Below are 57,671 nucleotides of genomic sequence, written 5' to 3'. Positions count from 1 at the left end.
CTTGATAGCGTAAAAAGAGCTGAGCCGACATTTGAACACGGTGCAATTTGAGAGCTAGTTACCTCCTGCCGATATTGGTTTGCAAGTTGTTCCGAGGTTGGAAACGGTGTTTCTTGAGCCTGTCCAACCGAGGATGCTATGGCGGCTAAGCTTGAAAATGTGGCAATTAATTTTCGAGAAACCATAGCATTTTCCTTATACAACCACCGCATTGACAGTAAGTAGAAAGAACCAACATAACTTTCTGCCACATCCTTTTATAACACATGTTCGTGACGTTCGCCTAATTGTCTAACAAGTGTATCAAGCAAACGACCATTCACCGATACACTTTGGGATTAAGACTGACCTTAGCTGTGTCGCGGAGATTCGACCCTTTGGGCTCATTCAAGTTTCGCGCTGCAGTCGTTGCAAACGTCTGTTTTCAGCGCAACCCTCCCGTCAGAATGCCTCCCCACCGATGCCCCGTTTCCGGAACTGATTGTCTTCAATCTGCGTCTCTGTTTGCCGCGCCTATGTGTGAAACGTCAGCAGTTCACCCAATCCCCAGCCAAGCCCGACCCGACCAGGGTTGAGCGCTGTCGTTTCCGCCTCCTTCAGCGCAGTGATAGCCGCCACGGCCTGTGCCGGGGTACCATCGGAATTGACGCCAAGCGCCTCGAGGACAGTTTTGTCCATCAGATCATTCTCCTGTTCAGCGCCGTCACGATTGAGGGCTATTAGATCAAGGTTGGGATTGTTGGTCAGACCGGCAGAGACCATGCGCGACACGGCACCCGTGCGCTTCGCCGCTGAAAACACCGGGCTCAGGTAGCGATAGGAACGTGCCCGCAGCAGCTCTTCACCGCGCGTATTCCATTTGACCTGCCCCCCAGAGGCCGGTCGCACGCGCTTCCATGTCTTTGATCCAGTCCATGGCCGGGGCTTCTTCAGCCCGTGCGCTTTTGATCTGGGTGGCATGTTCAATATCAATCGAAAGATCGAGCCCGCGATCACTGCCTTTTAGCTCGACATCTATCTACAAAGACAATCGCGCTTGCGGTCAGTGCAGTCATTTTTAAGCCTTACTGCATGACAAAGGTCATCGGCCAACTTTTCCCACGCACCTTGCTATAGAGTCTATTTTTCAAGCCTTCATCCGGGATCTTCCGTATTCACCCGGGTTCTTCCAGTTACTGCAATTATTGGTGTCACCTTTCATTGGCGTTTCCTGAGGTGGAATAAATTACAACCAAACCTTGCATTTTTTGGGTGAACTGATCTGAACTGGCACCGTCCAAATTGCAAAATTTTCAGATACGAGATCATTTATGGAAAACGACACCCCCAAAAAATTCGGCTTCAGTATGTTTCAAAATCATGAGACGTTGGCATTACTCTTGCTCTCTGTAGCTTCATATATTTTTACCTATGCATCACTCAGATGGCGCAGGCGTTGAGAGAGTTATACATTTTTGCAATGTCCATGGCTGCGCTGAACCAAAACAATCACATTTGAAATGGGATGTGAACACATACGGTTAACCCGTGTTTCGCATGGTTGCTAAGTTGAATGGTGCCGCTGTGACCCTCGATAATACTGCGTGCAATCGCAAGCCCCAGACCATTGCCGCCTGTTTCGGCGGAACGTGATTTTTCAAGGCGTTCAAACGGATTGAACACACGTTCCAGATCGCCTTCTGGGATGCCAGGGCCAAAATCTGTGATCTCGACCCGAAGCCCTGCATCCATCTGTGAAACCGTGACCTCCGCCCCCTGCCCATATCGCTGGGCATTTTCAAGCAGGTTGCGAAAGGCCCGTTGCATTGGGATTTTACGCACAGATATCGGGGCGACATCGGCGTTATGAGCCGTGATCTCAGGCCCCCGCCCGGCAAGTTCGCCCGCAAGATGCGTAAGCATTTCTGGCAAAGACAGCCGTTCTGTCGGGGCGCGATAATCGACGCCGCGCGCATAAGCCAGAGTAGCTTCGGTCATGTCTTGCATTTCTTCTAAAGAAACGATCATGCGTTCGCGGGTTTCATCTTCATCAATCATTTCGGCCTGCAACCGCAGCGCCGTCAAAGGCGATCGCAGGTCATGCCCAAGGGCCGCAAGCATCTGGGTGCGGGCATTGATTGTATCCGACAGGCGTTGCTGCATCTGTTGCATCGCTTCGCTCAGTTGGCGGGCTTCGCGCGGGCCATGTGTCGGGGACGTGATGGATCTGTGTCCCACACCGATTTCACCGGTCAATGCGGTCAGTTCTTCCAGTGGTTTTGTCACGCGTCGTAATCCAAGCCACAGTGCCCCCCCGGTCAGCAGCAATAAAAAGGCGGTCAGGCCGATGATCTCAGGGGGCAATAACACGGCCGGGCTGTCAAATTGTGCCGTCACATTCAACCAGTCTCCGGTTTGGATCGGCAAGGACATTGTGACTTTGACAGGGGCAAAACCCGATTGTTTCATCAGATCGCGTAACCATTGTTGGCCCGGCGGAGAAAACCGATTGTGAAGCAAATTGATATGTTCGCTTTGGCGACCATTTTCCCACGCATCTATAGGCGTCCAGTTTTCAACAAGCACAGGCGTTTGCGCGTGCTCAAACGACACATAATTTGAACTGGCGGCCAGCGTCAGGGTTTCGTGAATGTCATGCGGTGCGGTCTGGATCAGTTCGGCAATCTGTATGGCCTGTTCGGTCATGGCCGCCTTTTGCGTGTTGCGCAGGCTTTGGGCGCGCTCCACGGAAAACACCCAAAACGCCGCCGCCTGAGCGATAAAAAGCGCCGTCAACGTCAACGCAGCCACCTGCCCAAACAGGCTGCGCGGCATCATGTGTTCAGCTCCGTTACGTCGGCCACCAGACTATATCCACCAGAGCGAATGGTCGTGATCAAACTCGGATGTTTGGGATCGATTTCCAGTTTCCGACGCAGGCGACTGACCTGGTTGTCAATCGTGCGATCATACACATCCGCAGTGCGCCCGCTGACGGTTTCCAAAAGCTGTTCGCGTGACAGAACAAATCTGGGGCGTTCCAAAAAGGCGATTAAAAGCTTGAAATCGGCAGATGTCAGCGACATTTCGGTGCAGTCACTTTCACGTATTAGAACGCGTGTATCCGTGTTCAAAACCCAGCCTGCAAAGCCCAGATTGCGCCCGCCCAAAGTCCCGGCAACCGTTGGCGGCTGGACCCTGGCGCGCCGCAGGATCGCCTTGATCCGCGCCAAAAGTTCCCGTGGATTAAACGGTTTTGCCAGGTAATCATCCGCCCCGACCTCGAGCCCAACAATGCGATCCGTGTCTTCTGACAGGGCGCTTAACATCAACACCGGCGGCCCACCGGCGGCCGACAAACGCCGCGCCGCAGACAGGCCATCTTCGCCCGGCATCATCACATCCAGCACCACAAGGTCAAAGCGTCCATGATTCAGGTGTTTGTCCATCTCTGTCGTATTGGCTGCCGCACTGGCGCGCATCCCGTTGCGTTGCAAATAGCGGGTCACAGCGTCGCGAATTTCACGGTGGTCGTCGACAACAAGAATATGCGGTTGGGTTTCTGATGGGGTCATACCGCCTGTGTAGAGAAAATTCGGGCAATTTGTCAGCCTTTATGTCGTGAATTGTCGCAAGCCTGTGCCATTGCGACAAACGGATACAAATCTCAGGCGGATTGGCATTCTTCTGTGACAACCAGGGCCCAGATCTATCCCATCACCACCAGACGAAAGCTGACTTTCGCATAGGATAAAGACCCATGACCAAACAGAACCAACCGCTCGGATATTCCCGCACTCAGATTGCTTTACACTGGGGTGTTGCTGGCCTTGTGGCGGCGCAATATCTTTTCAAAGACAGTATTTCGCAAGCCTGGGGCGCATATATTGCAGGCCGTGAGGTTACTTTTGATCCACTCATCATGGCGCATGTTGTTGGAGGCGTGGCCATCTTGTTGCTGGTAATCTGGCGGCTTGTTTTGCGGTTTTCGCGTGGCGTCCCTCCCGCGCCAGAACAAGAGCCCGCCCCATTGGCCTTTGTCGGACACCTCGCGCATTTGGCGTTCTACGGGCTTTTAGCCGGGCTTTCGATCAGTGGCGCTTTGGCCTGGTTTCTAGGCATTGAACCTGCCGCGGGGCTGCATGAAATCTTAAAAATGGCATTGATGGCCCTGATCATCCTGCATGTGCTGGCGGTTGCTGTTCATCGCTTTGCGTTTAAGTCGAATGTCATGAAACGCATGATGCATGCCCAAGACTAATCCAAAAAGCTAGGAGCGCAGGAAGTGACCACCTCCCCCAAATCAGATCTGACGCTTGAACTTGAAAAACCGGATCCCGTTTCGCGGCCTCGCATCCGGTTTCGCAAGCGATATTTCCTTGTGCTGCTGATCCCTGTGTTGATGTTCACCGGCGCCGTGATGGGCATGTATTTTCAGCCCGCAGGCTTGCAGAAATTCTATGCCGCCACTGGCTTGCAGCCCGGCGGCGGGGCGACATCGCCCATTGCTTTGCCGCCGGAAATAGATCTGCCGCAAGAAATGGTTGAAACGCTGTTACCCGAAGATGTGGTCGGGCTTGCCCGTGTTTTGCCGCGTGGGGATGTGTCGCTTGTATCAGCACCTTTTGGGGCGGGAGATGCGCGCATTTCCGAAATCTTTGTCGCGGCAGGTGATCAGGTTACGCGCGGCACGATCCTTGCCCGGCTTGATAATTATGATGCTTTGCAAAGCGCAATTTTGCTTGCAGAGGCGAATTTATCCGTACGCGTTGCCACATTAACCCAGACCCGCATGGCCGTTCAGGCCAGCAGTGATGAGGCCCAGGCAACCCTGGACCAGGCGCTTGCCGCCGCAGATCAGGCGCGCAGCGAAGAGACGCGCATTGCCACTTTGCTGGACCGTAATGTTGCGACGCAGGCCACCCTTGATGCCGCACATTCCGCCCGCGTTCAGGCGGATCAGGCCGTGACCCGCGCCGCGGCAACTCTTGCGCGTTTTACCTCGATTGACCTGAACAGTCAGCCCGATGTGATCGTTGCCAGCCGAAATGTGGATGCAGCACAGGCCGATCTTATGCGGGTTGAAAACGATATTTCACGCGCCCAGGTTCTGGCCCCGATTGATGGCACTATTCTGGACATTCACGTCACCGCCGGTGAACGCCCCCCCGCGAGCGGACTCATCGAGATGGGTGACATCCGCCAGATGATGGCCGAGGTCGAAATCTACCAGGACCGTGTCGGCGAAGTGCAGATTGGCCAACCCGTTCAGCTGATCAGCTCTGCCCTGCCCCGTGCGCTGCGCGGCAAGGTGGAAACCATTGGGCGTATGGTCGGCCGGCAGGGGTTAATCTCAAGTGATGCCGCCGCAAACACCGATGCCCGTGTGGTTCAGATCACCGTTGCGCTGGATGAGGCATCAAGTGAAATGGCGTCCTATTTCGTCAATCTCGAAGCCGTGGCGCGTATTGATACGCGGCCCCAGCCGGAGGCCCAGAAATGAGCCGGATTTTACAGTTTCTATTTGGCCGCCTTCCAATTGGTTGGCTGCAGTTAAGTCACAATCGCGGTCGATTTATCGGCGCATTGACCGGCGTTGCCTTCGCCAATCTGCTGATTTTTGTGCAGTTAGGGATTATGAACGCGGTCGCGGGGGCAACTTTAAAGCCTTATGAATTTTTCACGGCTGACATCATGATTTCCGCCGAAGATGCCAATGCCCTCAACGAGGGGTCTAACGTCGCCCGGCAATGGATGCTGATGGCGCTGTCCGACCCTCAGGTCACCGATGGCATCGGGCTGCTTGTCGCCAACCTCCCCTGGGAGCGCGACACAGGCAGCATCAGCCTGACCACATTTGGCATTGATCCGGGCATGACCACGCTGCTTTCCCCGGACATCGCCAGTCGCGTTGATCTTTTGCGGCTTAAAGATGCGGTTTTGCTGGATCGTCGCGCACGCAGCATTGGCCGCGATGAGGCCGCAGGCATTCGTCCACAGACCCCGCTGCGGTTTGAAAGTGATGGGCGCTCTCTCAGCATCCAGGACACTTTTTCTGGTGGTGGCGGTTTTGGTGGCGACGGCTATTTGTTCACGTCAGATCAGACGTTTTTGTCGCTTTTCCCAGCGCGGCAATCCGGGGCACCGGATCATATTTTGTTGCGCGTTCACCCCTTTGCGAATGTGGCGCAGGTCATCGACCGATTGCAAAATCTGATCCCGGATAAAACACTGCGCATTCGAAGCTATGCAGAAGCACAGGCACAGGATCTGACCTATCAACAACGCCAAAAACCCACCGGAGTGATCTTTGGATTTGGCGTATTGATCGGTGTTATGGTCGGGCTTGTCATTGTGTATCAGGTCCTGTCCAGCGACGTCGCCGATCACATCAGCGAATACGCGACATTCAAAGCGATGGGCTATGGTCCCGCATTCTTTATGTCGATCATTCTGGAAGAAGCGCTGGTTCTCGGTCTGCTGGGGTTCATCCCCGGCGTGATGGCGGGCACCGGTTTGCTGGCTTTGATGGCCAAAGTCACGTCTTTGCCCCTGACAATGACTGTGTCCATGGCCGTGACCGTGTTTGTTGGCACCGTGGTTTTTTCCGTCGCGTCGGGCATGGTCGCCACACGGCGTGTCATTGCCGCTGACCCCGCAAACCTGTTCTAAGAGGCCGCTCATGAAACATGAATACCCCATCGTGCTGAAGGGGCTGAACCATTGGTTCGGTACGGGTGACATTCGTAAACAGGCGATTTTCCATCTTGATATGTCCCTGCCGCAGGGCAGCTTTACGGTGCTTATGGGACCATCTGGGTCGGGCAAAACCACTGTACTGACGCTGGTCGGCGCGTTGCGCGCGGTTGAAGAAGGCTCTGTCAGGCTTATGGGCACAGAATTACATGCGGCGGATGAGGCGGTTTTGCGTTGGGCCAGGCGTCAGATTGGTTTTATCTTTCAGGCGCATAACCTGCATGAAAGCCTGACCGCCACGCAAAATGTCATGATGGGTGCGATGGTGCATTCGGGGGTAGCAGACGCGCCGGCCCGCGCGGCGGCCAGACATGCGCTGGATCTTGTTGGGCTGTCGCATCGTCTGGATTATCTGCCGGAAAAGTTGTCGGGTGGACAGAAACAACGTGTGGCTGTGGCGCGGGCTTTGGTTGGCAATCCCAGCATCATTCTGGCGGATGAACCCACTGCGGCGCTTGATAAAGACAGCGCCGCAGAGGTCGTGGATCTTTTGGTTCGGCTGGGGCGCGAACGTGGAACCACCACCTTGATGGTGACCCACGACAATCGCATTCTGGAACGCGCCGATCAGATCATGACATTAGAAGATGGACGGCTTGTGAAAACCGAAACATCCCGGTCTCCCTAAAAATGTGAATGTCCGTGCCTGCCCGATCCGCCTGTCACAACACTGATCATGACGATCGCGCCGAAAACCACAACAAGGCCAACGATGATCCATGCGGTTTTTGAACTTGGGCTCTTTTTGGGAGTGTTATCCATGATTTTGCTCTTCTTATATCCTGGGCTGAGGGCCGAAAAGGGATGCCCCCAGGGCTGAGGGCATCCACGAAATTTACGGGCGTTTCATTTCACTGTAGTCGCCCCGCACATAAAGCGTCAGCGTCACATCCTGGCGATCACGATTGCGCCAGAACCAGCCGTGGTTTCCGGTAAACGCCGCCGTCAGAACATCTTCGTCCATCGGCAGGCCGCGCCCTTTTTCATAGCTGATGAACTCGCCGCCGGATGCATCCCCGTGCAAATCATAATTCAGAATGCCATTTTCTGCGACCCAGAGAAATTCAACCTCTGCGCCAGCCTGCATCGCCAGTTTGACCTCAATGCCTTCGCCAGGGGTCAGAACCACATTGTATTCTTCGGTCCATTCCGGGGCGTCTTGCGCATAGGCAGCACCGACAAAGGCACCAAAGATCGTATCCAGTACACTGGTTTCACCCGTAGCGTTTGCCTGTTGGTCCGCTGCGGCTTCTTCGGCCAGTTGCGCTTTGATTTCACCCATTTCGGTCAGGCCAAGCAAGCTGCCAACGCGGGTGGGATCAATGCCGTATTCAGCGGGCAGAACAACGGTTATCAGAATAACCGCTGCAGAGGCCGCAGCGATGACAGTGGATTTCAAAAGCTGCGCGGATGTTGGCAGCTCTTCGAGAGTTGGTTTTTGTGAATTAAACATGTGTATCTCCTGTGAGCCGCCTTAGGCGACGAAATAACCAGTGATTTGATATCCGATCAGAATGAACCCAAGGGTCATCATCACGACATTTGCGGTGTATGCCTGCTGCATGAAAACGGAAGTCCTGCGCCAATACCCCATCACGATCAGGATCATGAACAGGGCCATCATTTGCCCGACCTCGACGCCAACGTTAAACGCCAGCAAGTTGGGCAACAGCCCGTCTGCGGCCAGATCGTAATCCAGCAATTTGGTCGCAAGCCCGGTGCCGTGGAACAGGCCAAACACCAGCGTTGCGACTTTTTTATTGGGCTGAACACCCAGCCAACGCTGGAACGCGCCCAGATTATCAAGCGCCTTATACACCACGGAAAGGCCGATGATGGCGTCAACGATATAGGCGTTCACACCCCAGCCGAACCAGACCCCGGCAAGCATGGTTGATGAATGACCAATGGCGAAAATACTGACGTAGATCCCGACAGCTTTCATCCGGTACAGAAAGAAAACGACGCCGAATAAGAACAGGATATGGTCGTATCCTGTGATCATATGTTTGGCCCCAAGATATCCAAACGGGATCAGATTAACCCCCCAGATTTCCTGAATATAGCCGGCATCACCCGCCGTGACGCCATGGGCGAATGCGGCATTTGCCCAAAGGGCGAGAGCCGCAAGAATTGGAAGAATGACAGCAGCACGCGGCATACGCCGCATGTGGCCATCCATGAAAACGGATTGCATTGATTGCTCCTTAGATTGTCCGTGTTTGTGTGATGTGGTGACCCTTTCGGGCCGGCATCACACGGTTGGCGGACGATCTAAGCGATAGGACGGAGCAGCCCAGTTGTGGGTGGAATCGCCTCGCCAGGTCGTTGTTGTTTCGATAATCAGATGGGACATACGCATCTGTGCAAACACAGCCTGGGTATGATCATGATCCGCGACGTCATGGGTGTGCCCATGCGCGATCCAAAGCAGATCTATCCCGGTGTCGTGACTGTGGCCATGCGCATCAACGGTCTCAATTTCGATCTGCTGCAGATCGGTAAACTTAGGGGCATGAGACGAAACAGGTGCAAAATTCCAGGTCACAAGTGCAATGCAGACAAGCCCGAAGAACACCCAACCTGTTGTTCTTTTCATTGCACTGACCAAAGTCATATTACAGATATTCCCCTTGTCTTATGCCGACAGGCGATGGCTTGCCTTATCCCCCCTGGGAGGTTATGGCCTCTATATGACAAAACCGCACACACATACAAGCCACCCCCGGATGATAACCAGGCTGAAAAAAGCCGAAGGTCATTTGGGCGCAGTGATTAAGATGATCGAAGATGGCCGCCCCTGCCTTGAGATCGCGCAACAATTGCAGGCTGTGCAAAGCGCCGTCTGCAACGCCAAGAAAGCGCTGATCCACGATCACATTGACCATTGCATAGACACTGAAACCCTTGAGGATCGCGCCGATCTGAAGGCCATCACACATTATCTCTGAGGTTCTCATGCTGAACGTTCTTTCTGATCGCAGATACAGACATCTGTTTCTGGCCCAACTCGTGGCGCTGCTTGGCACCGGGCTTGCAACCATTGCCCTTGGTTTGCTGGCCTTTGACCTGGCAGGGGATGACGCCGCGATGGTTCTTGGAACGGTTTTCACGATTAAAATGGTGGCTTATGTGGGCATCGCGCCGATTGCAGGTGCATTTGCAGATCGGGTGAACCGTCGGGCTTTGTTGGTGGTCCTTGATCTTATTCGCGGGGCCGTGGCGATTTGTTTGCCTTTCGTGACCGAGATCTGGCAGGTCTATGTGCTGATTTTCCTGCTGCAATCCGCATCTGCGGCGTTCACCCCGACATTTCAGGCGACCATTCCCGATATCCTGCCCGAAGAAGAACGCTATACGCGGGCATTGTCCTTGTCGCGCCTTGTGTACGATCTGGAAAACATCATCAGCCCGACATTGGCAGCCCTTCTTTTGGCATTCATGAGCTACAATTTCCTGTTCCTGGGCACAGCCGTTGGCTTCATCGCCTCTGCATTGCTTGTGGTGTCCGTGATCCTGCCCAGCCCAAAACCATCCCAACCGCGCGGCATCTATGATCGCACCACACGCGGCATTCGGATCTATCTTGCGACCCCACGTTTGCGCGGGTTGCTGGGGCTGAACCTAGTTGTTTCAAGCGCGGGTGCGATGGTCCTGATCAACTCTGTGACCCTTGTACGTGGCCATCTCGCCCTGGATGAAAGCGCCCTTGCCTGGACGATGCTGGCCTTTGGCGCGGGCAGCATGGTTTCCGCCCTGTTGCTTCCCCGTCTGCTGGACCGCGTGTCAGATCGCCCGGTGATGTTTGCGGGCGGTTGGGTGATGATTGCATCGCTGATTTATCTGGCAGCCATGACCATATTCATGGGGCTGAACTGGTATGCGATTCTGCTGTCCTGGTTCGTCGCAGGCATAGGGTTTTCCACGGTACTGACCCCGTCTGGCCGCTTGTTGAAACGTTCTGCCCACTCCGAAGATCGCCCTGCCGTTTTCGCCGCGCAATTTGCGTTGTCTCATGCCTGCTGGCTGGTGACATACCCCCTGGCTGGGTGGTTGATCACGGTTTCGGGCACGGTACCAACATTGTTTGTGCTGTCAGGTCTGGCCGTTGTCGGCATCATCGCGGCCCAACGATTCTGGCCTACATATGACCCCGAAATCATTGAGCACACACATGATGATTTACCCCTGGATCACCCGCATTTGCAGGGGCAACGCCGCCATGCGCATCACTTTGTCATCGATGATCTGCATATGCGCCACGACAAATAACACAGATGGAACAGCCAATAAAAAGAACCGCGAATCGACATCAATGGTCAATTTTCGGTTCTTTGTAGCAATCGTTATATCGAAATTGCCCCTTCCAGGGAAATGACGGCATTGCCCCCAAGAACGACCCTCGCATTGTCATAACTGCAATGAATGACCCCACCGCGCGCCGACAATTGTTGACCGATGAGGGCTCGCTTGTCCAACGCCTGGGACCAGAACGGCGCCAGGCAACAGTGTGCAACACCGGAAACTGCATCTTCAGGCACGCCATTGGCCGGGGCAAAGAAACGGGACACGAAATCAAATTCGGATGTTCCCCTGGCTGATACAATGACCGCGGGCAAAGGAAGCTGCGCAAGGGCCTCGAAATCAGGGCGGAGGTCGGCAATCTCATCCGCAGTCTCGAAAAGCGCCAGATAGTGTTTCGACGCAGGCACTTGTGTCGGCACGCCCCCCAAAGCTTTGGCCAGACCATCAGGGGTTTGGATCAGCGTCGGAACAAGTGGCGGCATATCAAGCGTCAACATCGTGCCGTTCCGACGCACAACCATCGTTGCCGAGGCTGACACAAAGCGTACTTCCTGTGCCAAAGGTGCCAGCCGTGACAACACCAGATGACCTGCGGCCAGGGTCGCATGCCCGATCATGTCAACTTCACGCGTTGGCATGAACCAACGTATGCCATAACATTGCACGCCCTTGTCTGCCCCCTGCCCCGAACACCGCACAAAGAACACGGTTTCAGACAGATTCACTTCAGACGCGATCGCCTGCATGGTTTCGTCGGGCAGCCAGTGGTCCAGTGGGCAAACACCCGCCGGATTGCCGTGAAATGGCTTGTCGGCAAAAGCATCGATGATGAAGATCGGCGTTTTGGTCATGCTCATTCCACCCAGGGCAGGCGTTTGCGATCCTGGAAATAGGGCAACCGGGTTTGCGCGCGTGCCACTGACGGTTTTTCCATCCAGGTGAAAATCAATCCGGGTTCTGCACCTGCACGGGCCAGTTCTTCGCCATCAGGTGCGATCATGCAACTGCCACCATTGAAGGCCATTTCCCCTTCCTGTCCGGCGGAATTCGCGTAACACAGGAAGACGCCATTTTCAAAAGCGCGGGCGGGCACGACCTTTTCAGACACAACACCCCATTGTGCGCCAAACGCTGTGGGAACCACGACGATATCAGCGCCCTGCAGCGCCACATGGCGTACGTTTTCCGGGAATTCGACATCATAACAGATCAGAAAGCTGACGGTGAAGGCACCGATCTGAAACTAGCTGCTGCCGGTTCCCGGGGCAAAGTGATCGCCTTCAAATCCCGGCGGCAGCAATAGTTTGCGATGATGCCCGATCTGCTGGCCGGATGCATCAAGACACTGGGCCGCGTTATATAACGTGTCGCCCTGACGTTCCGCATATCCATAACAGATCGCTACACCATATTGGCGGGCCAGCGCGGCAATTCCCCGGGCAAAAGGGCCATCCGGTGCCTCAGCAGAATCGACGACTTTGTCACCGATATTATAGCCGGACTGAAACAGTTCCGGCAGCACAAGAAGATCCGGGGCGCCCGATTCCAGCTGGGTCAGTTGCGCTGTCAGCCACGCAAGACGCGCCTGCGGACCACTAAGGTCCGCAGGACTTTGTGCAACTGCAACGGAAATCACATCCGACAATCGGTTACCCTTTGCCAAGCAGGATTTCACGCGGGTATTGCGTGATATATTCTGCTCCGGTTTCGGTCACGACAATGGAATCGCCGATCCGGCCTGCTGTTTTACCATCGACAGAAATACCGCCATCAACCGCAAATGTCATGCCTGGCTGCAGCACGGTTTTGTCACCGGCTGTCAGTTCCGGTGCTTCCAGATATGCCACACCGATGGAACGCCCCGTGCGACAACCGGTTTCATACCCGCGTGTCTGGTAAACCTCATTTGCGGCAGCAGCCACATCTTCGGCCAGCACACCCGGGCGGATCGCAGCAATGGCAGCTTGTTGTGCCTCAATAGCCGCCAGCTGTACCTTGCGATCTTCGTCCTTCACGTCACCGACATGGAACATCCGGTCAAAGCCCAGTTTATACTGTTTGAACTGCGCCATATTGCAGAAGCAGAAATAAACCGGATCAAATTTCTCCAGCATTTTCACACTGCGCGACGGTGCACCATGGAAGAATCCTGACCGCTTTGCATGATCTGCAGGTTGTGGATCATGGGCGATACAAACCGATCCCAGCCTTTGCCCGTCAGAAATTCAGCGGCCCGGCGTAAACCGGCATCAATCACCGCAAGGGCCGATTCAAATTCACGCCCACCTTCGCGCAGACTGTCATGGGCTGCGGCCATCATCGCACCGGCGATCTGACCGGCTTCTTTCATGATGGAAATCTCAAATGGTGTCTTGATGGTGCGCATCGCCCCCAGCACCGGAGAGATGTCTTTCAGGGCAACACCCGGGTATGTTTCGTCCAGATGGTTGCGGACAATCGCCGGGACGGAACCTTTTTCGATCCAGATCTCGGATGGGTTTTCCCCCAATACACTCGTCAGCGCACGGCCCCAGGTGCGTTGCTCGATGTCTTCCCAGGTGCGCACATCTTCGACACAGATCATTTCGGCAACCATTTCAGATTCCATCAGCGGTGTGATGACAACTGGAGCCTCTTCCGCATCCACAACCAGCATGGTCGGGCGGCCAAATTCAATACCAAGATAACCCCAGAATCCCGCGAGATAGGCAATCGAGCTTTCATCAGTGAAAACAGCCGTGCGAATGCTTTCATCCTTCATGCGGGACTGAAGGGTCTGGGTGCGGATCTTTGCTTCTTCAAGCATGGAGGTCTCCTTTTGTGTTGGTTTGTTCAATCCGGACCGCCTTGCGATCCATGTGAACGGCAAACAGAAGCAGGCCTGGCAGGAACAGCGCAACCGACGGGATGAAAGTCACGATGAAGACCATCGGCAGGTGACCGAGCAGCAGGAACTTCATGGTGGGACCAACATAGGTCGACAGGGGCTGTTTTGTGACACCACCAGCCATGTAAAGCAGCGGCGCACAGGGCGGGGAAATATCCCCAAGGCCCAGATTTGTCCCGACAATCGCCGCAAAATGGACCGGATCCAACCCGATTTGCTGCGTGACAGGCAACAGGATAATCGCCGCCAGAACACCGCCGGACACATCATCAATGATCATACCCATGATCAGCAAAAGCAGGTTGATCAACAGCAGAATGACGATTTTATTGTCAGAGATCGACAGCAGGATATCTGCGAATTGCGTCGGTACTTTTGCCAGAACCATGCCGCGGCTCATGATGAACAGGAAGAACAGCACCATGATGATGGAACCCATCAGGCATGCGGCCTCAACTGTTGAGTTGAACAGATTTTCAAACGGCAGCGTGCGGTAAATCAGGATCCCGACAATCAGCGTATAGACCAGCGCAACCGAGCCCGCTTCGGTCGGGGTGGCAATGCCACTGTAAATCCCGCCCAGAACAATCACAGGCTTCAGGATCGCAAGGCTGGCACGTTTCCTGGTTTGGGCAATGTCACAGATCGTTTCGCGGGGCGACAAAGGTGCATCCACCGTGATCGTGTCATTCTTGCGCAGGAACCAGAAATTTAGCCAGCAATAGATCAGCGCCAGCAGAACACCAGGCCCCATGGTCGCCAGAAAACACTTGGGCACAGATTCACGGATCGCGATTGCAAACACAATCATCGGAATACTTGGCGGAATCATCAGCGCCAGCACAGAAGACACCGCCACAAGTGCAGTTGCATGACCCGGGGGGTAGCCTTCTTTAATCATGCGCGGCACCATGATCTTGCCAATCGCGGCAGAGGCGGACCCGGAAATCGCGCCAAACATCGCGCAAGTCAAAACGGTCACAGCACCCAGACCGCCCTTAAAGCGGCCGACAAAAGAATTCACGAAATCCAGCAAACGTTCAGATATGCCCGAAGCGCTCATAAGCGTGCCCGACAGAATGAACAGCGGGATCGCCAACAGGGAAAACGCGCTGACCTGCGTATAGCCAAACCCTGTATGGAAAGACACATCTGTTCCCAGAAGATAGCCTATACAAGCGCGCCAACACCAAAGGCGAACCCGACGGGCACCTCGATCAGCAGCAGCAATACAATAAGCAGAATTGCGACGAAAAAGAACGTCATGTCATTCGCCTCCTTTACCGGTGAACAAGGCGCGCGCTTCCAGGAAGATCTGCAGCGCCATATAGAAAACCATCAGGCCAAGGCCGAATATCATGCTGAAATCCCACAAATATTTGGGCAGGGCATATAGGTGCTTTTGCGGTTCACCTGGATATTGAACGACGCAAAATCATAGCCAAACTTCAGGAAAATGATCAAAGCAACGAAACAGATCACCGAACCAAGCAGGCGCAGGCCCAACAGGATATTGCGGTTCTGTGTCAGCAGCGTCATCACGCCACCTTCGATATGGTCGCGTTCCCGCGAACAATAGGCCATGCCAATGAAATAGATCCAGACTGCCAGCATCGGTGCCATTTCTTCCATGCCCAGGAAAGGCAGCGAAATCACATAGCGCATGAACACCTGTGCGGCCATCAGAAGGCCCAGCAGTATCATGGCAGTAAACATGGTGGCACGCATCAGCCAGGCCAGTTTGTTGTCAATATAATAAACCCAACCCAGTGAACGATAGACCGGTGCGCTGGCATTGTCGCGCCCCGGAACCGGCACGATCGGTTCGGGCACGCTGACGTCGCTCAGACTATCGGTGTGCAGAAGCTCCTTAGACATTTTCCCCTCCCGGAAAAGGCAAATGCGCACAGATAACTGCACGCATTTGCGGGTTACTTACTCAACACCAGCGGCCGCTTTGATCTGGCCCATCAGCTCAGCACCAAGAACAGCTTCCATGTAGGGGTATTCAACAGAAACAACGGTTTCGCGGTATGCAGCCAGCTGTTCAGGGGACAGTTCTACAACCTCAATTCCAGCCTCTTGGATCTGTTTGAACCAGCCAGCGCTTTCTGCTTCGGCGTTTTCCCAGGCCCACGTCACAGCTTCGTCTGCTGCGGTACGCACCCAGCCCTGCTGTTCTTCGGTCAGACCTTCAAACCACTGTTTGTTGGCAGTCCAGAAGGTGTGTTCAAAATTTTCACGGGTGAACACGTAAGAGCTCAGAACATCTTTGAACAGCAGCACTTCTGAGGGCGGGGAATACGCCCGGCCATCAATCGCGCCGGTCTGCAGTGCTGTATGCACCTCAGAAAACGCCATTGGCACAGCAGAGAAACCGGTTGCCTGGTAACGTTCAATCGACATTGGCATGCCTGGCACACGCATTTTGAAACCATCCGCATCGCCGGGGAAATCTACTGGGGTATCAACACCTTCACGGACAACAAAGCCGGTGAAATCTGTTGGATTAGTGCCCAGAAGAACCATATTCAGATCGCCCATAATTTCATTATAGACGTCCATCATGACAGACCCGGGGCCATAAATTTCGCGGCCGGATTCCCAGTCATTGGCAAGGTAACCAAGAACAGAAACGTCCCAACGCGGGTCAAGTTCTGAATGGTTCCAGGACATGGTCATCTGCACAGCGCCCTGTGCGACCTGTTCAACGATCGATGTCCAGTCACCGAGATCACCGCCCGGGTGATAGGCCACGAGCATTGTGCCACCGGACAATTCGTCAAGGCATGCTGTGAACTTTTCAGACACAGAATGGAAGATGTGTTGTGTGTCCATGACGTGGCCGAGAATGATCTCTTCCGCCTGAACCGCAGGTGCCGTTGAGAGTGACAGAGCCAGCGCAGCCGCGCCGGTGTTGATCAGAGTATTCAGCCGCATAATGGCTCCTCCCCATATTGATGCATTTCGCGTTTCACCGCCTCAGCTCTTGATTCGGTTCACGCAAATATGTATTAGCTGTACACAGCTCTAGCCTGTCAAATGAAGAAAAATTAGATAAATATATGTCAAAATCGAATAAGTGCATACAGCTTACTCAAAACCCACAATCAGATGGCATGCTTGATGCGGGGCGTCATACCCGTGCGAAATTGGGGTTTGTGCTGCTCGCAACAGAACAAACCATCGAAGATGATGTGCTTCTTCTGCGCCCGGAAGGGGTCGGAATACATTTCGCCCGGGCGGCCATTCCGGATTCCATCACCGTTGAAAGCCTGACCCGTCACGCGGATGATCTGGCCCGTGCCGCATCAACCCTGTTGCCCGATGGCAGCCTTGATGTCATCTGTTACGCCTGCACATCCGGCAGCCTTGTGATCGGTGAGGAAAATGTTTTCGCTAAGCTGAAAAAAGGCGCGCCCAACGCAAAAACGACCTCTCTTATCACCGCTGTGATGAACGCGCTGAACGTCATTGGCGCCCGTAAGATCTCCGTTGCAACGCCTTATCTGGACGAAATCAACCAGCAGGAAGCGGATTATATGTCCGCCCGGGGACTTAAAATCACCCGTATCCAGGGTCTTAATCTGGAAAAAGACAGCGACATGATCCGCGTCAATCCGCAGTATCTTGCAGAATTTGCAAGCGCTGTCGACACGGCGGATTCAGATGCTCTGTTCATCAGTTGTGGTGCATTAAGATCTGTGGAAATCATTGATGAACTCGAACAAAAACTTGGAAAACCAGTTATTTGTTCTAACCAAGCCATGATGTGGGACGTTCTGCAGCGCGCCGGAATCACCGACCGGATCGACGGATACGGCATCCTGTTGCGAGATCACTGAATGGAGAATTTAACTTTCTCTCACATCCGCTTTCAAATAGGTTCTTCTGAAACAAAGGGGGGCAAAATGACAGTTTCCGAACACTCGGATGAGCTGCATACAGCAGACACGCGCAAGGTCACAGTTGATGATATGCAGTCCGAAATCATCCGTCGGATTTGTTTTCGGGAATACCCGCCGGGCACACAGCTGAAAGAAGCAGGGCTTGCCGCGGAATTCGGTGTCAGCCGTACCCCCGTGCGGGATGCGATCAGCCGTATTCAACACCTGGGCCTTGTTGAAACGCGCAATGGGGTTGGCACGGTTGTGATCGAACTTTCGGCTGAAACGATCCGACATGTCTATGAAATCCGCCTGCATATGGCGACGTTGATCGGCGTCATGTCCCCTGCCCCGATTGAGGAAGGCACATGTGCGCTGGCACGCGCCCTGCTGGCGGATGCGATTGATCTTCAGGCTGATTTTTCGCCGCGCCGCTATGTGGAACTTAATCACCGCCTGCACAATCTGGTGGCCGGGTTGATCGGTAATTCACTACTGCAATCCTTCTGGCGCCAATCTTACTATCTTGCAGCCAGCACCTGGTATCGCGTTGCATCCATCGTCGGCGATGACGCGGCAGCCGGTTTTGTCCTGGAGCTGAAAGATCTGGTGACAGCGTTGGAACAAGACGATCTGGCGGCCTTCGGATATCTGCAACGCGTCCACATCGGATACGGATTTGAACGGATCCGGGAACATCTTCTGGAAGATACCGATCACCCTGCGCCCAGAAACCCGTAATCCGTGCCGATCATGAGTAAAACAGTAACCCTTGGCTTTCTCATTTTTCCGGACTTTCCCATGGCCTGCCTGACCTCGGCGATTGAGCCTCTGCGCGCGGCGAATGAAATCTCGGGCACTGAAACCTTTCGCTGGCATGTTCTGGGCGAAACCGGGGCGCCGGTCACCTCATCCGCCGGGGTGGTTTTTGCGCCCGATCGCGTGATGGCGGACACAACAGATCTGGATCACATTTTTCTGACCTCAAGCCCCGCCGGGACATTTGCCAATGACGCCAAAGCGACGGCATTTCTGCAACGCCACCTGCGCGAAGGCCATTCCATCGGTGCGTTCAGCGGTGGGATCTTTCCCCTGGCCCGAACGGGGCTGATGAAAGGCCATCCGGTGTCCGTGCACTGGTGCTATGACGCTGCTTTTTCGGCTGAATTTCCCGACAGCACACCCGTTAAAACGGTGATCTGTGAGGGCGACCAGCGCCTGACTGTCGCGGGGGCAGCGGCGGTTTTCGACCTGATGTTAAGTCTGATCGAGAAAGCCCTGGGTGCGGAAATTATGACCGAAGTGGCCTGCTGGTTTCAGCATCCATTTGTACGCACGGGTGAGGTTTCGCAAAAGACCCCGTCCCTGACCACCGCGACCACAACAGACACGATGCCAAAGCAGGTCACAAAGGCGATTCAGATGTTTGCAGAACATATTGAAGACCCGGTCCAGATCAGAGATGTGGCCGCAGCCGTCAATATGTCAACGCGCAGCCTGGAACGGAGCTTTCGGCGCGCCACAGGCGAAAGTCCTCTGAAATACTACCGTCTTCTACGTCTGAAACAAGCCCGGCAACTGGTGCTCTATTCCAGCGATACCATCACCGAGATTGCCTATTCCGTTGGCTATTCATCCACCTCCCCCATGCTGAACCACTATAAGGAAGTTTACGGCGTCTCACCGCAGGATGATCGGAAAAACCACAACAGTTTCCGCGTGACCGACGGCAGTTGCCTGCCATCAGTCTGATATTGTCAGCAAACGGATTGCGCCGCTTCGGTTAAACCGTGGTGCAGGGACTTTGCAGAGGATCGTGGACCAATCACCGCGAAACCACCGTCACAGTGCCACAGGAAACATCCCAGGTGATGGATTTGTGTCCGTGTCACGTCCCCGGATTGCATCCGTGCCACATCGGCGTTGCACAGTCGTTCCAGCACCGCTGTCACCGCTGATCCGTCCAGATCAAAGCGGCACCAGCCATCTGTCTGTTCCACAACAGACGCAGCATCGCCCAATGCGGTTTTCACCTGATCTGCCAGATCTTCATGGCCGTCATAAGGCGCATCAATCATCCAGCTTTCCGGGCCAATCCACAGGGCAGAATATGTGTTCCCAACGACGGAAACGCTGACATCCGGCAGATCAATGCCAAAGAGAGTCCAGGCTTTGTCACGGGTTACGTCAGCCTGTTCATTGCGCGCCGTCAGAGAGACAAGCGCCCGGCCTGTAATCTCGGTGATGGTAAGACCTGAAAAGTGGTCAACGCGGGGCTCATCCGCCCCCAGTGGTGTGATGGATTTCAGTTTAAGCACGAAGACGTTCCCCTTCCGGATCAACAAAATGGGCGCTGACAACTTCCGCCCGGATTTCAGTGCCTTCCAGCGGATTAGACACACGCAGAATTTCCCCCATGCGATCCGCCCCGCCCTTCAGGAAGGCCAGACCAATGGAACACCCCAGCACCGGCGAATACGCGGCAGAGGTGACATAGCCCTGATCGGTTTTGGCTGATATTTCACCATCTGCATTCATCAAATGTGCCCCCGCAGGAATTGGATCTTTTGGATCGACCGGTCGCAGACCAATGATGTTCAAATCACCCGCCTCATTCATCCCTGGACGCTCACTTAAAATGTTGCCAATACAGTCTTTTTTCTTACTGACCATACGCCCCATGCCAAGATTAAATGCCGATGTTGTCCCGTTCAATTCATTGCCCGCCGCATGGCCTTTCTCAATACGCATCACGCCAAGGGCCTCGGTGCCATAGGGCACGACATCGAATTCTTCGCCCGCTTCCATTAACTTGCGAATAAGCGCGTCCCCGTAACGGGTTGGCACCGCGATTTCATAGGCCAATTCACCGGAAAATGAGATCCGGAAAAGGCGCGCCCGCAATCCGCCGCAAACGGTGATTTCACCACAGGCCATAAAGGGGAACGCGTCGTTTGAGATGTCAAATTCCGGGTCCACGATCTTTTGCAACAGCTTGCGCGCATTGGGGCCGGCAACCGCATATTGCGCCCAGGCTTCGGTGGTGGAAATCAGCTGCACATCCAGATCAGGCCACAGACATTGCCGCGCAAATTCCATATTGCGATAGACCAGAACCGCATTGGCTGTGGTGGTTGTGACCACAAAATGATCCTCTGCCAGGCGCGCCGCCGTGCCGTCATCATAGGCGATACCATCTTCACGCAGCATCAAGCCATAGCGCACCTTGCCCACGGGCAGTTTTGCAAAAGCATTGGCGTAAATCTTGTTCAGGAAAGCTGCCGCATCTTTGCCCTGCACATCGATCTTGCCCAATGTAGTGACGTCACAGATGCCAACAGATTTCCGGGTTTGAAGAACCTCGCGATCCACGGACTGCCGCCAATGGGTTTCGCCCGCCTTCGGGAACCACTGCGCCCGCAGCCAGTTGCCGACTTCAACAAATTCTGCGCCCTGCTCCGCAGCCCATTTATGGCTGGGCGTTTCGCGGGTTGGGTGAAATTCCTTCCCAACCGAACGCCCGGCCAGTGCCCCAAGGGACACGGGCGTATAAGGCGGGCGGAAAATCGTTGTGCCGGTTTCCGGGATCGATTTCCCCGTCAGTTCCGCCATCACCGCAAGCCCGCCCATGTTCGACGTCTTGCCCTGATCCGTCGCCATTCCCAGGGTGGTATAGCGTTTCAGATGCTCAACAGAGCGGAAGTTTTCCTGATGCGCCAGCTTGATATCTTTCACCGTGACATCGTTTTGCTGATCAATCCAGGCACGGCCTTTGCCTTCTTTCACATACCAGAACGGCGTCAGCGAAATCGGCGTGTCCTCTGCCTCGGGCAGATCCGGCATCTGCGCCTGAATGCCCAGATCCGACAGGGCCTGAACTGCGGCCCCTGCCCCGGCTTTCAACGCCGCAGCCGTCGTCAGGCCCCCATTCGCAGCCCCTGCAGCGGACAGGCCAACTGGCAGTTCCCCGCCGGGAACAAATGCGGCAAGCGTTTCATTCCAAACGGGTTTTCCTCTCTGGTGACAAGTCAGATGCACATTTGGGTTCCAACCGCCAGACACCGCAAGGGCCCCGCAAGGCAGGTCACGCAATTCACCATTCGCCAGACGGATCTGCACCGATTTCAGCCCAAGACGCCCGGTGCTGTTCACAACCTGCGCCCCGGCAAACAGCTCAGCACCGGCAACCTTCGGCGCATCCGGACGCACGTCAATGACCCCGGTTACATCCACACCTTTTGCGATCAGATCCGCGGCGGTGCGATGCCCGTCATCATTGTTCGTGAACACGGCCACCTGTTGGTGCGGGGTCACGGCCCAGCGATTGGCATAGGCCCGCACAGCGCCCGCCATCATCACACCGGGACGGTCGTTGTTTTCAAAGGCAATCGGGCGCTCCGTCGCACCGGCAGCCAGCACCGCACGTTTTGAATAGATCCGCCAGAGGATCTGACGTGGCTTGCCATTTTCCGGGATCGCCAGGTGATCAGAAACCCGTTCAACCGCGCTGTAAATCCCGTGATCAAACGCGCCGATCACCGTGGTGCGCGTCATGATCCGCACGTTTTCAAGGCTGGTCAGCTCGGCCATCACAGCCTGTGCCCAGGCACTGCCGGACATGTCATCAACCGTATGGGTTTCGGCGTTCAGGCGGCCACCGGTGATAAAATCTTCTTCCGCCAGGATCACCCGCGCACCGGCACGCCCTGCGGTCAAAGCGGCCATCAGCCCGGCCGGGCCGGACCCGATCACCAGAAGGTCACAATGCAGAAAGCCCTTGTCATACACATCCGGGTCATCCTCAAAGGAAACAGAGCCAAGCCCCGCCGCTTTGCGAATGATCGGTTCATACAGCTTTTCCCAAAACGCCCGGGGCCACATGAATGTCTTGTAATAAAACCCAGCGGTCAGGAAGTTGCTGAACCGGTCATTGATCGCCATAAAATCATATTTCAGCGAAAATCCACGGTTCTGAGACCGGGCTTCCAGCCCGTGAAACAGTTCAGTCACGGTGGCCCGGGTGTTGGGTTCCTGGCGCGCGCCGCTGCGCAATTCAACCAGGGCATTTGGTTCCTCTGATCCGGCTGTCAGCACGCCGCGCGGACGGTGATATTTAAACGACCGTCCCATCAGGCGTACGTCATTTGCCAACAGTGCCGAGGCCAGTGTATCACCGGCATGCCCCTGATAAGTCTTGCCATCAAAGCTGAAGATTACGGAAGTTCTGCGATCAATCAGACCGCCGTTCAATCGGTTTGGTCCGCTCATTTGCTGCGCCCCTCTTTGCGGGCCACATCACGGGCCAGCTGCACATCGGTAATTTCATGGGTCACTGTGTTGCGTGTCACCACAAGCCAGGATCGGTCGCCTGATTCGTGGAACCACAGTTCACGGTGCAGACCTGCGGGATTGTCACGCAAATACAGATAGTCATGGAATTTTTCGGCTGCATTATCATCCTGGGCATCCGGGCGACTGATCAGGGACGCATCGCCAAGATAGGTGAACTCCTGGGCATCGCGGGGCCCAAGCAGCGGGTGGTTTATAATCATCTCGGGGGCTCCTTAATGCAGGTTGGGCTGTGCGCCCTGGCCTTTTTCATCGATCATGTGACCGGTCCGGAACCGATCAAACCGATAGGCTGTGGCCGTGTCATGGGGGGTGTCGGTTTTCAGGAGATGCGCAAAACACCAGCCTGCTGCAGGGGTTGCCTTGAACCCGCCGTAACACCAGCCGCCATTGAAATAGAGCCCGTCGATATGGGTTTTATCAATGATCGGCGAGCCATCCATCGACATATCCATAATGCCGCCCCAGGCGCGCAGCAGACGCACACGCCCAAGGGCCGGGATCAGGGAAATCCCGCCTTCGGCCACATCTTCGATCACCGGCATGTTGCCGCGTTGCGCGTAGGAATTATAGCCATCAATATCGCCGCCAAATACCAGACCGCCCTTGTCAGACTGGCTGCAATAAAAATGCCCCGCCCCATAAGTGATCACGCCGGGCAAGACGGGTTTCAGCCCTTCTGACACAAAGGCCTGCAACACGTGGCTTTCCATCGGCAGGCGCATACCGGCTTTTTCCATCACGCGGCTGGACGATCCTGCAACCGAAACCCCGACCTTGCCCGCGCCGATATATCCGCGCGTGGTTTCAACGCCCAGACATGTGCCATCTTCAATCTTGAAACCAGTAACTTCACAGTTCTGAATGATATCAACGCCGCGCATATCCGCCCCGCGCGCATAGCCCCAGGCCACCGCATCATGGCGCACCGTGCCACCGCGCCGGTGCAAAAGACCGCCCTTAATCGGGAAACGGGCATTGTCGAAATTCAGGAACGGATAAAGTTTGCGCACACCTTCCACATCCAAAAGCTCTGCATCGGACCCGTTCAGGATCATCGCATTACCACGACGCCGCGCCGCATCGCGTTGGGCATCCGTATGCACAAGGTTCAGAATGCCACGCTGGCTGACCATGGCGTTATAGTTGAAATCCTGTTCCAACCCTTCCCAAAGCTTCAGGGAAAATTCATAAAACGGTTCATTCCCGTCCAGCAGATAGTTTGACCGAATAATTGTCGTGTTCCGCCCGACGTTGCCGCCGCCGATCCAGCCTTTTTCCAGAACCGCGATCCGGCTTTCGCCAAATTCTTTCGCCAGGTAATACGCCGTCGCCAGGCCATGTCCGCCACCCCCGATGATCACGAAATCATAGTGGGATTGCGGTTCAGGATCGCGCCATTGCGGTGTCCATCCTTTGTGGCCGGTCAGGGCCTCTTTGATCACTTTAAAGCCAGAATATCGCATTGTTCATCCTTTGCAGTCCAGGAGAACAAACAATGCGAAGGTTAAACACGCCAGATGAGGATCAGACAGATACCCTTCCAGATGCGACAGCACATCAGCAAACAAACGGGTGCGATCATTGTGAACAGAGTCGTGAGATCACTGACCAATATCAGGATTGCGCTTCATCACAGAATGCGCGGCTGTCGTCATCCGACCGGCCTTAACAACCGGCCTGACAGTCCGCGGCCAGCTTTGTCAAATTAAGTCAGAGTATTTTGACACGATTAACGGATGACATGTACGGGGCATTGTGCGTGCCGCACGACACGGGCCGCGGTAGAACCAAGGAAAATATCCTGAATGCCGGGCCGGTGACTTGCGATCACAATGCAGTCTTTTTCCTGCTCATGGGCGAAATCAATGATTGTCCGCGCGGAATGGCCTTCGACAATTTTGACTTCGACATTCTCAACACCGGCTGTCAAAGGGCGCAGGACCTCGGTGATTTTGCGACGAGCAACATCAAGATGGTCTTCGGGCAGCAGATCATTCGCGTATTGCGGCAAATGTTCCACCACGTGAAAAATCGTAATTTTACCTGCCTTGGTCCGCAAAGCCTGAGCAACCTCTACAGCTTTTTGCGCGTCACGTCCGACTTCAAAAGAGACGGGAACAAGAATTCTGTCATACATGATGTGAGCTTTCTGAAAAAAGCGGGCAAACATAGGTGGACTTGATGTTTGCCCAGTGGGGGAGATCAGGAGGTAAACATATCTTTGTGTGCGTCACGCAGAAGGTTCTTTTGCACCTTGCCCATCGTGTTGCGGGGCAAAGCATCCATCAGGATAAGTTTGCGAGGGTGTTTGAAACGCGCAAGCGACGTTTTCACAGCCTCCATCATGGCGTCTGTGTCAGGTGTTGCGCCTGGTTCTGCGATAATCACGCCAACAACTGTTTCACCAAAGTCAGGGTGCGGCACGCCAATCACGGCGCTTTCCAGCACACCGGGTTGATCATCCAGCACCAGTTCGATTTCTTTCGGATAGATATTGTACCCGCCTGAAATGATCAGATCTTTGTTGCGTCCGACGATGTGAACATAGCCGTCGTCATCAATTTTCCCAAGATCGCCTGTGATAAAGAACCCGTCTTCGCGTAGCTCTTCGGCGGTTTTTTCCGGCATTTTCCAGTAGCCTTTGAACACATTCGGCCCGCGCACTTCGATCTGCCCGACTTCACCATCCGGCAGGGTTTCACCGGTGTCAGGGCTGGTGATTTTCACTTCGGTCCCCGGCAGTGGATGCCCGACAGTGCCCGCACGCCGATCCCCGTCATACGGGTTCGAGGTGTTCATATTGGTTTCTGTCATGCCATAGCGTTCAAGAATGCAATGACCGGTGCGGTCTTCAAACTGCACATGGGTTTCGGCAAGCAAAGGCGCAGAACCCGACACAAACAGGCGCATGCCTGCGGTCAGTTCCCGGGTGAAACGCGCATCACCCAGCAGACGGGTGTAGAACGTCGGAACCCCCATCATTGCTGTGGCTTCTGGCAGGCGGTCAATGACCACATCCTGATTAAATGCAGGAATAAAGATCACGCGACACCCAGACAGCAAGGCGATATTCGTGGCAACAAACAAGCCATGCGTATGAAACACCGGCAAAGCGTGCAGCAAGACGTCATCTGATGTAAAACGCCATTCTTTTGTCAGAACCTTCGCATTGGACAGCAGGTTATTTTGCGTCAGCATCGCACCTTTGGACCGGCCCGTGGTGCCGGAGGTGTACAAAAACGCTGCCAGATCATCCCCGCCGCGATCCACAGTTGGAAAGCTTGCAGGCATTGCGCGGGCCTGATCGCGAAGCGTGCCCATCCCATCACTGTCCATGGTTTCAACCGCTGCACCCAGGGTGCTGGCAATTTCACTGATGGTGGCCTCGTTTATAGGATCGCACACGATCAGGGATGCACCGCTGTTTTCAATGAAATAGCTTAGCTCATCCGCCGTGTAGGCCGTGTTCAGGGGCAGAAAGACCAGGCCCGCTTGCGCACAGGCGGCATAAAGCGCGATGGCTGAGGGGGATTTATTCACCTGAACCGCAACCCGATCCCCCGGTTTCAGGCCAGCCTGTGTCATCACATGGGCCTGCTGTGCGGCCATCGCCAGGAAATCGGCATGTGTGATGACGCCCCCGTCTGTCAGGTGCAGAAACGGTGTCGCCTTGCCCGCATGAATACCGAACAGTTCATCATAAAGTGGATTTGACATAGAGATTACCTTTCCTGCGCCACAGCAATCGCTGACGCATCCGCATGGGCCTGCACAGCGGCAGAGGCCAGAACCTTTTGGGTTGTGGCAAAGTTTTCATGATTTTGTGCGACCTTTTCCAGATCGTATAAATAGCTCACCATCGTGCCGCCGGACTGCTGACAGCCCTTATCAGAGACATCGGCATTCGCATGAACCGCATGGACCATTGCGCCATTTCCAAGGTGAAAACGTGCCACGGGATCAAAGGGCAGCCCGCCTTTTGCTTTGGCATTCAACAGATAATGCGCGGCCGTGTTGCGCATGTCATCGGACGCCGCATGATCCCATTCATGGCTTTCCTGTGTCAGCCATTTCGTCAGCCCCGGAATAGGCGACAGGGTGACAAAGGTTTTCAGATCTGGCAATTGCGCCGCCAGATCGGCCGCGACCTGTTTGATCAGGGAATTGCCAAACGAAATGCTCGCAAGCCCGGCCTGACAGTTTGAGATCGAATAGAACACGGCGGTATCCGCGTCCTCTGCCGGCATCGCTTCGCGGCCGCTTTCCAACACCGCCTGAACAGAACCGGGAATGCCCCGGGTCAGCGCGACTTCCACAAAGATCAGCGGTTCATCCGGCATAGACGGGTGAAAAAACGCAAAGCAGCGCCGGTCATCCGGGGCAAGGCGTTGTTTCAGATCATCCCAGCTGTCGATGGCATGGACGGCTTCGTAGGCGATGATCTTTTCCAGGATATGCGCGGGGCTTTCCCAGTTGATCGGGCGCAACACCAGAAACCCTCGGTTAAACCAGGACGCAAACAGATGCCGCAGATCCAGATCCAGCGCGGCCAGTTCATTATCGCGCCCGCCAAGGCGCAACAGATCTGCCCGCATCCGCACAAGCGCCCCGGTGGCCCCGGGCAGGCGATTCAGGCGGCGGAACAATTCCTGGCGGCGGGGCTCTGCTGCGGCCAAAAAGTTGCGATAGGTTGCCTTGGTTGCCTGGCTTTCATAGGCATCCAGCGTGCTGCGCACCGCACCCGGGTTCAGATCAAGGGATCGGGTGATCTTTTTGAAAAATGCCAGTTTCGCATCATCATCCAGTTCCTCATATCCGGCCAGAATATCCTCTGCCAGCTTCAGCCCTGATGTTTCCCCGGCAGATCCAACCAGATCATTTGCCAGATCATCAAGCGACCGGTCATCAAGCCGACGGCGAGAGGACGGGCGCAGGTACCGCCTCTCAAATACTGTCGACAACAGATCCGCAAGAAGTGTCATACAGCCGTCCCCATCACGAAATCAGGCAACCAGGTTGCAAGCTGCGGGAACAGGCACAGCAGCACAATCGCGATGACCATACAGGCCACAAATGGCAGTGATCCCATCAGAATAGTCTTTAGCGAGATATCGGGCGCAATGCCGTTGATGACATAAAGATTCAGGCCGACAGGCGGTGAAATCAGGCCGATTTCCATATTAATCGTCAACACAACCGCAAACCAGATCGGGTCAAATCCGGCGGTGCTGATGATCGGCAACAGAATAGGCGCCGCCATCAAAATCACGGCAACAGGCGGCAGGAAGAAGCCCGCGATCAGCAGAAAGATGTTCACAGCCAGCATCAGAACCCAGCGGTTCACATCAAGTGTGCCGATCCATTCCGCGATAGACTGGGTGATGAAAAGCGAACTCAGCATATAGCTGAAAACACCCGCCGCCGCGATGATGAACAAGATCATCACAGATTCTTTAGTGCTGTCACGCAGAACAACCCAGATGTCGCGCGGATGCCACATTTTGTAGATGATCATCGCGATCACAAGACACAAAAGCGCCCCGACAGCCGCGGTTTCAGATGGGGTCGCGATACCGCCATACATCGCATAAAGAACACCAAGGATGATCCCAAGAAACGGCAGCACGCGCGGCAGAATTTCAAAACGTTCTTTCCACGTATAGCTGCCTGAACTCAGGCGGGTGGCGTCACCGGATTTCCAGGTGGAATACAGCGACCAGGCCATAAACAGCGCCACCAGAAGCAAACCCGGAATAACGCCCGCTAGAAACAAGCGACCAATCGAGGTTTCCGTCGCGATCCCATAAACGATCATGGTGACAGACGGCGGGATCAGAATGCCAAGCGTACCGCCCGCAGCAATTGAACCGGCGGCAACACCTTCTGGATAGCCGCGTTTGCGCATCTCGGGGATGCCCATCTTGCCAATCGCTGCACAGGTCGCGGGGGATGATCCGGACATGGCAGCAAACAGGGCACAGGCACCCAGGTTTGAAATCACAAGCCCACCGGGGATACGTGTCAGCCAGCGTTCAAGCGCTTCGTAAAGATCGGCCCCGGCCCGCGTCGACGCAATAGACGCCCCCATAATGATAAACATCGGGATCGACAAAAGCGCAAAGTTATCAAGCTTGCCGAACAGGATTTCGGGCATCAGTTCAAGGGAACGCGCGCCATCGAAAACCAACAGGAAACCAGCGGACACAATCAGCAGACCAATCGCCACCGACACACCAGAGAAAAGCACCAGGATCGTCATAATCGCGACGAGTCCTCCAAGCAGAAGAGGGTCCATAAGTGTTACTCCAGACCAAAAGGTTTATCGACACCGGTGAGCACGGCAATGAGGTCAGCGATCAGCTGCAGCATCAGCAGGCCAAATCCAACGGGGATAGACAGATAAGGGATCCACAGACGCACCCCCCAGATCGTGTCTGATTTCCAGTTCCGTTCATAAGCGAGATGCCAGTATTCATATCCATGCCAGACCATGACGCCGATAATCGCAATCGACATGCTCAGGGTGAAAACGGCCATGACCATCCGCGCACGCGGGGCCAGGGAAATCGGGATCAAATCAACATTCACATGCCCGCGCAGACGCTGCACATAAGGCAGACCAATCAGAGTGGCGGCGATCACAAGGTAAATGACGGCTTCTGTCTGCCAGACAGTTGACCCGTTAAACACAAAGCGGATGGTGATCATCTGGCAGGTAACGACGACAGCCAGAACAATCATGCCTGCAGAACACCATCCCGCCAGTGTGGAAATTGCGGCAACGGCCCGAAGAAAGGGATTATTGCCTGTATGTGCAACGGCTGCGGAACTATGAGCTGCCATGGTTGTCTCCATAAGGTGAGTATTTCGTCAGTTGGCGGCCCTGATGTAAGGGCCGCCGGGAAAAGGCTGGTGGTTATTCGACAGCCAGCGCCAGATCGAGCAGGGCCTGCCCATCCGGAACTTCTTCAACGAACGCTTTGTAGGATGTTTCTTCCGCAAGCGCGCGCCAGGCTTCGAAATCCTCAGCTGTCATTTCAGCAATTTCAACGCCAGCTTCGCGGAACACATCTGCAGATGCCGCATCCTGTGCCTTGGCTTCTTCAAGATAGAAAGCCTGGGCGTTTGCGGATGCTTCAAGCAAAGCGGTCTGCTGTTCTTCTGTCAGGCCCTCAAACGTGGTTTTGTTCATCAACAACGGCTGATACATAAACCAAAGCGCGACATCAGACGCAGGTGTATAGCAGGAAACCTGTTCGTAAATCCGGTAAGACACAAACGAAGATGAAGATGTATTCGCGGCATCCAGAACGCCAGTTTGCATCGCGTTATAGATTTCAGACGATGCCATGGATGCAATAGATGCATTCGCACCGGCCAGCATTTGTTCAAAGGATTTGCCCGCCGCACGCGTTTGAAGGCCCGCGATATCATCCGGGTTTGTGATACATCCGTCTTTGCCCGCAAAACCGCCAGCAAGATAGCCATGCACAAGAACCATCACGTCATCTTCGGCCATTTTTTCTTCAAGGGCGTCCATGAACGGGGAATCCACAAGACGCGCGGCATGATCGTGGTTGCGCACAAGACCCGGCATCAAGGTCAGGTTATAGGCAGGTTGCTGGCCCCCGGCATAGCTGAGCGGCAGAACCGTCATGTCCAGCTGACCACGGCTAAGCGGGCGATATTGTTCACGCGGCTTGAACAGTGATTTGGAACCAAAGATCCGGATCGACAGATCAACATCCGCCGCGGCAACGTCATCAGCAACCATTTGAGCGACCTGATGGCGAATATCGCTGGTTGACCATTGATGGGACAGGCGCAGTTCGGTCGCATGTGCCACTGAACCCGCGGATGTAAGTGCAATTGCTGCAGCTGCAGCTTTCAACATTGTATTCATTTCTTCCTCCCTTGTGTCCACCTGGGTCAGCAGACATAGGCAAGCCTACGCATTGATTGTTTTTCAGGTCAAGTTTTTTGTATACAAGAAATGCATCCTTGCGTTTGACCTCAAATCACCCGATAGTGATTTTATGCAGAAAAGACGTGCCGACGAGATCGCCGAAAACCTTGAAGAACTCATTTTCAGCGGAGGTTTTTCCGACGGAGACCGCCTTGATGAAATACGCCTGGCGCAAAGTTTTAACGTCTCAAGAACCCCGCTCAGGGAAGCGTTTCAGCGGCTGGCGACCTCTGGTCTGGTTGAACTTATTCCGCGACGCGGCGCGTTTGTGCGCCAGCCAGGACCTGTCAAACTGATCGAAATGTTTGAAGTCATGGCCGAACTGGAAGCCGTCTGCGGCAGGTTTGCCGCGATGCGGATCACGGATGAGGCGATTCTGACACTGGAAGAGGCAAACCGCGCCTGCCAGCAGGCAATAGACGATAAAAACCCTGACGGTTATTACGCGGAAAATGAACGTTTCCATCATCTGATTTATAAGCAGTCTGGGAATAGTTTCCTCGAACAGGAAGCCCTGAAGCTTCATAAAAACCTGAAACCCTACCGACGTCAGCAGCTGCGTTTACGCGGACGCATGCAGCAATCGATGGCAGAACACGAAGCCATCGTCGATGCATTGCGGAATGGGTGCCCCGATCAGGCCGCAAACGCCCTTCGAAGCCATGTTGCGGTGCAGGGTGAAAAATTCCATAGCCTGATGAAAAGCCTGAAAGCGGCGGCGGAATAGCCAGCCTGCGGTTTCATTCAGCGAATACCGTTTCAAGCCAGGCCTCAAAAAACTGTCTGGCGATGTTGTTTGAATTCAAATTCTGCCCCGCAACAATGTGATGCGCCTGTTCAATCGGCATCGGCTTTCCGGCAATTGCAATGGATCTGCCGCTTTCTATTGCTGTGTTTGCAAAGCGTTCCAAAACAACGGAATACCCACCTCCGGCGGCAACAATATCTATCGCGGCGATGGTTGTATCGACAGAATATGTGGGGGTGACTTCGGCCGGTTGTTCCCTGAATTTGGTAACATATCTTTGCCACATGTCCTGAAACCCTAAGATCTGAACAAATGGTAAATCGGTAAAAGCATCTGAGGATGCCATGTGGGATTTCGGCGCGATCGGGACGATTCTTTCCGTTGAAATAGCCTTCGCCGTTCCGCGGTTCCAATCATCCACGCCCAGGCGCAGCTCAACATCGACGTCTTCTTTACCGGCGGATTCAGCCCAGATATTGGAAACCAGCCTGACCGATACTTCGGGATATTTCCGGGCAAATTCCGGCAATCTCGGCGCCAGAAACAATGCAGAGGTCGAAATCGGCACCCGCACGGTCAACTCTTGCAGGTGGGTCACGCCAAAAAGGCTGTTGGTCGACAGGTCAATTTCAGTCAGGGCGCGGCGAATTGAAAACGCATAGGCCTGTCCGACTTCCGTCAGGCTCAGCTTACGTGCGGCGCGTGTAAAAAGCTTGCACCCCAGATCTGTTTCCAGCGACCGGACATGCAGGCTAAGCGCAGTCTGTGTGACACCCAGCTCCTGCGCCGCCGTCGTAAAGCTCATGTGTCGTGCTGCACATTCAAAGGACCGCAGCCAGATCAAATTTGGTAGTTTGGGCATTTTATCACCAAAAATAATTGACCATATTTCTCCTTTTTATTCGTTTTACTTAAGCCACGCAATGTTCTTTGTTTGACCAATCAACGCAAAATATAAGCCCTTTTGGCTTACAACAGGACAGGGAACGCGCATATGAAAGTTGGATTTATTGGCCTTGGCAATGTCGGCGGCAAACTGAGCGGCAGTTTGCTGCGCAACGGGGTGGACCTGACAGTACATGACCTGAACGAAGACCTGGTTGCAGGTTTTGTCGAACGCGGTGCCAAATCCGCCGAAAACCCGGCGCAACTGATGCGTGACTGCGACGCGGTTATCACCTGCCTGCCCTCCCCTGCGGCGTCGGATGCTGTGATGCAACAGATGTTGCCCGAAGTGACAGCAGGTAAAATCTGGATGGAAATGTCCACCACCGACGAAGAAGAAGTCAAACGTCTGGGCGCGATGGTGATGGACGCAGGCGGCACGGCTGTCGATTGCCCGGTTTCTGGTGGCTGCCACCGGGCGGATACCGGCAATATTTCGATCTTTGCGGGCTGTGATCGCGCCACGTTTGACCGCATCCTACCCTTCCTGACCACCATGGGCCGCCGCATTCTGCACACGGGCGATCTGGGGTCTGCGTCGGTTCTGAAGGTTGTGACCAACTATCTGGCGACCGCGAACCTTGTGACCTGCTGTGAAGCCCTTGTGACTGCAAAAGCCGCAGGTATGGACCTGAACACGACTTATGAGGCGATGAAAATTTCCTCTGGCACGTCCTTTGTCCATGAAACCGAAAGCCAGGTCATCCTGAACGGGTCACGCGATATTTCCTTTACCATGGACCTTGTGAAAAAGGACGCAGGCCTGTTCCAGCAGGTTGCAGACCGTCACAATGTTCCGCTGGAAATTTCACCTATGCTGGTGCAGATTTTTGAAGACGGTATCGAACGTTACGGCGAGCGTTGCTATTCTCCGAACATCATCAAACGTCTGGAAGAGGCGACAGGCCTGGATATTCTTGCGCCAGGTTTCCCTGCCGAAATGCTGGACGATGAACCGGAAGAATCCGGTTATGAAGTGATCCCTCAGGGGTCTGACCGCGCGACTGTGGCATAATCAGGAAGGCGGTTGCGATGAAACGTATTTACACATATGGCGGAATGCCCGCGACGCGCAATCTGACGGTTGCAGATATTAAAGCGGGCAAAGGCAAGCGCAAATTTGTCCAGACCACCGCTGTAAATCGAACCGAAGCGGCCGCCGCCCAGAATGCCGGAATTGATCACCTTTCAATTGTTGATCATGACCTGGCAGAAGTGCGTGCCGGCGCGCCCGACACGTTCACAACCGCCGCCCTGATGGCCAGTGATTATGAAACCCATCAGGATATCCTGCGCGCTGGCATTCGTGCCGCCGCCGCTGGTGCGGACGCGGTCTATACGCTGCGCAGTTTTAAGGCTGTCGAATTGCTGGCGGACGAAGGGCTTGCTGTGCAGGGGCATCTTGGCCTTGTGCCGCGCCTGTCCACCAATATCGGCGGTCTGCGCGCCTATGGCCGCACGGCGGATGAAGCCCTGCAACTGGCCGAAGATCTCCGCCGCCTTGAAGACGCCGGGGCTTATGCGGTTGAACTTGAATGTGTCGCCAGCGAAGTCATTGCCGAACTCAGCCCGCGCACCGGTTTGATCACCCATTCGATCGGATCAGGGGATGCGGCGGATGTGATCTTTCTGTTTCAGGACGATGCCAGCGGCGACACAGAAAACGCCCCCCGTCATGCCAAAGCGTTTGCCGATATGGCAGCGGCGCGCGCCACATTAGAAGCCGAACGCATGAAAGGCCTGACGGCCTATCGCGCGGCGGTGCTGGATGGCAGTTATCCGGATGGCGCGACGTCCATCGCGATGAAACCAGGCGAACATGACAAGCTGCGCGAGGCGCTGGATAAACGCCGCCCCTTCCACGCGTAATATTCATGTTCCGCAAAGCATCACGCAAATACCCCTATGAGCCCCCGCCAGTTTTTTCGCTGAAGCCAACAGATTTTCAGAAAAGGACAGGACATGACGACAGCGAACACAGACCCGGAAGAGCACCCAAAAACCGAACCCGCCCCCATGAGCCGCGAATGGCACTGGCATCCGGAATTGCCGGTGAAATTCGCACCCTACTGGGCCTGGCCGCCAAAATTCGGCGTGCTTGGAAAATGGGCCTGGCAGAACTGGCTGCAATTTTCAGACCGCTCAATTTTTCTGCTGCTTGCGTTTCTTATCGCATTCCTGATGCAACCCGTTGGTCCGGATCAGACCAGTTTCTCTTTTGCATGGCTGGCGCATGTTTTTGTGCGCAACTGGCTGTTGTTGCTGATTGTCGCAGGCGGGCTGCATCTTTGGTTTTATGGCGTCGACGGACAAGGCAAACTGCTGAAATACGATCCAAGACCATATCTGAAACGCAAAAACGCGCTGTTCAAATTTGGCTATCAGACCTGGGATAACGTTTATTATTCGATGGTGTTTGGCGCGACGTTCTTGTCGGTGCTCGAATCCTTTCTGCGTTGGATGTATGCAAATGAGTTCATCCAAACGCTTAGTTTTTCGGCGCATCCCATCTGGTTTATTGCCCTGTTTCCGCTGTTGGCACTGTGGCAAAGCATGCATTTTTATCTTGTGCATCTGCTGCTGCATCAGCCGTTCATCTACAAACATGTTCACGCCGTCCATCATCGCAACGTAAACACCGGCCCCTGGTCTGGCATGTCGATGCACCCGGTTGAGGCGTTTGGCTATCTCAGTGCGCTTTTGATTATGCTGATCCTGCCCAGCCATCCGGTCCACATGCTGTTCCTTGGGTATTGGTTGATGCTTGGCGCCGCCAGCTCACATTCCGGATACGAAGCGATCTGGGCCAAAGATCGTCAGGCCTTACTGTTGGGTGCGTTTTTTCATCAACTGCATCACCGGTATTACGAATGCAATTATGGCAACGCGGAAATGCCCTGGGACAAGTGGTTTGGCACCTATCACGACGGATCGGAAGACGCCACAAAGCGCACCCGCAATCGCAAGCGCGAAATGCATGCAAAAGGCAAAGTCCATGCATCCAAATGACACATGCGCAGAGGTTCTGACATCAGGCGCCCTGCCCCTTTGCATCTGTTGGTTTCACCGGAGGAAATAAAATGCGTGATCTTCGTAAATTCTATATCGACGGAAAATGGGTTACCCCGGCCTCAGCTGCTGAATTCCCCATCCTGAACCCCGCAACAGAACAGCAGATCGGCACAATCATCCTGGGGAATCAGGCCGATGTTGATCATGCGGTCACCGCGGCAAAGGCTGCTTTTGCAAGCTACTCTCAGACCTCCAAAGAAGAACGCCTGTCTCTTCTGCGCGCGCTTCTTGCTGAAACAAAAAACCGGTTTGAAGATCTCGCCCAGGCCATGAGCCTTGAGATGGGGGCACCCATTTCTATGTCTCGTGACGCACAGGCCGATGCAGCAGTGGGCCATCTGGACGCTTTCATCAGCGCACTTGAACATCAGGTTGAACGTGAAACCCTGGACAATGGCGACATCCTGCTGCGCGAAGCTGTTGGTGTCTGTGGTCTGATTACGCCCTGGAACTGGCCAATGAACCAGATTGTTCTGAAGGTGGTGCCTGCGCTTGCTGCGGGCTGCACCTGTGTTTTAAAACCCTCGGAACACACGCCAATCTCTGCCGCGATTTACGCAGAAATCATTGATGCGGCGGGGTTTCCTGCCGGTGTGTTTAACCTTGTGCATGGGGATGGTCCGACCGTAGGCGCTGCCATGTCCCGACATCAGGACATCAACATGATGTCTTTCACCGGCTCAACCCGTGCAGGTGTTGCATTGACCAAAGATGCTGCAGAAACGGTCAAACGCGTGACGCTGGAACTTGGTGGAAAATCCCCCAATCTGATCTTCGCCGATTGCGATCTGAAAGACCGTGTGACGGCATCGGTGCAGGAATGTTTTTACAACACCGGCCAGTCCTGCGATGCTCCGACGCGTCTGCTGGTTGAACGATCCTGTTACGATGCTGTCGTCGAAATCGCCACACGGGCCGCCAACGCGCATGAGGTCGGCGACCCTTCGCAAGAGGGCGATCACCTGGGCCCGCTGTTTGATCGCATTCAGTACGACCGCGTTCAGATGATGATCCGGGCCGGCATTGATGAAGGCGCCAGACTGGTGGCCGGCGGCCCGGGCAAGCCCGAAGGGTTTGACACCGGCTGGTTTGTCCGCCCGACGCTGTTTGCCGATGTCAGAAATGATATGCGTATCGCCCAAGAGGAAATATTTGGCCCCGTTCTTGTGATCATTCCTTTTGAGGACGAAGCCGAAGGCATCGCAATTGCCAATGACACGCCTTACGGTCTGGCGGCCTATCTGCAAACCGGTGATCCCCTGCGCGCGGAACGGGTCGCCGGCCAGTTGCGGGCGGGTGCCGTGCATATCAATGGTGGCGGTTTCAATTATGGGTCGCCCTTTGGCGGATATAAAATGTCGGGCAACGGTCGCGAAGGCGGCACAATCGGGATCGAAGATTTCCAGGAAGTAAAGACCCTGCATTTCGGGTAATCTGACCCCGTGGCGCAAAACCAAAGCGCCAGGGGCCGCGGGTTCTAAATGGGGTTTGTTGAAGGGCGCGCTCGCGCTTTTTGGTCTTACCGTTCTTGCGCCGGTCAAATTAGCCGAAGGCAAAACGGAGACTGATCTTGAGCAGCTTCGACGATTTTCCAAAGGGACTTTGTCTCACATGAGGCGGGCGTTCCGCGCCGCGAACTGGTACATAAACCCGACGGAACATATCTCAATATCGTGCAGTTCCGAAGTCATGACGATTATCTGGACGTGGTTCAAAAAGAGTTGGATATCAATATCTCGCCTGAAACACACTGAACGAGGCTTTGCGGTTCTACTTTTGGGCCGTAAACCGCGCAGCAACCGACTTTCTTTCTGCGACAGAAAGTGTCCGCTCATCTGACTCCAGGCAACCCGACGGTCGCGCAAATTCAGTTATTGGCCGGTTCTACATGTATATTGATCAGCACTTGGGCGATCAAAGCCTAAACCCAGAAAAAGTTTCCGAGGCCCATGGTATCTCTGTCAGATATTTGCATCTGTTGTTCAGTGAGACTCCCTACACATTTTTAAATTATCTGAATACACAGCGAATCTTGTGTATACTCATTTTACGAGATATTCTCTCGCATCCTTTTCAATGGAAAATGATCAGCTGTCACATTCTGACCTTTGAGGGTTCTGGGCAAAACCTCCTGTAGCAGCTTCACCAACGGCTGAGACGGCATGTCGTCATCAACACCCTGGCGTCAGCGACCTTCATGGTTCGTCACCAAGGGTTACCTCTGGCTTTAATTGTTACATCAGAGTTCACTTCCAATGCTAAAACTTCACGACGTACTTCCCGCTGATGGCCCTGGTTGAGTGCTTAGCAATCGATGCAGTGCCCCTGAGACGTTTCTCTTGAATAGACTAATTTGACGTCGGGGAATGGATCAGCAGAGCATATGCGCGTCTCTGCTGATCCCGGTTTTTCATTTACTCAGCAGGTGTGACCTGTGTGCCCTCATTCCGGCGTTTGTTGTCATTATACAACGCCTTTGTCAGGGACACACACATCAGCCCCATGACCATGGTGAACGGCAGGGCACCAATGATCATCGCGCTTTTCAGTGCTTCCATCGGATCCACTTCGCCATTGGCTTTACCCGCCACAAGCAATGTCCCCATCACAAGCGTCAGGATCAGACCCCAGACGATCCGGTGTTTTACCCCGGCCTGGGTTTCCCCACCGGACATAATCGTGTTCATCACGAGAATACCAGAGTCAGCGGAAGTCACGAGGAAGGTCAGGATCAACACCACACACATCACAGTGATCAGCGTCAGGAAACCTCCGGAAATGATATGTTCCAGAGTCACAAACAGCTTGGACGACTGAGACGCTGCGATAATTGCACCATCGGCAACCCCGGAAATTTCCAGATCAATCGCGGTTGCGCCCAGAATGGTCATCCATGCGAAGCACACTGCGGTTGGTGCAAACACACAGCCGATGATGAATTCACGGATGGTACGACCTTTAGAAATGCGCGCAAGGAACAGGCCCACGAAAGGTGAGAATGCAATCCACCACGCCCAGTAGAAGGTTGTCCAGCCTGCCTGCCAGCTGAATTGGCGACCTGCATTACCAGCGTCATAAACAGCAGCCAGGGTTGTATCATCCAGTTCAGCAGCCGCACCGGTCAACCCGGATTTAAAGCCGTCAAAGCTGCCCCATGCGTTGGTCGCACCCCCGATAAGGTCGTCGGCCAGCGGCTGCGCTGCTTCTGGCAGTGCTGCTGCAAATGCCGCAGGATCCTGCGGGCTCCATGCACCAAAGCTGATTTGCACAAAATGCAGAATGTAATCCACAAGTGCAGAAGCATAGGTTGTCATCGCGAAGATGAAGGACCCGAAAATCACAAAGGTCAGCAGCAGGATAACTGACAGAACCAGGTTCAGGTTCGACAGGATCTTAACGCCTTTATCGACACCGGTTACTGCAGAGACAATGGACAAGCCCATGATGACAAGCAGACCAGAAATCAGGCCAACGGTGCCGGGAACAGGTGCGTCACCGCCCATATCCATGATCCATTCCATACCGGTCACCGCGTAAACACCATCAATGAACTGACTGACGCCAAAGCCGATGGTGACAGACACACCAAGGATGGTTGCTACGATACCCAGAACATCCACAATATGGCCCATGAAACCGTTGATGTATTTACCAAACAGCGGTGTCAGGGCAGAACGGATGGTCAAAGGCAGACCACGCGTATAGGCGTAGTAGGCAAGGGACAAGCCTGTCACCACATAGATCGCCCAGGCGTGAATGCCATAGTGAGCAAAGGTATAGCGGTAACCTGACTGCACGGATTCGGGCGTGTTTCCAACAACCTCACCGGCAACGATGACAGGGTTTGACCCCCAGAGGCCAAGAGGCTCAGCTGTGGCGAAGACCATAAGCCCCACACCAAGACCGGCGCCAAACATCATGGAGAACCAGGAGAAGTTTGAAAACTCCGGTTTCTCACCTTCGCGGCCCATGCGGATCTTGCCGGTTTGCGGCAAAGCAGCCAACACAAACAGGAAGAAGGCAAAGAAGCCCGTAATGATGATATAGAAGGCGTTGAACTCCCCCAGAATTTTCCAGTTCAGGCTGCCCAGAACGCCATTGGCATTGGCTGGCCAGACTAAGGCCCAGATCACCAGCGTCGCCATGACGGCCTTACTGATCAGAGCGATGGGGATGCTATACCCCTCATAAAATCCTGAATCTGACGTTTTAATGTCAAGATCCGTAAATGGTGCTTTGGTTGACATGATGTCTCCTCCCTGTTCGCACTGTTCCCCTTTGGACAGATGCCCTGGATCAGGGACGCAGCCCCTGACCCTTTTCATTCCCCTCAGAACATCAGCCGATAATGGCGGTGATCCGATCGAGTGTGGCCACATTGACGGCCACCCCTTCTGTTTGTGCACGTGCACGTTTTGACTTGCGCCCGTCACCCGGCAGGCGGGCATTTTCCTGATCGCGGATGGAAGCAGTCAGTGCTGCAAGACGTGCGCCGAACTCATTGCCTGAGGTCACGCCCGGATCGATCGCAAGAAAGAACTGACCGGTTTTTGGCGGGCCACCTGCAGTACCTGAGAACGGCGATGCTTCTGTTCCCAGGGTCGCACCGGTCATGGCCGCGGCCATCATTTCAGTCATCAACGCGATACCCACACCTTTGTAACCGCCGGACGGTGCCATTGATCCCTTCAGGCCGACTTCGGGGTCGGTGGTGGGGTTGCCGTCAGCATCCAGCGCCCAGCCTTCCGGAATGGCTTTGCCTTCGCGCGCATGTTTCATCACTTCTGATTTCGCGATGGTGCTGGCACTTTGATCAATCAGGACTTCTGCCTGGCCATCAGCCCCTGGGGCCGCGATAGAAAATGGATTTGTCCCAACCACAGGTTTTGCACCGCCAGAAGGTGCAATAGAGGCCGGCGCATTGGTAAAACCAATACCCATCAGACCAGCTTCTGCCAGGCGTGCGGTGTGAATGCCAAGAACACCACAGTTATAGCTGTTGCGGATCGCCAGCGCTGCCACACCCTGTTCACGGGCCAGCGGGATCAGTTTATCAAAACCCGCATCAATCGCGGAATGCGCAAAGCCTGTCGCCGCATCGGCGTTGATCACGCCCGGGCGCGGCTGGCTGAGAACGGGTTTCGCCTGACCATCAACCTTGCCGCACTGCACATGTTCCGCATAAATCGGGATATAAGCCAGGCCATGACTGGCAACACCGTCAGCCTCAGTAGAAGCCGTGGCAACCGCCAGAGGGCGGGCGTTTGCTTCTGATGTACCGGCAGCAACAAGAGCGCGGAAAGCGATATCTTCGATTTCAGCAAGTGTGAGGATTTTGGTTTCAGTCATGTCATACGTCCTGATTAATCATTGTCAGACAGCCCGGCCCCGGCCCCGGCAAGGCGCGATGCTTCGGTCGCCGGGGCGTAGGTTTTATGGGCATAGGTATTAAGAGTGTCCCAGGCTTCGGGGGCGGGTGTGGCGCGGCTGTCCTGGGAAAGGGTTTTGCCGGAAAAATCACCGATACGGATCACAACATCGGCGGATTTCACTTGCAAAAAACCTTCACCTGACAGCGCAAGTTCGTTTCCATCTGTGGATCCTGCTCCGGCATCACATTCCAGGGTCAGCGTGCAGCCCAGTTGCGCTGCTGCGGACGCCAGGAAGGGAAGCAATAAGAGCGGGAAAGACAGATTTCGCATGGTAATCGGGGCATCTTTCAGCGCCACAGCACAGTCGGATAAAGTGGCACCAGACAATAAAGGACAAAGAGGCCCGCCATCCGCAGTCTGCCACAAACCCGTCGTCGCGACAGGTCGCAGATCCTGTTCCCCTTTGCCGGCATTCTGTCTTAGTAAAGCTGACAGAACACCTGCCCCGTCAATCCTGTTCCGACACAGCCAGCAAGTTGCTTTCGCGGCCTCCTCTGCAGTGCCCCAGCTCATGCCTGCGCCACGCACGGCACGTTTGGCAAGAGCTTCGACTTCATTCAGCGCATAGCTCATGTTCGGCCCTCCCCATCAGGATACACCCAGAAATCGGCATTCTCATTGGTCAGCTCTTCCGGGTAAGGCGCGTTGCCGAACATGCAGATCCGTACCCAACGATCAGACCGTGGGTCAAAATGCGTCGCGCCAAAGGTCGCAAGCTTATAGCGCAGCATATCGATGGGCATCATGTCAGCGCAGATCGTATTGTCCTGAATTTCGCTGTAAGGCGCACAGGCATTGATCTGGACACGGCGGATGCTGTGGCGGTGTTCCGGGTGTTTCAGCAGGAATTCTGCAATCGGTGTTGAGGCATCCCAGGTTTTAAGGTTCTCGAAGGCCCGTGCCACATCCCGCCCCGGCGCAAGCGGTTGTTCGTAATCTGCGATGGGTTCTTCAAACCGTTCACCCAATCGCGGTTCCAGCTTTTCTTCGGATACATACCAGGCACGGGCACAATTTTCCTGTGCGGACCAGTCGGTTTCCAACGCCCAACCATAAGTTCCGCGCATAAGGTCGCGAAGGGCTGCAACAGACATGGAACCGAGAATACGGAAAGCATCAGGCCGGTGGTCGGACATGGCAGACGACAGATTATCGACCAGATCACCGTATGGTTCCAGGATCAGCGATGCGATCAACTCCTGCCCTTCTTCAGACAGTGCCTCACTGGTCCAGTTCAGCAGGCGATCCCATGGGGCGTCTGCCGTAAGATCGTCATTGTTCAGCCTGCTCGCAATCTGATCAAGATCAGCTTTCAGTGCGTCCAGCTTTTTGATCTGGACCGGATGTTCCGAGCGCCACGCTTTAACAAGCACCTGCACACGGGCAAAAAGGCTGCGAAACAGGTTTGCTTGTGCCTCAGTGACAGTGTTCAGACTGCGCACACGGGCAATTGCTTCTTCACGGGCCGCGACCCAGTTGTTCAACAACACCGGGTGATTGATCAAAAAGGGTGCCATACCAAGACCGGTTGAATTCCCAATGCCAAGGCCATGCGCAATTTCTGGTGCAAGTTCTGTCGCCTGATCACCACCACGAGCATGCGCCAGGTGGTTGATCATATCGCGCACAAAAGCCCGGGTCAGGAAGACAGACAGCATTTCAGCCTGGAACGGCGCGTCAAATTCCGGCCGGTCGGCAATGGTTTCATGATCCGCCGCGCCCAGTTTACCCGATCCATAAACAGCGGTTGTGCGCATGAGATACCCGACAGAGGCAACCTTCGCCGCATCCGGCTGTTCCCCTTTGGACAGCGCATCCACCATATATTCCCACAAACGAACAGAGCGGTTCGCACGGGACACAGACAGTGATTTTTCATTCACACGCCCGGCTTCCTGATAGGGAACATTCTTTGACAGGCGTTCAATGTCTTCCGCCGTGGGCATCCCGTCAAACAGGGTAAAGGTCGCATCCCAGGCAGTGGCAATCACGCGATCAGACCGCATTTCCGGTGGCAGATCATGTGCAAACGCCACAAGAGAATAGGTACGCACAGGGCCGGTCGCCGTATAGACGGCATGACCAACTCCCTTCGCATCCACATCAAAGACAGGTCGTGCAAAACTCCAGTTTTCTTTCGCCAGACGGCGTGTCAGCACCCGCATAAAGCTAAGACGGCACTGATGCATAGAACCAATGCGGTTCAGACGCATCACAAGGGCCGGGTCCCGCTGCGGGATGGAGTTTTGTACGGGTGTCTCCATGTTTTATCCTCGTGGACTGAAGTTTTCGGCGTAAAAATTATACCAGTTGCGGCCCATGATCCCGGCGACTTCATCCTCAGACAGACCTGTTGCAAGCAGGCCGTTTTCGATGTTGCCAAAGTCACGGTTGTCCCGGAACCAATGCGGCATATCGGGGAAACCGGGTGCGCTGGCAGAGCCTTCACCGTAATCGATTTCTTTGGTCCAGCGCCCGACACGCATCCATTCAACGATACTGTCTGGCTGGTCCTGGCACAGATCTGTCCCAATCCCGAGGTGTTCAGCGCCGAACTGTTCTGCGGTACGTGCGATCATCTCGCAAAAGCTTTCCAGCGTGCAATCGCCCTTGTCTTTCAGGTGATGCGGATAGACGGAAAACCCAAGCATGCCGCCGTTTTGCGTCACAGCCCGGATGACATCATCCTTCTTATTGCGCAGCGCCGGTGACCAGGAATGCGGGTTCGCATGTGTGATCGCGATGGGGCGTTCCGACAGGTCGGCCGCTTCAATCGTGGAACGATCCCCGGAATGGCTCATATCCACGACAAGGCCCACGCGGTTCATCTCTTTGATGACCTGCTTGCCCATCCGCGTGATGCCCATGTCCTCAGCTTCATAACAGCCCGTCGCCAGCAGCGATTGGTTGTTATAGGTCAGCTGCATGAAACGTGCGCCAAGGGTGTGAACGATTTCAACCAGACCAATGTCATCTTCAATCGGGCTTGGGTTTTGGAAGCCAAAGAACACAGCTGTGCGCCCGGTTTCACGTGCCACATCAATGTCTGATGCACCCTGACCTTTCATGATCAGGTCAGGGTATTGTTCAAACCAACGGTTCCATTTCTCGAAATTCAGAACCGTTTCACGAAAGTTCTCGTGGTATGCGATGGTGACGTGGATCGCATCCACGCCGCCTTCGCGCAACTGGCGGAAAATCTTTTCCGACCAGTTGGCATATTGCAGGTTATCGATACGCATCATGGGTCGCATCAGAACGGGGATCCGCTTGAGATATAAGCGGTTTTCACAGTGGTGTAGAATTCTGCCGCCGCTTTACCTTGCTCGCGTGGGCCGTAAGAACTGTCACCGCGACCGCCAAATGGCACGTGGTAATCGGTGCCTGCAGTTGGCAGGTTCACCATCACACAGCCGGTTTTTGCATTGCGGCGGAAGTGGTTTGCACGTGCCAGAGATTGCGTCACGATGCCAGATGTCAGGCCAAAGTTTGTGTCATTCACAACCGACAGCGCTTCTTCATAGCCATCGACTTTGATCACTGAGGCGAGCGGCGCGAACATCTCTTCACGGTTGATGCGCATGTCGTTGGTTGAGCCAACAAAAACACCTGGGTTCATATAGTAACCCTGGTGTGGCATCTCTAAACGCTGACCACCGCACAGCAGTTCTGCACCCTCAGATTTGCCAAGCTCAACATAAGCAAGGTTCTCTTTCAGCTGCTGTTCAGACACAACGGGGCCGATTTGCGTGCCCTCTTCCAACGCGTGGCCCACTTTCATAGCCTGCGCACCTGCCACCAGTTTTTCAACAAAGGCATCATGCACAGACGCGTGGACCACGAGTCGGGAGGAAGCTGTACACTTCTGACCAGTGCCACCAAAGGCACCACCCAAGGCAAGCGTAACTGCGAGATCAAGATCGGCATCATCCATAACCGCCAGAGCGTTTTTGGAACCCATTTCCATCTGAACCTTGGTCAGGTTCTGGATCGCTGCAGACGCAATGCCTTTGCCCACAGGCACGGAACCGGTGAAGGAAATCGCGTTCACTTTCGGGCTTTCGACCAGACGCTGACCAATTTCGCGACCTGCGCCCATCACAAGGCTGAACAGACCTTTCGGAATGTCCTGGCGGTTAATGATTTCGGTCAGGGCAACCGCAGAGGCAGGCGTCGCGTTCGCAGGTTTCCAGACAACCGCATTGCCATAGCAAAGCGCAGGTGCGATTTTCCAGGATGCAGTCGCTGTCGGGAAGTTCCAGGGGCTGATGATCGCAACGGTGCCAACCGCTTCGCGGCGCACGTCGATTTCAATATCAGGGCGCACAGAATCCGCATTTTCACCGATCTGACGCAGGGTTTCAGCGGCGTAATAGGTAAAGAACTGACCGGCGCGATAAACTTCACCTTTGCCTTCAGCGAAAGGTTTACCTTCTTCGCGCGCCAGCAATGTACCAAGCTCTTCGGCGCGTGACATCATCTCATTACCGATGGACATCAACACGTTGTATTTGCGTTCAATCCCGTAAGCTTCCCATTCGGCCTGGGCGATTTTCGCTTGATCCAGCGTCGCTTCCAGCTGATCCGCTGACGCCTGCGCAAACATCCCGATGAGATCAGACAGATCAGACGGGTTGCGGTTTTCAATCTCGCTGTCGCCTGCGGTCCAGGTACCTGCGATAAGGTTCAGTTTGGTGTCGGTCATCCGGGGTCTCCGCTTAGTTCTGCGTTCTGCGTGCAATTGCGCGATCATTATGGACAAGGGCATCAACTTCAGTCAAACTCAAACAAGTGAACTCAACTTCAGAAAAACTGAAATATGGCTGTGAAAATTGAAATGCTGCGCTGCTTTGCAGCCGTGGCGCGAACCGGGAAACTGTCAGATGCGGCGCGTCAACTGGGGCGCACGCCATCGGCTGTTTCCATGATGCTGAAGCAACTGGAAGATCACCTGGGCGAACCCCTGTTCAAAACAGATCGCAAGAACCGTCTGTCGGCCCTTGGAACCTTTGTTCTGGAACAGGCCGAACGGGAACTCTATCAGTTTGACAGCACAGTTCAGGCGATTGAAAGTTTCGCAAATGCCCGTCATGGACGTGTGCGCATCGCGGCTGTGCCTTCGGTTGCCTCTGCGATCATGCCTCGGGCAATATCTTGTTTTATCAATGAATTTCCCGGCGTTCAGATCGAATTGCGCGACATGGATTCCACCACTATTCTGCATGAATTGTCCCGCGGACGCATTGACATTGGCATCGCCTCCGCTGGCATAAGCGGCGGTGCCCTCTATCGTCAGGACCTGCTGTCAGACCGATTTGGCCTGGTCTGTCCTGTGGATCACACCCTTGCGACATCCAGCGCGCATCTGACATGGGAAGCCCTGCAGGATCATCAGTTCATCGCCAATGATCTGGCCCGACTAATCACGACACCCGCCTTTCAAAGCATCCATGAAAACGCCCTGCTGAGCGTCCATAACATCACATCCCTTCTGGCCATGGTGCGCGCGGGGCTGGGCATCACGATCCTGCCAGAAATGACCGTGAAAATGGCGGAAAGCCGTGATCTTGCCTTCCTTCCCCTGCCCGTTTCTTTGCCCCCGCGGCAAATTCACATGCTGCGAAAAGCGGATTCGCCCGCATCGCCTGCGGCACGTGAACTGGAAAATCAGATCTTTCGGACGGTCACAGAACTACAATCAGAGGCCCTCCCATGTCCGACACAGTAACCCTTGGCTTTCTCATTTTTCCGGACTTTCCCATGGCCTGCCTGACCTCGGCGATTGAGCCTCTGCGCGCGGCGAATGAAATCTCGGGCACTGAAACCTTTCGCTGGCATGTTCTGGGCGAAACCGGGGCGCCGGTCACCTCATCCGCCGGGGTGGTTTTTGCGCCCGATCGCGTGATGACGGACACAACAGATCTGGATCACATTTTTCTGACCTCAAGCCCCGCCGGGACATTTGCCAATGATGCCAAAGCGACGGCATTTCTGCAACGCCACCTGCGCGAAGGCCACTCCATCGGTGCGTTCAGCGGCGGGATCTTTCCCCTGGCCCGAACGGGGCTGATGAAAGGCCATCCGGTGTCCGTGCACTGGTGCTATGACGCTGCTTTTTCGGCTGAATTTCCCGACAGCACACCCGTTAAAACGGTGATCTGTGAGGGCGACCAGCGCCTGACTGTCGCGGGGGCAGCGGCGGTTTTCGACCTGATGTTAAGTCTGATCGAGAAAGCCCTGGGTGCGGAAATTATGACCGAAGTGGCCTGCTGGTTTCAGCATCCATTTGTACGCACGGGTGAGGTTTCGCAAAAGACCCCGTCCCTGACCACCGCGACCACAACAGACACGATGCCAAAGCAGGTCACAAAGGCGATTCAGATGTTTGCGGAACATGTTGAAGACCCGGTCCAGATCAGAGATGTGGCCGCAGCCGTCAATATGTCAACGCGCAGCCTGGAGCGTAGCTTTCGGCGCGCCACAGGCGAAAGTCCTCTGAAATACTACCGTCTTCTGCGTCTGAAACAAGCCCGGCAACTGGTGCTCTATTCCAGCGATACCATCACCGAGATTGCCTATTCCGTTGGCTATTCATCCACCTCCCCCATGCTGAACCACTATAAGGAAGTTTACGGCGTCTCACCGCAAGATGATCGGAAAAACCACAACAGTTTCCGCGTGACCGACGGCAGTTGCCTGCCATCAGTCTGATGTAAGCGTTGCAAGTGCCCCCCCTGCTTTGGATCTGACGCTATAAATAGAACTGAACAAACCCCTTGTTCTTCCTGCTTTCTCTTTTAGCTTTTTTCAGCAGCCGTTTTTCGAGAAGATATTGGCGTGCCGCACACTGATCTTCCTGTAACAACAACATAGCCAGCAGAAGCTCTTTGTAATTTGGGTCAACCACAATTCTGGAGGTCTCCGGTCCAATCGGAATACCAATGGTTCGATTGCGGTTGCATGCCCTTACCAACACATCCATCTGGTCAACAAACGACCCCTTATAGCACCCCATACCAGATTTGACCCGCTCTTTGCCATATGCGGCCCAAGGAATGGAGTGGGTGTATATGGAGGGGTAAAACCTGGTAATGTCGGTCCTCACCAACCAATCAGAAGTTGCTTTAATGTATGCCGTTTTCTCCCGGCAGATTGAAAAGTTAATCCCCTTTACCGATCTGTCGTATTCATCTGAAATTCGAATCTCATCCAGGGGGAGAATGTTTGCCTTGAAAACCACCGCTGGATAGCCCCCAGTTTTCGGCAATCTCAGAGGCGAGCAGTGCTTGGGGAACCGGATGGGTTATGTGCAAATAACGCCTCTCATAAGCACCCTTAGAAAGAGGATCATAGTGCACCAGCTCACGCTTCCGCACTGCTACATGAGCACCCTTGACCGGCTCCGTGAAGATGATCGAAGAACCTTAGGGGGTATCCATAGAATCTTGTGCGTCAATCAAATGGCTCAGCTTCTCTGTATGCATGTTTCTCAAAGCGCTCATTTATTGCAGCAAACAACCTCTCAAACCGGTCACACGAGCCCGAATGAATCAACAGCGCGAGACGATGCCAAGGCCGAACAGGATGAGAAAAAATGCATAAGGCCATGAAGAACAAGGGGTTAAGGTAAGCAAATGAGCGCCGACCTTCCTGTGTGAGCTAGGATATGTTCCGGAACTCTGCGTGGGGGAAATGATCGAAATACACAGAATATTTTCAATTTTCCGCTTGTTCCCAGGGGAACATATAGATAAACGGGTCAGCGGAGACGTGGCCGAGTGGTCGAAGGCGCTCCCCTGCTAAGGGAGTAGGCGAGGAATCGTCTCGAGGGTTCGAATCCCTTCGTCTCCGCCAGATATCTCATTTTATTGATAAATATTGTTTGTTTTCAGTATCTTGAGAATTTGGCGTTTAGCAGATTGTTTAGCAAAATGTTTAGCAAATTTAAGTTAGAGTGCATAAGAAGCCCTGCTGACGTTAATTAGTAATGCGCCTTGAGTTGTTGCATCGATAAGTGGCTAATTCCGAGCATCATAGCCATCGCTAGGCAAGAGTCATGCGATACAGCGTCTTACTCATTGATTCGCAGATGGTTGTTAGGTGTAGCTGACATGGTGAAGATCGTAGCGCCTCTTAGATGAACCTCATGTGTAATACACTATAAAGGCCGAAGGGGTCGCTTATCCTGTTGGAGACAAGTCTGACACAGCTATGACCTGCGATACGGACAGCGTCCCATCGTTTACCATTCCGGCCTTCAACTCAGATGCATCATCACCTTCCGCATCGCAATGTTGAACAGGAAACCAATCATCCAGCGCCTCGATGTATGCGAGAACATTTGTGTGGGCGCGGTTGTGGCTAAAACTCACTATTTCTTTACTCGCATCAATCCGACACGTACTCTTCAAGTATTGAACGAGGAAAAGCCCAATTTTTTCTGAGACCTCTGATCTGAATTTGGAGGTCCCCATAGCCATTTGCACGGTCCCTTGAATGTTCGGGTTCGTAACTTCGCCATAATATTCATCACATAGATAATACGCAAAATATGGGGTACCTGTCTGTGTGGGGAATGAAACCTCGAACACCTTGCCCTCAAGATGATCTTTCGGATAGCCTTTTACAGTGTCATCTGTGTACAGGATTTTCCCGTTTCGTGTGATTGAAACCACCACGGCAGTTTTCCCGAGGGTAGTTATGGTGCTGACAGGTTTCTTTTTAAAGATATTGAACAACTGATTTTCCTTTGGCGGTAGACTCTGATCGTGCTCTCCAGCAGCAGAAAGTGATAACCAATCAGCGGCTTCTCGAATGATGTGACTATTTGGTTCGGCATCCATAGTTGAATGCCCCGTTGCACCGTAATCGCGGTCCAAGAGACGTTGATGAATATCATACAACATATGTCGCCTTAGGTAACGCATCCTTTTTTCATCATATGCGCAAAGGAAACGATGTAGGATAGATTCAGCAACCAAATAAGCCTCATTGTCTACTTGCGCATCAACCATTTTACGAACAAAAGCGGCTGGATAGATATCCAAAAACTCGGCTACTTCTGGGTAAAGCGAGAGGTCATCAAAACGGGCAATGTTATCGACTTCGTTAAAGAAGTGGAACTGAACCAGCGGCGAGTTGTAAGGAACAAACCCGTCCGCTTTGACTTTGAATGAAGTGCAAAAAACCCGACGTGCAACGTACATGATATCGTCTTGCGTATCATAGTCCGCGATTAGTTTTTCACGTGTCCCATCACGATAAAGCTCCGTGAAAAATTGAACCGATTGTATTTCACCTTTTATTTCGTCAACGAACTCATTTCCTTGCTCCAAATCACAACGAAGAGCATTCTGGAAGTCGTTCAATGCATCATAGTGGCGCAACCGCTTCACTAGTATCCGCCCTCTATTAAGATAAGGGACGGGGTTAGGAAATGCTTCGATAGATTGGGTGTAAAACTTTTGAGCTTCGATGAAGTTATCACGATGTGCAGCGGCTACGCCTAATTCAAACAGTCGTTTACCTTCCGCGAAATCGCCACTTCTAGCTGGAGAAGGGGCGTTTTTCCTCAAAAATTTCTTAAACATAACATTTCCTTAATTGGAAGCCTACACTTGTGTAGCATTTGGCATAAAAGCTTGGGGAGGTGATTGTTTTATCAAAATGATAAAGGGCATTGGAAGCCAATCTTGGCGGAAGGTCAACCAAATCAAGTGGCTTTCGCCTTCCCCTTACAGCGAGGAAAACTCACGCATCCTAAGAAGCGGCCATACCGCCCCCGTCGCTCAACAAGCCAGCCGTTCTCACATTGCGGGCAACTCGGATATAGCGCACCACATGTGCACGTCTTCATCCCTGATTTATCTCGTTTTTCAGGCAAGCCACTCCCGCACTCTGAACAGGCATTCAGTGAATATCCGCAAAGCTCAGCGTGTTCACACCTGTACCAAGTACGCCCGTTTTTAGTTGGGAATGCCAAAAGTTGCCCTCCGCATTCGCCGCAAATGTGGTTCACCTCATCCAATGCTTCGCTGCCGGAAACGCCATATTCAGGATCGGCCAATAATTCCGTGACGAAAGCTGACTGCTTAGATGCAGACCCCATCAATGTCACAGTATGACGTGCACGGGTCAGAGCCACATACATGACACGGCGTTCTTCTGCATTCTCGAAGGGTTCGGCATCGGGTGACACCAAATTCAAAAGAGGGTCATCAACGATTTCGGAAGGAAACCCTGTTCGGCCTCGATAAAGGTTGAGCAGGATAACATGGTCAGCTTCCAACCCCTTAGACGAGTGAATCGTTCTGAATGATATATTCAGGCTGGGGAATTCACGACGCAGCTGCGCAAGGTTGGACGGAGCCAGATATCTGTATCGCCCCAGCAGCAGCACGGATTCTGGTTTTCTTTTTGATACAGCGATTTCATGCAGCGAACGCAATACCTGTTTGAGCTTTTCATCTGCGTCGTGACGGTAAGTAGAGACCACCCTCAGGGCTGGATGGTCTGCGGTTCCCGCAGGGATTACTGTCTTTTTCAACTGGACGGGGTTTTGAAGTACAAATTTCTTTGCGGCATAGGCAATCTGATCCACCGACCGAAAGGTTCGGCCAAGATCAACAACGCGGTGAACATCAGATCGCCCATCGAAAGCACCACCAAACTCCTGGCCGAAACCACGCATCAGATTGATGTCTGAACCCGCAAAGCGGTAGATCGATTGCCAGTCGTCACCTACAGCAAAAACCCTCGCATCGACATGCTGCGCTTTCAGAGCCTGCACCAAGCACCCACGACTGCGGGATATGTCCTGAAACTCATCCACCAATATGTGCTTAAATGGGCTGTGATATGCCCCGTTTTCCACGTAGTTGGACGCCCTCAGGATCATGTCTTCGAAATCGATGCGGCCATCCAGTCGTCTCTGGTACTCGGCGTAGAGGGGGGCAAAGACAGATAAGAATGCCGTAGCCCGTCTGCCCAACTTGAGCTTTCCTGCTTTGTTTTCACATTCGGCTAACTGGTATCCGCCACCTTTATAATGACGTAAGAATGTGCCGATAAGCTGAACAAAGCTGTCAGCTTGCTTCATTTCAACGACAATATCGAACAGGGTCTCCCGTGATCGGGGGTTGGGTGTTTCAAATGGTGCAATTTTCTCAGCCAAAGCTTCAAGCAGACGCCCATCTTCACGCTCATAGCTGAACGTCTCAATCAACGTTGTATCGTGTTCGCTGTGAATATCGCGTTTCCACGCCATACCTTCCAAGTATTCTTCACGGTCAACGAAGGGTGCTGTGGTCAGATGATAGGTGCCATCGTTTTTCTTGGTTCGTCGCACACCAAAATGTTCGATGTAGACACCGCTTTTCTTGAGACGGAAATCTGGGCAGTAATCACGGTAGCCGCCTTCGGATACTTTGTGTTCGTAATTGGGTTCGTATTCGTATTCGATCCCGTTTTCGAACAACCAGTTCGCGATCATCAACTCTTCGAAACTCTTGACCTGTTCCCCTTGAAGAGTTCGAAGGTCCATTTTTTCGACGTAGGTATAGTAGTCGTGCTTTTTCTTAAAATCCCATTCGGTCTTGCCTTCCAAGCGGGCGTGAGAAAACCATCCAATAATCGATTTGGATACCTCTGCTACCGTGTGGACAAGATAGCGCAAGATTTCTTTGATCAGTGCCATGAAGGCTTTGTCATCTGTCGCATGTGCCGCAAGGGCGGGTTTGCTTCCTTCAACCACCCCTATGATGTCATAGGCCAGCGAATGAAACGTTCGGGCTTCTAATGGTTCACCGCATCGTTCTTCGATCCGTTCTGACATTTCCTTGGCGGCGTCTCTGGCAAATGCAAGTAGCAGGATTTCTTCTGGTTGCCTGATGCCAGACTTGATTAGGTAGCCAGCTTTGGCAGTGATGACACTCGTTTTACCCGATCCTGCCCCAGCCAGCACAAGCGTCGCATCTTCGTCGGCAAGGATCGATATCCGCTGCTCTGGTGTCAGTGGGTTGCTTTCGAATGTGTCAAAGAAGTCGGCCCACTGGGGGAGTTGCTGCGTCTCAAATTTCTTGATTGCCTGATCACGCATGACAACAGCGTTTTGTACGAAATCCTGAATCGATTGAATTTGTTCGAAAACGCCTACGCCTATGGCTTCTTCTGGTAATTTCGTCAGGAGTTCGCTGTTAAGAGCTTTTGCCCTCACAAGGGTGGGCGAAAACAAATAGGCTGACGGATAACACGAAGGTTCCGACAATTTAGCAATGACACGTAGGATGTCATCAATGGTCGAGCGTTCTTTTTCAAACAGTGCTGTGTTGTGGGCGACCCAGTTGGATTGAACGCTTTCCTTGAATGAGATCGCATCACTATGCTTGGTTCCTCGGAGCGCAACACTCGTTCCGTCATCGATGGAAACATTCAAGGTGCTGCCCATGAAGCCTGTTTTGATTGATGGGGCGGTTTTTAGGCTGCCAATCTGAATACACCGATCACGCCGGGCAGCGACCAACAGTTCGTCATCCTGCAATTCTATGCTACGGGCATGTACCCCGAATGGGTTCAAGAGAAACCCTAGCAATGGCTTAGTTTTAATTCGTGTCAAAATACGTTCTCATTTTCATGTCAAAATGACTCTCTTCTGGGTTCCAGTGAGCTAAGAGAAAGTGCACTTGGTCAATTTTGAGGACTATTTGTCAGCCGCAATGCTCCATGCCCCAAAAGCCGTATCAGCCCCAAAGATCAACCAAATCCACGTCACTACTATCAGGCTCTTGCTCTTTGGGAAGTTTATCAACTTGCAACAACATTGGGATGTCAAAGGTTGTACCAGTCACCACACATGCCCCTTGAGGTAGGCTTGGTATTTGGCTCCGTGAAATACTGTCGAGCGTCGAAATCGTGTTCTCTAAGAGTGTGAGATCACGATCATTTACCAATCGATGAATGAAGTAGTTATGCAGTTGGGACACTACTGTAGGAGAAATATCCGCAGGACGTTGGCTGGCCAGTGTCATGAATGCACCAAATTTTCGGCCTTCTTTGATGATTTCTTCAAATAGCTCCAAACGGTAATCTTTCCAACTTTCAGCTTCCCTATTTGATTGTTGTGACAAGATATTATGGGCTTCATCGATGACCAAGTGCATTGTTCGATCAGGAGGGGAAGATACTCTGCGCTTGTGCTCCTCATAGTAGTGCTTCGCTATCAGTATCGGGAGGATTTTTTTGATTTCCTGATTGCATTCCCGAAGCGAAATTACTGTTACAGGGCCTTCTTCTTCATCTCCTTGCCGTATGGCAATGACCTTCGTGAAATCCCCCATCAACGCTTCGATGCGACGCATTAGGGGCTGAATATGCTCATACTGCACTGAACCATAAAGCAAGTCAGAAATAAGCTTTAACTCGGCACGAATTTGCAACTCACGAAAGCCATCAGGAGCTTCAAATTCGATTGCATCAACAAGTGCGCCGAAATGGTCATCATAAGTCGAGTTGCCAACACCAAAATATGAACCTCTAACACTATCGAAATAGAAGGACTGGTTGTTGCGATGATAGCCGACCTTATTGAGTGCTTCGGCCAATTCGTCACCTATTCCAAGATGGCGTGAGAGTGATTTCAAAAGTTCCAATGCTTCCGCACTTGGATGCTCAGAGTTCAGAACGCGCCGAAAGATAGACTTCACATAAGCAGTCAGGCTATTCACATTGACAGAGAACCTTTTCCGGTCATCGACGATCCTCCGTAAAAATGGTTTCTGTGTATTCGCGGTGGCTTGAAATAAAATACCTAACGTTTCAACATCCCAAAATTGGCTTTCCGCTAAATGAAACTGATCACCCCCAGCAGCCCGGGTCTTCAAGCGCAGCACAGTTTTTTTCCCGGAATCTACAAGTTGTTCACCAGTGTACTCACCGTTAAAGTCCAAAAATACAAACTGACTGATATCGGCCAAGGTATCGAATTTGTTCTCAAAAAGAACAGTGAAGAGCTTCGTCAGTGTATTGGATTTCCCGCTTCCTGTGTTTCCAAATATGCCCAAATGACTGTTGAAAATCTTCTGCCACGGTAGGGAAATAGGCAGGTCCTCCTTCATTAGAGAACCAATCTTGAAGCCATCGGAAACTGTGCGCTCAAATATCTTTTCGACTTTCCGCTCTGACATGAGCTTCGCAGGATCACCGATCTTTGGCAGAAACTTGATGCCATCAAAGAACTTTTCGTCTTCGAAATAGCCAATAGGACGAACCTTTAGTCTACGAACATATTGCAGGTTCGGACCTTTGCCCTCCGTGTGGCTCTCATCAAGATACTCCCCCTCGACTTTGCAGACGACTTCACGAAACCCGTGATCCACAGTAATGTACTCTCGGATGGAAACACCCTTAAACGCCTGACCGCGATAGAAGTGTGTTTCCAAGCTAGAATTTTCGTTTGCTTTGATCGTTATCTCAACGCCGACTACCGCAGTGACTTGACCGACCTCTATCATGCGGTCGGCTCTGGGTTGGCATTAAAAACTTCACCATTAAATTTATCGAAATCCAAATCCCCATCCACTCGAACCAACTCAACATTATCAAAAATATTGAACTTTCCCTCTAAATCTGCCTTTTGCCTGTCATTAAAACAGCAAACAAAGACTTTTAAAGTTGGGTTTGAAAGAGAACGCTTAACGAGGCTCAAAATGTGTTCATCCGCAAATGAGAACCCGAACACAATAAATACAGAGTTTGGCTTCTCTAGCTCGTAGCTTAGCGCACGAAGCGATTGGTAGTAGTGCTCCTCAAAGACGGTTTCATTAAACTTCCACTTTGTAGGGTTAACTATGGGAAGTTCCTCGTATTTCTGCCAGAATTTGGCACATGCAGCTGAATCGACACTAAAATTTTCTGCTGCAATATCGCTATCGCTCTTATCTTTGTCACCCAGAAACTCCTCGAACTTGGCTTTAAGACATGTTGGCACTTCCGAAATGCGTTTTGTTGAGCGCGTCAAGTCGTAGGATATTTCAATATTTTCCCCATCTTTATACCAATAGGCCGAACCATGCGGTTGGATGAGATTAATTTGCGGTACGCTTACTTCGTGACGATCAAATGAACCCTGATCTTTGACAAATCGATTGAAGCTTCTTGTTTGAAGCATTCTTTTTACAAAGCCTGAGCCACCATCATTCAGAATAAAATCATGCTGGCCATGCTGAATCATGCGCTCTGCGCAATGGGCGATCAGCCCATCGTAGTTAGTCGTGAAAATGTTCGCCCGTCGCCCATTTCGTTGCTTATTCAACAGGGTGAGTATTGTTTCTAGAAAGACAACATAGTTGTCTAAAACAGCCCTCTGCTCATCGGTCAGCTTTGAAATGTCAAAATTAGCAGCGGGTGCAATTACCTTTTCAACATAATAGGAAAAAATTAAACACATCAGGCTGTCGTCAGCCTCAAATTTTGTGGCTAACGTTTCAAGAGTGTGAGGAGCAGTCGTTCCACTCTGTTTTAATTGCAATGCCAGAGTCGGCAATACTCCGACCGATGCACCGGAGCCAATTAGAAAATTCAAATTTTTGTCGTAAATGTCGCTTCTGTTAATCAACATGCTCAAGCCTTCAACTTTTCCCCACAACCTAAGGGATAAAGGCGCACCTGACCAGCAATGTCTTTAGATTTACGCTAGAAGTATCCACGCAGATAGCAGAGCCGACTACTGCCCTGCGATCTTCGAAACAGTCTGTAATTTGAATGAACTAAGCAAGGAAACTGACTTCATAGCCCCCAACGTTCCATCGCAGCGACGGCATCGTTAGTGTTGTCACGGATGCGTATGACAGCTTGGCGTGATAGTCCCGTTTCCTTCGCCACGGCACTTGGCCCGTGCCCCAGCCCGATCAGACTAACGGCCATGTCAAAGGTCTGACGATCATAGGACGGTTTACGTCCTCGGAACCGATCCCCTTTCTCTTTTGCCAATTCGATACCAGCCTGCTGTGCCACCTTGGTGGCCTCGGCCTGCGCCTGTGCTGTTGCTGCAAGGAAAGCAATCAAGGCATCACGAACCGCCTGTTGCACAGGGTCCGTGGTGGCACCGTCAAATGTCATATCGTTGATGATCGTTCGGATAACGACACCTTTACGGATGAAGTGGCGAACTGCGTCGGTCACATCGTCGTAATTTCGCCCGAGCCTATCAAGCCATCGCAGAACAAGCACATCACCGGCACGGAGTTTGTCGTACAACCTTCGACCCTCTGGCCTTTCACGCAGTTTGTGCTGAACCCCAGAGACGCCATGGTCGGCGACAACCTCATCGATATTGAACCCCGCAGCC

The 57,671-nt window shown here is 53.4% G+C and carries 53 protein-coding genes, 1 tRNA gene and 1 pseudogene (2 of these 55 only partly in view); 17 read left to right on the top strand and 38 right to left on the bottom strand.

What is annotated here, in order from left to right; translation table 11 throughout:
- The 5 genes from H1D41_RS06200 to H1D41_RS06185 all read right to left on the bottom strand — a co-directional run.
- Positions 1–185 carry the 5' end (the start) of a hypothetical protein gene (locus H1D41_RS06200; protein ID WP_228848066.1) on the bottom strand. The gene continues 1,498 nt to the left of window position 1, outside the view, so 185 of the gene's 1,683 nt are visible here — the first part of the coding sequence; the start codon lies at positions 183–185; its stop codon lies beyond the left edge, outside the window.
- Positions 186–513: 328 nt separating this feature from the next.
- Positions 514–888, bottom strand: a complete 375-nt coding sequence (locus tag H1D41_RS06195) for a phage protease (RefSeq protein ID WP_228848065.1) — start codon at positions 886–888, stop codon at positions 514–516.
- Positions 842–949 (bottom strand): hypothetical protein, encoded by a 108-nt coding sequence (locus tag H1D41_RS18475; RefSeq protein ID WP_394355391.1) that lies wholly within the window; start codon positions 947–949, stop codon positions 842–844. The genes H1D41_RS06195 and H1D41_RS18475 overlap by 47 nt, the downstream gene beginning before the upstream one ends.
- A gap of 539 nt (positions 950–1,488) precedes the next feature.
- Entirely contained in the window at positions 1,489–2,817 is a 1,329-nt protein-coding gene (locus H1D41_RS06190; RefSeq protein WP_228848064.1) for an ATP-binding protein, read from the bottom strand.
- On the bottom strand, positions 2,814–3,554 hold the full coding sequence (locus tag H1D41_RS06185; protein WP_228848063.1) for a response regulator: 741 nt from the start codon (positions 3,552–3,554) through the stop codon (positions 2,814–2,816). Before H1D41_RS06185 ends, H1D41_RS06190 begins: the two co-directional genes overlap by 4 nt.
- 185 nt (positions 3,555–3,739) lie before the next feature.
- On the opposite strand from H1D41_RS06185, the gene H1D41_RS06180 reads away from it, so the two are divergent.
- Genes H1D41_RS06180 through H1D41_RS06165 form a run of 4 tightly spaced genes read left to right on the top strand, consistent with a single transcriptional unit; the run spans position 3,740 to position 7,363 of the window.
- On the top strand, positions 3,740–4,240 hold the full coding sequence (locus H1D41_RS06180) for a cytochrome b (protein WP_228848062.1): 501 nt from the start codon (positions 3,740–3,742) through the stop codon (positions 4,238–4,240).
- A gap of 24 nt (positions 4,241–4,264) precedes the next feature.
- Positions 4,265–5,482 (top strand): HlyD family efflux transporter periplasmic adaptor subunit, encoded by a 1,218-nt coding sequence (locus H1D41_RS06175; RefSeq protein WP_228848061.1) that lies wholly within the window; start codon positions 4,265–4,267, stop codon positions 5,480–5,482.
- Positions 5,479–6,651 (top strand): FtsX-like permease family protein, encoded by a 1,173-nt coding sequence (locus H1D41_RS06170; protein ID WP_228848060.1) that lies wholly within the window; start codon positions 5,479–5,481, stop codon positions 6,649–6,651. Before H1D41_RS06175 ends, H1D41_RS06170 begins: the two co-directional genes overlap by 4 nt.
- A gap of 10 nt (positions 6,652–6,661) precedes the next feature.
- Positions 6,662–7,363 carry an ATP-binding cassette domain-containing protein gene (locus H1D41_RS06165; RefSeq protein ID WP_228848059.1) on the top strand — a complete coding sequence of 234 codons (702 nt, stop codon included), beginning with the start codon at positions 6,662–6,664 and terminating at the stop codon, positions 7,361–7,363.
- Positions 7,364–7,570: 207 nt separating this feature from the next.
- Here the strand turns inward: H1D41_RS06165 and H1D41_RS06160 are convergent, their stop codons facing one another.
- The 3 genes from H1D41_RS06160 to H1D41_RS06150 are packed head-to-tail and all read right to left on the bottom strand — an operon-like array spanning position 7,571 to position 9,334.
- Positions 7,571–8,188 (bottom strand): transmembrane anchor protein, encoded by a 618-nt coding sequence (locus tag H1D41_RS06160; protein ID WP_228848058.1) that lies wholly within the window; start codon positions 8,186–8,188, stop codon positions 7,571–7,573.
- Between the two features lie 21 nt (positions 8,189–8,209).
- Positions 8,210–8,932 (bottom strand): HupE/UreJ family protein, encoded by a 723-nt coding sequence (locus H1D41_RS06155; protein ID WP_267473600.1) that lies wholly within the window; start codon positions 8,930–8,932, stop codon positions 8,210–8,212.
- Between the two features lie 57 nt (positions 8,933–8,989).
- Positions 8,990–9,334, bottom strand: coding sequence for a hypothetical protein (locus H1D41_RS06150; protein WP_228848057.1), 345 nt, complete (start codon positions 9,332–9,334; stop codon positions 8,990–8,992).
- A gap of 94 nt (positions 9,335–9,428) precedes the next feature.
- Between H1D41_RS06150 and H1D41_RS06145 the strand changes: the two genes are divergently transcribed.
- Together H1D41_RS06145 and H1D41_RS06140 are read left to right on the top strand one after the other, a co-directional pair.
- On the top strand, positions 9,429–9,686 hold the full coding sequence (locus H1D41_RS06145; protein ID WP_228848056.1) for a metal-sensing transcriptional repressor: 258 nt from the start codon (positions 9,429–9,431) through the stop codon (positions 9,684–9,686).
- Positions 9,687–9,693: 7 nt separating this feature from the next.
- On the top strand, positions 9,694–11,007 hold the full coding sequence (locus H1D41_RS06140) for an MFS transporter (protein WP_228848055.1): 1,314 nt from the start codon (positions 9,694–9,696) through the stop codon (positions 11,005–11,007).
- Between the two features lie 74 nt (positions 11,008–11,081).
- Here the strand turns inward: H1D41_RS06140 and H1D41_RS06135 are convergent, their stop codons facing one another.
- From H1D41_RS06135 to dctP (H1D41_RS06105), 7 genes and pseudogenes are all read right to left on the bottom strand, one after another.
- Complete coding sequence (locus H1D41_RS06135; protein ID WP_228848054.1) at positions 11,082–11,891, bottom strand: PhzF family phenazine biosynthesis protein; 810 nt, start codon at positions 11,889–11,891, stop codon at positions 11,082–11,084.
- A 2-nt stretch (positions 11,892–11,893) separates the two neighbouring features.
- Positions 11,894–12,676, bottom strand: a pseudogene (locus tag H1D41_RS06130) (carbon-nitrogen hydrolase family protein).
- 13 nt (positions 12,677–12,689) lie between these two features.
- Positions 12,690–13,154, bottom strand: a complete 465-nt coding sequence (locus H1D41_RS06125; RefSeq protein WP_228848053.1) for a M24 family metallopeptidase — start codon at positions 13,152–13,154, stop codon at positions 12,690–12,692.
- A 2-nt stretch (positions 13,155–13,156) separates the two neighbouring features.
- Positions 13,157–13,846, bottom strand: a complete 690-nt coding sequence (locus tag H1D41_RS06120; RefSeq protein ID WP_228848052.1) for a M24 family metallopeptidase — start codon at positions 13,844–13,846, stop codon at positions 13,157–13,159.
- Positions 13,839–15,077 carry a TRAP transporter large permease gene (locus H1D41_RS06115; RefSeq protein ID WP_228848051.1) on the bottom strand — a complete coding sequence of 413 codons (1,239 nt, stop codon included), beginning with the start codon at positions 15,075–15,077 and terminating at the stop codon, positions 13,839–13,841. Before H1D41_RS06115 ends, H1D41_RS06120 begins: the two co-directional genes overlap by 8 nt.
- 206 nt (positions 15,078–15,283) lie before the next feature.
- Positions 15,284–15,805 (bottom strand): TRAP transporter small permease, encoded by a 522-nt coding sequence (locus tag H1D41_RS06110; protein WP_228848050.1) that lies wholly within the window; start codon positions 15,803–15,805, stop codon positions 15,284–15,286.
- A 57-nt stretch (positions 15,806–15,862) separates the two neighbouring features.
- On the bottom strand, positions 15,863–16,867 hold the full coding sequence (dctP, locus tag H1D41_RS06105; protein ID WP_228848049.1) for a TRAP transporter substrate-binding protein DctP: 1,005 nt from the start codon (positions 16,865–16,867) through the stop codon (positions 15,863–15,865).
- 179 nt (positions 16,868–17,046) lie between these two features.
- On the opposite strand from dctP (H1D41_RS06105), the gene H1D41_RS06100 reads away from it, so the two are divergent.
- From H1D41_RS06100 to H1D41_RS06090, 3 genes are all read left to right on the top strand, one after another.
- Complete coding sequence (locus H1D41_RS06100; RefSeq protein ID WP_228848048.1) at positions 17,047–17,772, top strand: maleate cis-trans isomerase family protein; 726 nt, start codon at positions 17,047–17,049, stop codon at positions 17,770–17,772.
- Positions 17,773–17,838: 66 nt separating this feature from the next.
- Entirely contained in the window at positions 17,839–18,555 is a 717-nt protein-coding gene (locus H1D41_RS06095; protein ID WP_228848047.1) for a GntR family transcriptional regulator, read from the top strand.
- Between the two features lie 60 nt (positions 18,556–18,615).
- Positions 18,616–19,566, top strand: coding sequence for a GlxA family transcriptional regulator (locus tag H1D41_RS06090; protein WP_228848046.1), 951 nt, complete (start codon positions 18,616–18,618; stop codon positions 19,564–19,566).
- 5 nt (positions 19,567–19,571) lie between these two features.
- On the opposite strand, the gene H1D41_RS06085 is transcribed toward H1D41_RS06090, so the two are convergent.
- The 10 genes from H1D41_RS06085 to dctP (H1D41_RS06040) all read right to left on the bottom strand — a co-directional run bounded on the left by H1D41_RS06085 (position 19,572) and on the right by dctP (H1D41_RS06040) (position 31,069).
- Complete coding sequence (locus tag H1D41_RS06085) at positions 19,572–20,132, bottom strand: sarcosine oxidase subunit gamma (protein WP_228848045.1); 561 nt, start codon at positions 20,130–20,132, stop codon at positions 19,572–19,574.
- Positions 20,125–23,082, bottom strand: a complete 2,958-nt coding sequence (locus H1D41_RS06080; RefSeq protein ID WP_228848044.1) for a sarcosine oxidase subunit alpha family protein — start codon at positions 23,080–23,082, stop codon at positions 20,125–20,127. The genes H1D41_RS06085 and H1D41_RS06080 overlap by 8 nt, the downstream gene beginning before the upstream one ends.
- Positions 23,079–23,366 (bottom strand): sarcosine oxidase subunit delta, encoded by a 288-nt coding sequence (locus tag H1D41_RS06075; protein ID WP_228848043.1) that lies wholly within the window; start codon positions 23,364–23,366, stop codon positions 23,079–23,081. Before H1D41_RS06075 ends, H1D41_RS06080 begins: the two co-directional genes overlap by 4 nt.
- A gap of 12 nt (positions 23,367–23,378) precedes the next feature.
- Positions 23,379–24,629, bottom strand: a complete 1,251-nt coding sequence (locus H1D41_RS06070; protein WP_228848042.1) for a sarcosine oxidase subunit beta family protein — start codon at positions 24,627–24,629, stop codon at positions 23,379–23,381.
- 266 nt (positions 24,630–24,895) lie between these two features.
- Complete coding sequence (locus tag H1D41_RS06065) at positions 24,896–25,303, bottom strand: universal stress protein (protein ID WP_228848041.1); 408 nt, start codon at positions 25,301–25,303, stop codon at positions 24,896–24,898.
- Positions 25,304–25,368: 65 nt separating this feature from the next.
- On the bottom strand, positions 25,369–26,883 hold the full coding sequence (locus tag H1D41_RS06060; RefSeq protein ID WP_228848040.1) for a malonate--CoA ligase: 1,515 nt from the start codon (positions 26,881–26,883) through the stop codon (positions 25,369–25,371).
- A 5-nt stretch (positions 26,884–26,888) separates the two neighbouring features.
- The gene (locus H1D41_RS06055; protein ID WP_228848039.1) at positions 26,889–28,148 is read right to left on the bottom strand and encodes a malonyl-CoA decarboxylase; all 1,260 of its coding nucleotides are present in this window, start codon (positions 28,146–28,148) and stop codon (positions 26,889–26,891) included.
- Positions 28,145–29,461 (bottom strand): TRAP transporter large permease, encoded by a 1,317-nt coding sequence (locus tag H1D41_RS06050; RefSeq protein ID WP_228848038.1) that lies wholly within the window; start codon positions 29,459–29,461, stop codon positions 28,145–28,147. Before H1D41_RS06050 ends, H1D41_RS06055 begins: the two co-directional genes overlap by 4 nt.
- 5 nt (positions 29,462–29,466) lie before the next feature.
- Complete coding sequence (locus H1D41_RS06045; protein WP_228848037.1) at positions 29,467–30,009, bottom strand: TRAP transporter small permease; 543 nt, start codon at positions 30,007–30,009, stop codon at positions 29,467–29,469.
- 73 nt (positions 30,010–30,082) lie between these two features.
- On the bottom strand, positions 30,083–31,069 hold the full coding sequence (gene dctP / locus H1D41_RS06040; protein WP_228848036.1) for a TRAP transporter substrate-binding protein DctP: 987 nt from the start codon (positions 31,067–31,069) through the stop codon (positions 30,083–30,085).
- Positions 31,070–31,202: 133 nt separating this feature from the next.
- Here dctP (H1D41_RS06040) and H1D41_RS06035 point away from each other — a divergent pair, with 133 nt between their 5' ends.
- Positions 31,203–31,859, top strand: a complete 657-nt coding sequence (locus tag H1D41_RS06035) for a GntR family transcriptional regulator (protein WP_228848082.1) — start codon at positions 31,203–31,205, stop codon at positions 31,857–31,859.
- A 13-nt stretch (positions 31,860–31,872) separates the two neighbouring features.
- Here the strand turns inward: H1D41_RS06035 and H1D41_RS06030 are convergent, their stop codons facing one another.
- Positions 31,873–32,742 carry a LysR substrate-binding domain-containing protein gene (locus tag H1D41_RS06030; protein ID WP_267473599.1) on the bottom strand — a complete coding sequence of 290 codons (870 nt, stop codon included), beginning with the start codon at positions 32,740–32,742 and terminating at the stop codon, positions 31,873–31,875.
- Positions 32,743–32,874: 132 nt separating this feature from the next.
- Between H1D41_RS06030 and H1D41_RS06025 the strand changes: the two genes are divergently transcribed.
- The 4 genes from H1D41_RS06025 to H1D41_RS06010 all read left to right on the top strand — a co-directional run bounded on the left by H1D41_RS06025 (position 32,875) and on the right by H1D41_RS06010 (position 37,330).
- Positions 32,875–33,840 carry an NAD(P)-dependent oxidoreductase gene (locus tag H1D41_RS06025; RefSeq protein ID WP_228848034.1) on the top strand — a complete coding sequence of 322 codons (966 nt, stop codon included), beginning with the start codon at positions 32,875–32,877 and terminating at the stop codon, positions 33,838–33,840.
- 17 nt (positions 33,841–33,857) lie between these two features.
- Positions 33,858–34,694 carry a 3-methyl-2-oxobutanoate hydroxymethyltransferase gene (locus tag H1D41_RS06020; protein ID WP_228848033.1) on the top strand — a complete coding sequence of 279 codons (837 nt, stop codon included), beginning with the start codon at positions 33,858–33,860 and terminating at the stop codon, positions 34,692–34,694.
- 93 nt (positions 34,695–34,787) lie between these two features.
- The gene (locus tag H1D41_RS06015; protein ID WP_228848032.1) at positions 34,788–35,834 is read left to right on the top strand and encodes a sterol desaturase family protein; all 1,047 of its coding nucleotides are present in this window, start codon (positions 34,788–34,790) and stop codon (positions 35,832–35,834) included.
- 71 nt (positions 35,835–35,905) lie between these two features.
- Positions 35,906–37,330, top strand: coding sequence for an aldehyde dehydrogenase family protein (locus H1D41_RS06010; RefSeq protein WP_228848031.1), 1,425 nt, complete (start codon positions 35,906–35,908; stop codon positions 37,328–37,330).
- A 981-nt stretch (positions 37,331–38,311) separates the two neighbouring features.
- Here the strand turns inward: H1D41_RS06010 and H1D41_RS06005 are convergent.
- The 6 genes from H1D41_RS06005 to H1D41_RS05980 all read right to left on the bottom strand — a co-directional run bounded on the left by H1D41_RS06005 (position 38,312) and on the right by H1D41_RS05980 (position 46,034).
- The gene (locus H1D41_RS06005) at positions 38,312–40,144 is read right to left on the bottom strand and encodes a BCCT family transporter (RefSeq protein ID WP_228848030.1); all 1,833 of its coding nucleotides are present in this window, start codon (positions 40,142–40,144) and stop codon (positions 38,312–38,314) included.
- A gap of 91 nt (positions 40,145–40,235) precedes the next feature.
- Positions 40,236–41,246 carry an Ldh family oxidoreductase gene (locus H1D41_RS06000; RefSeq protein ID WP_228848029.1) on the bottom strand — a complete coding sequence of 337 codons (1,011 nt, stop codon included), beginning with the start codon at positions 41,244–41,246 and terminating at the stop codon, positions 40,236–40,238.
- Positions 41,247–41,260: 14 nt separating this feature from the next.
- Entirely contained in the window at positions 41,261–41,902 is a 642-nt protein-coding gene (locus tag H1D41_RS05995; RefSeq protein ID WP_228848028.1) for a DUF3726 domain-containing protein, read from the bottom strand.
- Positions 41,899–43,593: a hypothetical protein gene (locus tag H1D41_RS05990; RefSeq protein WP_228848027.1), complete on the bottom strand. Its 1,695-nt coding sequence runs from the start codon at positions 43,591–43,593 to the stop codon at positions 41,899–41,901. Before H1D41_RS05990 ends, H1D41_RS05995 begins: the two co-directional genes overlap by 4 nt.
- A gap of 3 nt (positions 43,594–43,596) precedes the next feature.
- Positions 43,597–44,571, bottom strand: coding sequence for a membrane dipeptidase (locus tag H1D41_RS05985; protein WP_228848081.1), 975 nt, complete (start codon positions 44,569–44,571; stop codon positions 43,597–43,599).
- 11 nt (positions 44,572–44,582) lie between these two features.
- The gene (locus H1D41_RS05980) at positions 44,583–46,034 is read right to left on the bottom strand and encodes an aldehyde dehydrogenase family protein (RefSeq protein WP_107495056.1); all 1,452 of its coding nucleotides are present in this window, start codon (positions 46,032–46,034) and stop codon (positions 44,583–44,585) included.
- A 114-nt stretch (positions 46,035–46,148) separates the two neighbouring features.
- Here H1D41_RS05980 and H1D41_RS05975 point away from each other — a divergent pair, with 114 nt between their 5' ends.
- Together H1D41_RS05975 and H1D41_RS05970 are read left to right on the top strand one after the other, a co-directional pair.
- Positions 46,149–47,057, top strand: a complete 909-nt coding sequence (locus tag H1D41_RS05975; RefSeq protein WP_228848026.1) for a LysR family transcriptional regulator — start codon at positions 46,149–46,151, stop codon at positions 47,055–47,057.
- Positions 47,042–48,040: a GlxA family transcriptional regulator gene (locus tag H1D41_RS05970; protein ID WP_228848025.1), complete on the top strand. Its 999-nt coding sequence runs from the start codon at positions 47,042–47,044 to the stop codon at positions 48,038–48,040. Before H1D41_RS05975 ends, H1D41_RS05970 begins: the two co-directional genes overlap by 16 nt.
- Before the next feature lie 40 nt (positions 48,041–48,080).
- On the opposite strand, the gene H1D41_RS05965 is transcribed toward H1D41_RS05970, so the two are convergent.
- On the bottom strand, positions 48,081–48,569 hold the full coding sequence (locus H1D41_RS05965) for an RNA-directed DNA polymerase (RefSeq protein WP_228848024.1): 489 nt from the start codon (positions 48,567–48,569) through the stop codon (positions 48,081–48,083).
- 524 nt (positions 48,570–49,093) lie between these two features.
- Between H1D41_RS05965 and H1D41_RS05960 the strand changes: the two genes are divergently transcribed.
- Positions 49,094–49,183, top strand: a tRNA-Ser gene (locus H1D41_RS05960).
- A gap of 326 nt (positions 49,184–49,509) precedes the next feature.
- On the opposite strand, the gene H1D41_RS05955 is transcribed toward H1D41_RS05960, so the two are convergent.
- The 5 genes from H1D41_RS05955 to H1D41_RS05935 form a co-directional block, all read right to left on the bottom strand.
- Entirely contained in the window at positions 49,510–50,919 is a 1,410-nt protein-coding gene (locus tag H1D41_RS05955; protein WP_228848023.1) for a hypothetical protein, read from the bottom strand.
- A gap of 122 nt (positions 50,920–51,041) precedes the next feature.
- Positions 51,042–53,774, bottom strand: coding sequence for a UvrD-helicase domain-containing protein (locus tag H1D41_RS05950; protein ID WP_228848080.1), 2,733 nt, complete (start codon positions 53,772–53,774; stop codon positions 51,042–51,044).
- Positions 53,775–54,066: 292 nt separating this feature from the next.
- Positions 54,067–55,836, bottom strand: coding sequence for an ATP-binding protein (locus H1D41_RS05945; protein WP_228848022.1), 1,770 nt, complete (start codon positions 55,834–55,836; stop codon positions 54,067–54,069).
- Positions 55,833–56,942, bottom strand: coding sequence for a hypothetical protein (locus H1D41_RS05940; RefSeq protein ID WP_228848021.1), 1,110 nt, complete (start codon positions 56,940–56,942; stop codon positions 55,833–55,835). The genes H1D41_RS05945 and H1D41_RS05940 overlap by 4 nt, the downstream gene beginning before the upstream one ends.
- A gap of 167 nt (positions 56,943–57,109) precedes the next feature.
- Positions 57,110–57,671: the 3' portion of a recombinase family protein gene (locus H1D41_RS05935; RefSeq protein ID WP_228848020.1), read on the bottom strand. 71 nt of this gene lie beyond the right edge of the window; the window shows 562 of its 633 coding nt (coding positions 72–633); its start codon lies off the right edge, out of view; it ends in the stop codon at positions 57,110–57,112.

Source organism: Halocynthiibacter styelae, assembly GCF_016123485.1.
GTDB lineage: Bacteria > Pseudomonadota > Alphaproteobacteria > Rhodobacterales > Rhodobacteraceae > Halocynthiibacter > Halocynthiibacter styelae.
Note: the sequence above shows the minus strand (reverse complement) of the source record. Positions and strands in the feature narration are given on the sequence as shown.

Coding starts and splice junctions, on each gene's coding strand:
- H1D41_RS06190 (WP_228848064.1), bottom strand. CDS start 2,817: ATGATGCCGCGCAGCCTGTTTGGGCAGGTGGCTGCGTTGACGTTGACG.
- H1D41_RS06185 (WP_228848063.1), bottom strand. CDS start 3,554: ATGACCCCATCAGAAACCCAACCGCATATTCTTGTTGTCGACGACCAC.
- H1D41_RS06180 (WP_228848062.1), top strand. CDS start 3,740: ATGACCAAACAGAACCAACCGCTCGGATATTCCCGCACTCAGATTGCT.
- H1D41_RS06170 (WP_228848060.1), top strand. CDS start 5,479: ATGAGCCGGATTTTACAGTTTCTATTTGGCCGCCTTCCAATTGGTTGG.
- H1D41_RS06165 (WP_228848059.1), top strand. CDS start 6,662: ATGAAACATGAATACCCCATCGTGCTGAAGGGGCTGAACCATTGGTTC.
- H1D41_RS06160 (WP_228848058.1), bottom strand. CDS start 8,188: ATGTTTAATTCACAAAAACCAACTCTCGAAGAGCTGCCAACATCCGCG.
- H1D41_RS06155 (WP_267473600.1), bottom strand. CDS start 8,932: ATGCAATCCGTTTTCATGGATGGCCACATGCGGCGTATGCCGCGTGCT.
- H1D41_RS06150 (WP_228848057.1), bottom strand. CDS start 9,334: ATGAAAAGAACAACAGGTTGGGTGTTCTTCGGGCTTGTCTGCATTGCA.
- H1D41_RS06145 (WP_228848056.1), top strand. CDS start 9,429: ATGACAAAACCGCACACACATACAAGCCACCCCCGGATGATAACCAGG.
- H1D41_RS06140 (WP_228848055.1), top strand. CDS start 9,694: ATGCTGAACGTTCTTTCTGATCGCAGATACAGACATCTGTTTCTGGCC.
- H1D41_RS06135 (WP_228848054.1), bottom strand. CDS start 11,891: ATGACCAAAACGCCGATCTTCATCATCGATGCTTTTGCCGACAAGCCA.
- H1D41_RS06125 (WP_228848053.1), bottom strand. CDS start 13,154: ATGCTGGAGAAATTTGATCCGGTTTATTTCTGCTTCTGCAATATGGCG.
- H1D41_RS06120 (WP_228848052.1), bottom strand. CDS start 13,846: ATGCTTGAAGAAGCAAAGATCCGCACCCAGACCCTTCAGTCCCGCATG.
- H1D41_RS06110 (WP_228848050.1), bottom strand. CDS start 15,805: ATGTCTAAGGAGCTTCTGCACACCGATAGTCTGAGCGACGTCAGCGTG.
- dctP (WP_228848049.1), bottom strand. CDS start 16,867: ATGCGGCTGAATACTCTGATCAACACCGGCGCGGCTGCGCTGGCTCTG.
- H1D41_RS06100 (WP_228848048.1), top strand. CDS start 17,047: ATGCTTGATGCGGGGCGTCATACCCGTGCGAAATTGGGGTTTGTGCTG.
- H1D41_RS06095 (WP_228848047.1), top strand. CDS start 17,839: ATGACAGTTTCCGAACACTCGGATGAGCTGCATACAGCAGACACGCGC.
- H1D41_RS06090 (WP_228848046.1), top strand. CDS start 18,616: ATGGCCTGCCTGACCTCGGCGATTGAGCCTCTGCGCGCGGCGAATGAA.
- H1D41_RS06080 (WP_228848044.1), bottom strand. CDS start 23,082: ATGAGCGGACCAAACCGATTGAACGGCGGTCTGATTGATCGCAGAACT.
- H1D41_RS06075 (WP_228848043.1), bottom strand. CDS start 23,366: ATGATTATAAACCACCCGCTGCTTGGGCCCCGCGATGCCCAGGAGTTC.
- H1D41_RS06070 (WP_228848042.1), bottom strand. CDS start 24,629: ATGCGATATTCTGGCTTTAAAGTGATCAAAGAGGCCCTGACCGGCCAC.
- H1D41_RS06065 (WP_228848041.1), bottom strand. CDS start 25,303: ATGTATGACAGAATTCTTGTTCCCGTCTCTTTTGAAGTCGGACGTGAC.
- H1D41_RS06060 (WP_228848040.1), bottom strand. CDS start 26,883: ATGTCAAATCCACTTTATGATGAACTGTTCGGTATTCATGCGGGCAAG.
- H1D41_RS06055 (WP_228848039.1), bottom strand. CDS start 28,148: ATGACACTTCTTGCGGATCTGTTGTCGACAGTATTTGAGAGGCGGTAC.
- H1D41_RS06050 (WP_228848038.1), bottom strand. CDS start 29,461: ATGGACCCTCTTCTGCTTGGAGGACTCGTCGCGATTATGACGATCCTG.
- H1D41_RS06045 (WP_228848037.1), bottom strand. CDS start 30,009: ATGGCAGCTCATAGTTCCGCAGCCGTTGCACATACAGGCAATAATCCC.
- dctP (WP_228848036.1), bottom strand. CDS start 31,069: ATGAATACAATGTTGAAAGCTGCAGCTGCAGCAATTGCACTTACATCC.
- H1D41_RS06035 (WP_228848082.1), top strand. CDS start 31,203: ATGCAGAAAAGACGTGCCGACGAGATCGCCGAAAACCTTGAAGAACTC.
- H1D41_RS06030 (WP_267473599.1), bottom strand. CDS start 32,742: ATGCCCAAACTACCAAATTTGATCTGGCTGCGGTCCTTTGAATGTGCA.
- H1D41_RS06025 (WP_228848034.1), top strand. CDS start 32,875: ATGAAAGTTGGATTTATTGGCCTTGGCAATGTCGGCGGCAAACTGAGC.
- H1D41_RS06020 (WP_228848033.1), top strand. CDS start 33,858: ATGAAACGTATTTACACATATGGCGGAATGCCCGCGACGCGCAATCTG.
- H1D41_RS06015 (WP_228848032.1), top strand. CDS start 34,788: ATGACGACAGCGAACACAGACCCGGAAGAGCACCCAAAAACCGAACCC.
- H1D41_RS06010 (WP_228848031.1), top strand. CDS start 35,906: ATGCGTGATCTTCGTAAATTCTATATCGACGGAAAATGGGTTACCCCG.
- H1D41_RS06005 (WP_228848030.1), bottom strand. CDS start 40,144: ATGTCAACCAAAGCACCATTTACGGATCTTGACATTAAAACGTCAGAT.
- H1D41_RS06000 (WP_228848029.1), bottom strand. CDS start 41,246: ATGACTGAAACCAAAATCCTCACACTTGCTGAAATCGAAGATATCGCT.
- H1D41_RS05995 (WP_228848028.1), bottom strand. CDS start 41,902: ATGAGCTATGCGCTGAATGAAGTCGAAGCTCTTGCCAAACGTGCCGTG.
- H1D41_RS05990 (WP_228848027.1), bottom strand. CDS start 43,593: ATGGAGACACCCGTACAAAACTCCATCCCGCAGCGGGACCCGGCCCTT.
- H1D41_RS05985 (WP_228848081.1), bottom strand. CDS start 44,571: ATGCGTATCGATAACCTGCAATATGCCAACTGGTCGGAAAAGATTTTC.
- H1D41_RS05980 (WP_107495056.1), bottom strand. CDS start 46,034: ATGACCGACACCAAACTGAACCTTATCGCAGGTACCTGGACCGCAGGC.
- H1D41_RS05975 (WP_228848026.1), top strand. CDS start 46,149: ATGGCTGTGAAAATTGAAATGCTGCGCTGCTTTGCAGCCGTGGCGCGA.
- H1D41_RS05970 (WP_228848025.1), top strand. CDS start 47,042: ATGTCCGACACAGTAACCCTTGGCTTTCTCATTTTTCCGGACTTTCCC.
- H1D41_RS05955 (WP_228848023.1), bottom strand. CDS start 50,919: ATGTTTAAGAAATTTTTGAGGAAAAACGCCCCTTCTCCAGCTAGAAGT.
- H1D41_RS05950 (WP_228848080.1), bottom strand. CDS start 53,774: ATGGGCAGCACCTTGAATGTTTCCATCGATGACGGAACGAGTGTTGCG.
- H1D41_RS05945 (WP_228848022.1), bottom strand. CDS start 55,836: ATGATAGAGGTCGGTCAAGTCACTGCGGTAGTCGGCGTTGAGATAACG.
- H1D41_RS05940 (WP_228848021.1), bottom strand. CDS start 56,942: ATGTTGATTAACAGAAGCGACATTTACGACAAAAATTTGAATTTTCTA.